Source organism: Streptomyces sp. NPDC091282 (genome assembly GCF_044757385.1).
GTDB lineage: Bacteria > Actinomycetota > Actinomycetes > Streptomycetales > Streptomycetaceae > Streptomyces > Streptomyces gramineus.
On record NZ_JBIVUX010000002.1, the window covers coordinates 833269 to 890939 of the forward strand.

Consider the following 57671-nt stretch of genomic DNA (forward strand, 5'->3'; position numbering starts at 1 on the left):
CGGGTCGACTATCCACACCGGTGCGTCGCCCTGGAGCGCCCCGTAGGTCTCCGGGTCCGCGTGCACCGCTTCCTCGCCGACCACGACGGAACCCGGCAGCAGCGCGCCGAGCGCTCCGGTGAGGTACTTCTCGGCGAGCCGGTCGGCGTCCGTCACCAGGTCGTGCGGCCCGCTCTTCTGGTCGACCTCGTGGTCGGCGAGCCGCCGCCACCGGGGCAGGATCTCGGTCCTGGCGGCCTTGCGGACGGCGTCCTCGACGTCGCCGGCGTGCTGGAGGAGAAACTCGTCGATGGTCTCCGTTGCTTCGATCATGTCCCCCATGAGAGCACGTGTCACTGACAATCCCACCCACTCGGGTGTACGGAATCCGGAATCCGGACGAACAGCCGGTGCCGGCGATCAGTGCGCCGCCGGCCGGCCCCGCCCGGGTCAGCGCCCGACCGCGTAGCCCTGCATGCCGCGCGGGTTCGCCGCCGCCGACAGCACACCGGTCTCCGGGTCGCGGGCCACCGCGCACAGCCGGCCCTCCGACCAGCCCGGCCCGACCGTCACGTCGTGGCCGCGCCGCCGCAGCTCCTCCACCACGCCGGGGTCCGTCCGCGACTCGACGGTGAGGCTGCCGGGGCGGCGCCCGCGCGGGTGGAAGGAGCTGGGGAAACTGTCGTTGTGCCAGTTCGGGGCGTCGATCGCGCCCTGGAGGTCCAGGCCGCCGCGCACCTGTCCGCGCAGCGCGACGGCGAGGAAGAAGTGCAGCTGCCACTGGTCCTGCTGGTCGCCGCCCGGCGTGCCGAAGGCCAGCACCGGGACCCCGTCGCGCAGGGCCAGGGACGGGGTGAGCGTGGTGCGGGGGCGGCGGCCGGGGGTGAGGGAGTTCGGCAGGCCCTCCTCCAGCCAGGTCATCTGGAGCCGGGTGCCGAGCGGGAAGCCCAGTTCGGGGACGACCGGGTTGGACTGGAGCCAGCCGCCGCTGGGCGTCGCGGCCACCATGTTGCCCCAGCGGTCGACGACGTCCAGGTGGCAGGTGTCGCCCCGGGTGGTGCCGTCGGCGGCGACCTGCGCGACCGTCGGCTCGCCGCCGCCCAGCGGGTCGAAGGCGGTGCTCCGCGCGGCCTCCACGCGCGCGTACGCGGGCAGCCTGGGCACGCGGCCGCCGGGGCTGCCGGGCCGCAGCTCGTCGGAGGCCTTGGTGCCGACCAGCCGGCGCCGCCGCGCGTTGTAGGCGCCCGAGAGCAGTTCGGCCAGCGGCACCTCGGCCGCGTCCCCGTACCAGGCCTCCCGGTCGGCCATGGCGAGCTTGCAGCCCTCGACCAGCAGGTGCAGGTAGTCCGCGGAGCCGTACGCGGGCAGCTCGGGCGGCAGCAGGGCCAGCTGCTGGAGGAAGGCCGGGCCCTGGCTCCAGGGGCCGGCCTTGCACACGGTCCAGCCGTTCCAGTCGTAGGACACCGGGGGCTCGTAGCCGGCGGACCAGCCGGCCAGGTCGGCGGCGGTGAGGGTGCCGGTGTGCCGCTCGCCGCTGGTGTCCATGGTGGGACGGGCCGCCTGCCGGACCAGGGCCTCGGCGATGAAGCCGGTGCGCCACACCTCACGGGCCGCGTCGATGCGGGCCTCGCGGTCCCCGGCGCCCGCGGTCTCGGCGAGCAGCCGCCGCCAGGTCGCGGCGAGAGCCGGGTTGCGCAGCAGTTCGCCGGGCCGGGGCGGACGGCCGCCGGGCAGGTAGAGCTCCGCCGAGGACGTCCACTCGGTCTCGAACAGCCTGCGGACGCTCGCCACGGTCGCGCCGACGTTCTCCACCGGCGGGTGTCCGTGCTCGGCGTAGCCGACGGCGTACGCCAGGATCTCGTCCAGCGGCTTGGTGCCGTGGTCGCGCAGCAGGAGCAGCCAGGCGTCGAAGGCGCCGGGGACGGCGGCGGCCAGCGGTCCGGTGCCGGGCACCAGGTCCAGGCCGAGCCCCCGGTAGTGGGCCACGGTGGCGCCCGCCGGGGCCACGCCCTGCCCGCACAGCACCCGCACCTCGCCGCCGGCCGGGGCGAGCAGGATCGGTACCTCCCCGGCCGGCCCGTTCAGGTGCGGCTCGACCACGTGCAGCACGAACGCGCCCGCGACGGCCGCGTCGTAGGCGTTGCCGCCGTTCTCCAGGACCGCCATCGCCGACTGGGAGGCCAGCCAGTGCGTGGAGGAGACCATGCCGAAGGTCCCCTGGAGCGTGGGCCGGGTGGTGAAGGACATCTCTCACCTCGGGGGGTGGGTGCGTGGGCCGGACCGGGCGGCAGCAGACTACCCAGCGGGGTCGCGGGTGGGACCCGTCACGTCCAGGTCGGCCCGCATGGCGGCCCGCGTGTCCGAAAGGTCCCGCCAGCCCTGTCCGATCACCGTGCGGACGCTGTCCGGGTCGTCGCCGTCACGGCCCCGGTCGCGGGTGGCGCGGGCCAGGCTGCCGTAGACCGAGCCCAGGCCCCGGTCGACCTTCCGCACCTCGGCCAGCACCGTGTCCGGCACGATCATCTGGGCCTCGGCGTAGCTGCGGCGGTAGTCGACCCGGGCGCTCTCCACCGCCTCCAGGGACTCCCGGGGGTCGCCTCCGTCGCGCAGGACGTGCGCGTGGTCGTTGAGGGTCGCCAGGTAGTGGCGGGCCGACGCGTTGAAGCCCGTGTAGGCCGCCTGACGGGCCTCACGCCCCGACTGCCTCCGCTCGTCGGCGCGTTCGGCCCTCCGGGAGCGCTCGACGCGGTCCCACTCCTCGCGCCGCAGGGCGTCCGCCCGGCGCTGGGTCAGCCAGGCGGAGCCGAGTGTGCCGCCCACGCCGACCAATGCCGCCAGCAGCCCCGTCACCGCCGAGTCCATCGCGCCTCTCCCCCGTGCCGCCCGTCGCGTTCAGTGCCCCTGGCAGGCGAAGGCCGCCCACATCTCCAGGGCCGAAGGATCCCCGTCGTGGAGTATGTCCGCGATCGTGCGGGGCATGTCGCCGGGGACGGTGCGATCCGGGTCCAGCAGCCACAACTGCGCCTGACGCAGGGCCTGTACGGGAGTGGCGCCGGTACGCAGACGGTCGTGGAAGACGTACGTCATCAGGCCCGTCAGCCCGTCCGGGACCTCCCACCGCGAGCCGACGACCCCGGTCGCGCCGGCGGCGAGGAACGCCGTGGAGAGTGTGAGCGCCTCGTCGAAGTCGCCCGTGGTGTGGTCGCTGACGCAGGCGTCGAGCACCACCAGGCCGCCGGGCGTCCCGGGCGGCCGGCCGCGGGCCTGCCGCAGGATCTCGCGGACGGGCAGCCGTCCCGGACCGCCGTCCGGCTGCGGTGCGAGCAGCAGGCACGCGTCCAGCGGGGAGGTGCCCGAAGGACGGGCGTGGCAGGCGAGATGGAGGACCGAGGCGCCCGTGCCGGCCGCGGCCGGCAGTGCGGCCAGGACCTCGGCGGGCGTGCCGGGGCCGGCCGCCCGGCGTACCTTGCCGAGGAGTTGGCCCGACGGATAGAACACGGCGTGGATCTGCCGGGCCTCGGTGGTGGCGCCCGGCAGCGTGCCGTCGGGGTTGCCGACGATCACCGGGCGGGCGTCGAGGGGCAGGCGCGGGCGGCCCAGCACCTCGTGGAGCTGGCGGGCCGAGGCCGCGTACGACAGGGTCAGGCGCTCCAGCGCGCGCACCGGCCGGCCGCCGTCGCGCAGGCCGCTGCTGAGCAGTGCCGCGTGCCAGGGGATGCCGCCGAGGTCGCCGAACGGGACCAGGACCAGGTGCGGTTCGGATCCCGCCGCGGCGACGAGGGGCGAGCGCAGGAGCGGGGACATCACCACCGGGCCCGCCCAGTCGCAGAGTTCGGTGAGCGCGGCGCGCCAGCGGGCGTGCGCGGCCCGGTGGACGTCCCCATCGGTGGAGGTGTCCAGAGCCTCCTGGCGGCTGCGATGGGCCGCCCGGTAGGCGCCGAGGACGTCCAGGCCGTCGCGCCGGAGCAGGCCGAACTCGACGGTGTCCACGCGGGATTCGCGGGTCACCAGCACCGCCGTGCCGGCGTTGTGGCCGCCCGGCGGAAGCAGGTAGACCAAGGCGTGCGCGCCGGCCGTGCGCAGCGCGGCGGCGATCTCGTCGACGGTGGGCGGGGTCATCAGGGCCGTGCCCGCCCGGGAGCGGGCCAGCGCGGTGAGGGTGCGCCGGCGCAGGTCGTCGGGGAGCGGGAGTTCGGCGCCCTCGCCGAGGGAGCCGAGCAGTGAGCCGGGGCCGTCGAGCAGCGCCGCCAGGTCGATCGGGGCCGGTGCCCCGCGGCCGCCGCCGCCCTCCCACTCCTCGGCGAGGTCCGCCCGGCCCGCCTCCCGCAGCAGCGCGGGCACGTCGGCGGTGGTCGTGGAGGCGTGCAGCACCTGCCCGCGTCCCAGCTCCAGGGCCTCGACGGCGGCGGCCAGATCGCCGTCCGCCAGACACCAGCGGGCGATGTGCAGCGCCCGGTCGGCGGCGCTGCGGGCCACCTGGAGGGCGGGTTCCGCGGCGGCCTGGAGCAGCACGACGGTGGCCGCCTCGCGCAGCCCGGCGATGCCCGTGCGCCGCCCGTCCGCCGCGTCCCCGGGGGCCGAGCGCAGGCGCAGGGAGTCGGCGAGGACGTTGGTGAGCTGGGCGCCGACCGGGGACGGCGGCCGGTCGGCGAGCAGGTCGCGGGCGGTCCGGGCCACGTCCACGGCCCGGTCGGCGTCGGCGGGGACCCGCCCGTGCAGGAACCGGCCGTGGTGCAGCATCGCGGTCAACGCGGCGGCCCTGAGCCCCTCCTGGCTGTCCGGCGGGACGGCGTCCAGGACGTCCCGGAGCATCCTCCCGGCCGAGTCGACGCCTCGCCCGTTGTAGGGAGAGAACGACGTCATCAGCAGCGCGCCCGCCGTGCGCAGCAGCAGCCGGGGCCGTTCGGGATGGTCCTCGGGCAGGGCGTCCACGGTCTCCGACAGGAGGACCAGGCCCTCCATGCGGTCCCGCACACTGCCGCCGTGGAAGGACCACACCATCAGCATGAGGCCGAAGTCCGCGTCGACCGTGAGGCGTTCGGGGTCGTCCTCGGCGAAGGAGTTCCGCAGCCGGCGCATCGACTCCACGGCCGCCGCCGTTCCCGGTCCGGAGCGGGAGGCGACGGCGAACATGAACTGGAGCTGCGCCAGGCCGTGTTCGAGGCGCGGCCGGTCCCGTTCGATCAGGTACAGGTCGACCGGGGCGCCGGTGTCGCCGCCGTCCAGGACGGCGGCGACCTCCTGCATGTAGCGGACCGCGGTCTCCAGGTCCTGGAGGTCGCCGCCCGTCTGGTAGCGCTGGTAGAGGCTGACGGCCAGGTTCTGGAGGTAGACGACCCGGTTCACGTCGTCGAGCGCGGTCTGCCGGAACGCCATGGTGAGGTGGCGGATGGCCCCGTCCAGGTCGTCGGCGGAGTTGGACAGCGCGTGCCGCTGGCTGAGCGCGGCGGCGTAGGCGCCGTGCGCCTGCGAACCGAAGCCCGGGGAGTGCGAGGGCACCCGCATCGACTCGTTGAGCAGCGCGATGGTCCGGTCGACGCCTTCGAGGTCGGCGCGGCCGCGGTCGTCCCGGACGATCGCCGCGTGCGCGAGCTGGTTGAGCAGGTCGCTGCGCATCGGGTCGTCGGCCGGGTACAGCTCGACGGCCCGCTCCAGATGGCGCAGGGCCTCGTCGTTGTCGTACCGCTCGGGATGGCGTTCGCGCAGGGAGTTCAGGAGGCAGCCGAGGACGGCGTGGGTGGGCGGGCGTCTGGCGTCGTCCTCGGCGAGGGCGCCGAGCGCCTCCCGGAGCAGCCCGACCGCCTCCTCGTTCTCCGCGGTCGGCGCCGTGCCGGGTCCGGCCGACTCGTCCCGTTCCGCGAGCGCCGCGCCGAGCATCGAGGTCGCCTGGGCGTGGTACGTGCTTGCGGGGTCGAGCAGCCGGTACAGGTCGCGCAGCCGCGCGAGATAGGCGGCACGGTCCGCGGGCGCGACCCGGCCGTCGCCGCGCTCGCGGTAGACGTCGACGAGGTGGGCGGCGGCGAAGATCCGTGAGCCGTGCTCCTCCGGCAGCGTCGCCGCCAGCAGCTCCAGGTGCGGGTGGGCGCGCTCCGGGGTGTCGGAGTGGTCCAGGAAGAGCCTGGCCAGCCGGACCCGGGCCTCGGCCTCGAGTTCGTCGGCCTCGTCCGCGAAGGAGCCCGCGCCGTCCGCCGCGGGCTCCCACCCGGACGGCCGCAGGGCCGCCAGCAGCGCCTCCAGCGCGCCGGCCGCGTCCCGCAGGTCGCCGGGGACCCGGTCGCGGTCGTAGCGGTCGGCGAGCGCGCAGCCGTGGCTGACGAGGAGACCGGGGTGGACGTCGTCGCCGAGCAGCGGCAGCCCGTCGCCGAAGGCGGCGAGCGCCTCGTCGAGATCGTCACCGCCGACGCCGCCCGCGTCCTCGTCGGGGCCGGGGGCCGGGTGAGCGGTGTCCTCGGCGGGGTCCTCGGGGGTGCGTGTGTCCTCGTACCGTGCGTGCAGCAGCAGACCCAGGCGGACGCAGGCGGTGGCGTACTCCTCCGTGTCCCCGGGCAGGGTCGCGCGGGCGAGCGCGAGGAGGGGCGCGGCCCGGTCGCGCAGGTCCTGCGGGTCCCGGACGCCGTACGCGTCGGCGTGGCCCGACACCGCCTGCCAGTAGCCCACCGACAGGGTGAGGCCCAGCAGGTACCGCGCGCGGGCCAGGGCCGCCGGGTCGGCCAGGGCGCCCTGGTCCTCCAGGAGGTCGCGGGCGCCGAGCAGGACGTCCCGGCAGCGCCGCCAGGAGTCGCCCGCCTCCTGCGGCCGGTCCTGCTCGTCGTGCCGGGCGAGCAGGTCCTCCGCCTCGTCGAGGAGGTCGGGCGCCCCTGCGGTGGGGGCCGTCATCGCGCGGCGCGCCGGGTCCGGCGCACCGCGAATCCCGCGGCGTACACGCTCAGCGGCAGCGCGAGCAGCAGCGCGGCCCAGAAGGCCCCGTGCCCCCAGGTCTTCGCGAACGCGCCGAACAGGTCCGGTGCCACGGGCACGCTCAGCGCGCGGGCGGGCTCCACGGGCGGTGGCCACAGGCCGAGCACGAGCACCGCGCCCGCCGCCCAGCCCAGCACCCGGCGGGCGACCGCCGGTGAGGCGAGCGCGGCCAGCACGCAGACGGCCGCGCAGGCCAGGACGTACTGCGACTGGTAGGAGGCGCCCTGCTGTCCGGTCCCCCACGAGGCGGGTGTCCGGTGCTCTCCGTCGAGCGCGACCCGGACCTCCACCGCCGCCCACAGCGAGGTGACCAGCATGAGGAGCGCGGACGCGGCGAACAGCGCGCGGTCGCGGGTGCCGCGGGGGCCGGTGCGCCAGCGCGTCGGGTTCTCGTACGGCCGCCTCGGCAGCCCGGCCGCTGCCCGGCGCTGCTCGGCCCGTTCCCGCCGCAGCCGGGACTGCTCCTGCTCGGCGGTGCGGGCCAGGCCGAGCTGCCTGCGGGCCAGGACCATCAGCACCACGCAGACCAGCGGGACGAGCAGCAGGGCGGTGACACCGTTCCAGCTCTTCCAGCCGCCCAGGAAGTAACGCATCCGCTCGGCCGCCCAGCCGGGAGCGTGCAGCGGATCCAGCGGGGGCAGGTCCGGGCGCGCGTAACCGGCGTACGCCGCCACGGCCGCGCCCGCGGCCAGCAGCCATCCGGAGATCCGGCCGGTGGCCGCGGCGAACGCCACCGCGCCCGCCAGGGCCACCGCGCACAGCCCGGTCTGGGCCGCCGAGGCGAGGTCGGCGGCGTGGGCGAGCGGGGCGACGAGCCGGTCGGCGGGGTCGAGGGCGTCGCCGCCGAGCCCGCTGTCGTGCACGGAGCGGAGCATCGCGCCGGACCAGATCAGCAGCCAGAACGCCAGGAACAGAGCGGCGCCCGCGGCCAGCCGGCGGGCCAGCGGGCGCCAGGCCGTGGACCACCATTCGGTGAGGGTGACCGTGTGGTCCTGCCCGATCTCGTCGGCGCGCAGCGCCCTGGGCAGCAGGACGGCCGCCGCGACCAGGTCCGCCCGCCCGGACACCGTGCGGATGTCGCCGGCGGCCGCCCGGCGGTGCAGCTCCGCCCAGCGCCGCAGGAACCCGGCGTCCGCGGCCCGGGCGCGCACCACGGCGCCCAGCCGGTGGCGTACGGCGCCCAGCCGGGCCAGCGCGGCGAGCAGGCCCACCGGGGCCTTCGCGAGGAACGTGGCGAGGAGGCCGGGCAGCCCCGCGAGCGGCAGCAGGGCCCGCCCGCGCTGTTCCGGGTGCACGATGAGCGCGGCGGTCAGGCCGTAGGCGGCGTTCGTCTCACGCCGGTCGAGGCTGCCGCCGGCGCCGCCGTCGTTGCCGGTGCGCCGGCCCAGCGTGCGGGCCCGGGCGCGCACGTCCTCGATCGTGGCGGGGAGTTGCTCGGCCAGCGTGAGCAGCACCTCGCAGCGACCGTCGGAGCAGTCGTCGTGCGCGCAGTTAAAGCCGGCCGCCACGGTCGGCACGTCGGCCTTCAGGAGCTCGTCGATGAAGGCGACCGCGCCCTGTCCCTGGGCGATCCGGGCGATGCCGTCCGCGTCCACGCGCCGGCCCCGGTACTGCGGTGTCGCGGCCGGCGCGAACACGGCGACGAAGGCCAGCGCGGCGACCGCGGCGCGCACCGGCCGGTCGGGTCCGCGGTTCAGCGCGAGCAGTTGCCCGTGGTCGTACGAGGTGTCCCTGAGGTCGTCGCGCAGCCAGGTCGCCAGCCGCTGCCCGCCGTCCGCGGCGAGCCAGTCGGCCGCCTCCTGGGAGTGCCGGGCCATGGCCGCGGCGAGGCTCTCGGCCTCGTGGTGGGCGGTGCCGCGGAAGGTGATGGGGCTGTGGGCGTGCCGGGCGGCGGCGGGGGCGTCCGGTGCGGCGGGGCGGACGACCTCCGGGGTGTCGCCCTTGAGCCAGCGGCGCACCTCGGCCGCGGTCCAGCGGTCGTCCGGGTCCTTGGTGAGCAGGCCCTGGAGCAGCAGGTTCTGCCGCGCGTCGGTGACGGCGGACAGGTCGACCTCATGGTTGACGATCAGGGCGCGGGTCCACGCCTCGTCGGTGATGCGGGCGTCGTCGCCGAGGACGTACAGCGGGCGCCCGGTGAAGACCTGGTAGAGGACGAGCCCGACGGTCCACCACGGGGTGGCCCTGAGGTTCTGGTTCACGATCTGCTCGGGCGCCATGTAGAGCGCGGTGATCTGGAAGTCGCGGTAGCTCTGGCTGGCGGTGAACCTCGCCACTCCCCCGAAGTCCGCGACGACGAGCTGGAACCGGTCGTCGTTGTCCTTCCTGGTGCCGCCGTGGCTCTGCCTCACGAGGATGTTGGCGGGCTTGAGATCCAAGGGGTTGCGGTCGATCCGCGTCTGCCAGAAGTCGAGCAGGTCGGCGAGTTCGCGCACGGTCCGTTCGGTCCGCGCCCGTTCCTCGCGTGGCTTCCCGTCCCGCAGGCGGCGGGCGAGGTGGTCCTCCAGGGTGGTCGGCAGGTACTCCATCGCGACCCACCCGCACACCGTGCCGCCGATCGCGATGTCGCCGAACTCGTGCAGGGCGGGGACGTGCCGGCGGAAGTCGGGGGCCGCCAGGTGTTCGAGGGTGTCCAGGTCCATGGCCTGGCCCGGGTGGGCGATCTTCACCGCCGCGTCGGCGCCGTCGGCGAGCCGGCGCACGTGCCAGACCGTGCCCTCGCTGCCGGCGCCCGCGATGCCGTGCGGCTCGTAGCGGTCGCGCAGCGCCTCGGGGAACTCGGCGTGGGCGGTGGCGGGATCGCGCCGGGTGGGCGGGTCCGTGGGACGGGCGGGACGTGTCCGGGCCTGCGAGGAGGGCCCCGCGGCCGCGGCCCGCGGCGGGTCGGCGCCGGGCGGTGCGGGGTCCGGGCGCTGGACGCGGGTGGGCGGGCTCGGTGAACCGGCCGGCGCGGCTGCGGAGTCCGCGGGGTCGTGGCGGGCCCGGTCCTGCCGCTGCACCCGCGTCGGCGGGCTCGGCGCAGCCGGATCCTGCCGCTGGACGCGCGTCGGCGGGCTCGGCGGGGCCTGCTCGGGCCGCTTCTGTCTGCGGGTCGGCGGGCTCACGGGGGTGCGCGGCGGGCCGGTGGGGCCCGCGGGTTCCTCGGTCGGGTTGTCGGCCATGCGGAGTCCTCGACGGTTCCTGGTGCCCGCCCCGGAGGCGGGCGTCGTACGGATGGCGGCGGTGCGGGGGGTGCGTTGGCGACGGCCGGATCACGTCATCGCGGCGCGCCAAACTCGTCCAGTTCCACGAGGGGCACGTCCACGTCCTCGGCCAGCCGCAGGCGGTGGCCGCCCGGCCAGAGCTGGACGGGCCCGGTGACGGGCTGCTCGTCGACGTACGTGCCGTTGACCGAGCCCAGGTCGGTGACGTAGAGCCGGCCCGCGCGCCAGGTCAGCTCGGCGTGCAGGCGGGAGAGCTGGTCGAGGGCGGCCAGATCGGTCACATGGGCGCAGTCGGCGGCGTCCCGCCCCAGCCGGGTGGGCTCCTGGCCCTCCGTGCGTACGAGGACGAGGGCGCCGGCGAGCACGAGGGCGAGGCAGGGGGCGGCGGGCGGCGGTGACTGCAGCCGGGTGGGGGGTGCGGTGGTCCCCTCGCGAGGCTCGCGGGGCTCGCGGGGGTGCGGCCGGTCCGCCGGCCGGGCGGTGCGACCGCCGGGGCGGGCGGCGGGCGCCTCGGGCCGGACGTCCGCGTCACCGTTCGCGCCCGTGCCGGGAGGCGGGCCGGAGCCGTCCGGCGCGTCCTCTCGCGGCGCGTCGTCCGGTTCCGCGGTCACGTAGACCCGTTCGGGAACGAGCCGTTCCCACCGGTGGACCGTGCAGAAGCCGCGCCGGTCCGAGGACGGGCACTCGTCCGGGGTCACCGGGCAGCGGTAGCGGGTGGTCACGGTCGCCATGTGTTCTCCCGGAAGGTCACCCCTCGTGCGGACAGGTCGCGCTCCAGGGCGCTGAGTTCACCGGGCCGCGGCACGCCGATGATGTGCACGGCCCGGCCGGTGACCCGGATCTGGAGTTCCGGCCGGTCGGCCGTACGGTGCAGATGGGGGCCGTACCGGCGGGTGCCGAGCGACGTGCGCGCGGTCAGGCGCTGGTTGGCGGAGCCGCGCCACACCAGTGCGGTCGGTTCGCCGGCCCGGTACCGTCCGGTGATGACGGCGTCCGCACGGTCGAGCACCGCCGTGGCCTCGGGCGAGGCGGCGATCTCGGCGTCCTCCCAGCCGGTGTAGACGAGCAGGTCGGCGTCGGCCCGGCCCGCGGCGACGCGTACCCGGTCGGCCACGTCGAGCAACGCGGCCAGGGCGGCCGGCTGTTCCAGCGGTTCGCCGCCGCTGACGGTCAGTCCGTCGTAGCCCTCGGCCAGGCCCTGCCGCCACAGCGCCGCCAGCCGTGCCACACCGACGTCGTGGCCGCCGCGCGGGTCCCAGGTGTGCCGGGACATGCAGCCGGCACAGGCGAGCGGGCAGCCCTGCACCCACACGCCGAGGCGCCGGCCGGGCCCGAGCGCGGTCACGGGTCCGAGCACCTGGGACACGCGCAGCACGGGGCCCGGCGGGTCCGGCACGAGCCGCGCCGCCGGGCGGCCGCCGTCGTTCACCGCCATCGCCGCACCGTCAGCGTGTAGGCCTCGTCCTGTCCGTCCACCGCTTCGATCTCGATGTGCTCGCCCGGCCGGGCGGGCTGGTGGAACAGTTCCCTGGAGAGCGGGTTGACCAGGGCGGACTCCACGGCGGTCACCACTCCGCGGCCGCCGTGATCGAGGCGGCGGGTGGCTTCGACACGCAGGACCTCCCAGGGCTCGTCGCGGATCGTCAGCTCGGCGCCGTGCACCTCCTTGACCCGGCCGGCCACCGACCCGAGGGCCTTGTTGAGGATCGGCGCCACCGAGTCGGGCTGGATGAAGTCCATGGCCACGAAGCTGTCGCCGAACCGGTTGCGCAGTTCGGGCCGGCCGATGTGGTCGTTGAAGAAGGTGTCGAAGGCCGCGCGCAACGCCTCGCGCACGTCCTCGGGCCGGTCGTGCCGGCTGAGCCGGGGCTGCCGCGCCGCCGCCTCGGCCTCCGGGTCGGCCTCGCCCTGTTCGCTGCCGGCCCCGCGCCGGTTCCTGGGCCGCATCACCTCGGCCGACACCCCGAGGTTCGAGGTGAAGATCAGCACGCACTCGGTGAAGTGGACGGTGGCGCCCTGTCCGTCGGTCAGCCGCCCGTCCTCCAGGATCTGCAGGAACAGGTCGAACAGCCGCGGGTGGGCCTTGTCGATCTCGTCGAAGAGCAGCACGCTCATCGGCGACGCCCGTACCGCGTTGGTCAGTTCACCGCCCGCGCTGTGCCCGACGAATCCGGGCGGGGCCCCGATCAGCCGGTCCCTGGCATGCTCCTCGGCGAACTCGCTCATGTCGAAGCGGATCGGGCGGGCGTCCTCGCCGAGGATCATCTTCGCGACGCCCTTGGCGAGTTCGGTCTTGCCGACCCCGGTCGGCCCGGACAGGAAGAGCGTGCCGCGGGGCCTGCTGGGCGAGCTGGAGGACTGGGCGCCGGTCAGTCCGGCGGCCGAGCGCATGAAGATCTCGATGGTCCGCCGCACGGCGTGCGGCTGGCCGATGACCGCCGCGTTGAGATAGTCCTCGCCGTTGATGATGTTCTCCCGGACGGCCTGGGTGGCCCAGGGGTTGTCCAGGACGCCGACCCGGTACAGCCGGGCGGCCTCGTCGAGGCGGCTGAGCGGCAGTCCCCGGTCGGCGGCCATCCGGCCCACCGCCAGGATCTCCCCGACCCCCATGCCGTACGAGGAACGGGCCAGTGCCTCGGTCGCCTGCCGCTGTTCGTCCTCCGTCGCGGGCAGGGCCTCACCGGTGTCGCCGTCCTCGTCCGGCGGGCGGTTCGCCAGGCGTTCGACCACGAACCGGCCGGCCGCGTGCCGCTGGTCGTGCGGCGGTTCGGGCACCGTGATGACGCGTAACGCCCGGCTGCCGATGGCGAATTCGAGCGGCAGGTCCTCCTGCTTCTCGACCACCCAGAAGACCGTGTTGTACGGCGTCACGTCCCCGGTGCCGCGCACCGGGCGGGCGGTGTGGCCCAGTTCCTCGGCGGCGGCGAGCAGGCGGGCCGCCTCACCGGCCACCGGGCCGCGGGGCGAGCCGAGCCGGGCGGTGTAGGGGATGATCAGGCCGATCGCGGGGCCCGTGTGCTGGACGGTGCCGATCATGATCTCCCGGAAGCGGGCGATGCCGGCCTCGATGTCGCCGTCGTCGGCGTCGTCCCGGTCCGCGTCGGCACCGTCGCGTGCGGCACCGTCGCGTGTCGCACCGTCGCGTGCGGCGCGTTCACGGTCGGCGCGGGCGTCCTCCTCGGCCATGCGGCGCAGGGCGGGCGGCAGGGCGAACGGGTCGCCGGTCAGCCGCCAGGCGACCACCCGGTCGTCGACCATGCTCTGCCGGGCCAGGGCGCCGTAGCCGCGGCTGCGGCAGACCGACTCGATGACCTCCTCCAGGGTGAACGGCGTGGGAGGACGGCCCGGTTCGGGCGCGGCGACCCGGCCCTCGTCGTCCTCGGCCAGCAGGAAGACGTCCCGTACGTTGCCGGTGAGGAGGATCTGCGGGTACACGGTGAGCGCCATGTCCAGCTCGCGGATCCAGGCCGGGGCGAGGACGGCCGGCGCCCGGTCCTTGCGGAAGGCCTCCGTGGTGTCAGCGCTCACGCTGCCGCTCCTGTCCGTACGTGGTGGACCGCGCGGGCCTGGTGCGCCGCGTCCGGCGCCGCTCCGGCCGCTCACCCTGCTCCGGCTGTTCCGCGGCCTCGCCCCCGTCCTCGTCCTCGCCGGTACGGTCGTGGGCGAGGCCGGTGTCGGGCCAGGATCCGTCGGGCACCACGGCCGTGGGCCGTACTCCCGGCGGCAGCGCCGACGTCCGCGCCAGGCCGACGCCGTGGGCGCGCACCGCCTCCTCGATGCCGGGCAACTGCTCGTCGCAGAACCAGCGCTGGACCTCGCGGTCGGTCTCCGGGTCCGCCTCCTCCTCGGCGACCAGCACGGTGCTGAGGCCGGGCCGGTCGGCGGCGAGCGCCAGCCGCAGCCCGTAGCCGTCGGCCTCGCCGAAGGGCACGACGACGCTGCCGTTCTCCGCCAGCAGGTCGGCGAAGTCCTCGCCCACCGCGTAGTCGCGCTCGCGCAGCACCCGCATCAGGGTGTCCGCGACCATCGACCGGTGCCGGGCGGTGTCCGCGCGGGCCACGGCCAGGTCGACCTCGCCCTCCAGACGGGACGGGTCGGGCGCCTCGCGCACGGCTTCCGCCAGCCGCTCCCGCTCGGCGGGTCCGGCGTCGTCGAGACGGTCGAGCAGGCGGGCCCGCAGCGCCTCGTCGCGGAGCGCGTCGCGCTGCCGCTGGGTCGATCGGTGCACGAGCACGCCGAGGTCGTGCAGGAGCAGCCGGGCCTCCTCGGCGGTGCGGGCCCGGCGCAGGGCGTCCAGGCGGCGGGCGAAGACGGGCAGGTCGGCGGGCTCGCAGGACGGGCCGTCGCGGGTGAGGAGCGCCTCCGCCTCGACCAGCGCGGCGGCCCTGACCTGCTCGGTGCGGTCGGTCCTGCGGGCGGCGGGAGCCGTCCCGGGCCGGGCGTCGCGGGCGGGGGCCGCCGCCGGGCCGCCGTCGTCCCGCGCGTGCTTCCCGGTGTCCGGGAGCGACCACACGCCGGCGGCCGCGCGGGCGAGTTCGGCCTCCGCGCGTGCGTTGACGGCCTGGGCCGACGCCAGCGCGGCGGCGAGTTCGGACGAGTCGGCGGAGCCGGGCACGCTGACGACGTGCACGTCGACCTTGGCCGTCCCGTAGGCGCGGCGCAGGGACTTGGCCTGACCGCGAAGGTTGCGCGAGCGGCTGATCTCCTGCGCCAGTCGGGCGCGCAGGTCCCGCCGCCGTTCCGCCTCGACGTCGACGTAGGTCCACTCGTATGCCGCGGAGTTGCTCACTGACCCTCCCCCAGGGCCGCCATGTCACAGGGTGCAATGATGCATCACCGACCGTCCCCGTGGCTCCTGTTCGGCGATCTCGGCGCCGTCTTCTCCGTGCGCTGTTACGGTGCCTGGCGGAGAGGGGGGTGGTGGGCTTGTCGTTCCTGACGGACGCGGTGGAGGCGATCCGGGCCAACTGGGACGAGCTGTACGGGCTGCTGGACGTTCCCGCGCGCCGTGAGGTGCGCGAGATCCTGGCGGAGGCGGAGGCGGATCCCGAGACGGCGGCGGCCGAACTGCACGCCCTCGTCAAGCCGTTCGTGCCTCCAGGTCATCCGCTGCGCGCCCTGCTGACCCCGTCCGGCGTGCGCTTCGGTCCGGCGATCGAGCCGCCGGCGACGGAGCGGCCGGCGCTCCTGGCGGCACTGCTCCCGCTGCGGACGGACGACGCGCCCCGGGCGCCCGGACCCGAGGCGCCGCCCGCCGGCGCACCGGCGCCCGCGGCCGCCTCCGTGTACCGTCCCGACCAGGACGACGCCTGGCTCCTCGCCGAACCCTCGGTCGACCTCCCCGCCCAGGTCCTCGTGACGGACGGGTTCCGTCACCTGATCAGGCTCACCGACGGCCAGGACACCGCGCGCGTCCCGGCGTTCCAGCTGGACCCGGTGACCGGCGCTCCGTACCCGGTGGTCGTGGAGATCAACAGGATGCTGTCGGCCGACGAGGACCCGTGGGGCGCCGCGGACTGGTGGCTGGGCTCGAACGTGTGGCTGAACGCAGCGCCCGCCAGGCTGCTGGGCACCGGGGCGGACGACGCCCTGCTGTCCGCGGCCCGGGCCGAGACCCCGGAGTGGTGAGCACGTGCCCGACCAGATGATCCCCGGCCCGGCCGTCCGCGCCACCCCGCACCGCCATGTGCTGCCCGCCGGTACCGAGCTGTGGCGGGTGCACAGCGAACGCCGTGACGCCACCGAGTTCAAGCCCGTTCCTGCCGACCTGCACTGGGGCGGCGGCCGGTTCTGCCACATCAGGGACGAGCTGAGCCCCGAGCGGCTCCCCTACCTGTACGCGGGCCTGTCCCCGCTGACCGCGCTGTGCGAGACCCTGGCCCGTGACCTGCGTGTGCGCCCGGACGGGCGGCGGCGCATCACGCAGCCGAGGGTCCGGGGCATGCGGCTGTCGAAGGTGGTCGCGGCGGTCGACCTGCCGCTGGTCGACCTGACGGACAACGCCCGCCTCGCGGCGGTCCGCCAGGACATCTGGCTGGTGCAGGCGGAGGCACCGGCCTATCCGCGCACCCGGCGCTGGGGCTCGTGGATCCGCGGCCAGGCCGACTGGGCGGTGGGCCTGCGCTGGCCCTCGCGCCAGGACTCGGGCCTGCTCTCCGGCGAGGCGTGCGCCCTGTACGAACCGGAGAGCGGCCCCGCCCTGCTCAAGCCGTCGTCGCAGCCCGCGGTGGAGCTGGACAGCCCGGCCGGACGCGACTACGTGAACGGCCTGCTCGCCCCGCTGCGCATACGCGTCGAGCATCCCAGGAAGCGGGCGTGACCCCACCCGGTCGTGGCGCCACGCCCGCCCCGGTCTCTAGTCGTCCGAGTCGGGCTTGCCCTTCGCCGCCGCGTACGCCTGGGCCGGTGTCATCGGTACCCCGTTGAGGCTGACCGTCTTGTAGGGGCTGACCTTGGCGCAGGTCTTGGAGTCGTCGGCGGTGGAGGCGTTGGCGTTGGAGACGGCGGCCTTGGTGTCGCCGGACTTGGCCGGGTAGCTGGTGCCGGTGGTCCAGTCGCCGCCGATGACCAGGGTCACGCCGGTACCGGAGCCCTGCTTGACGTGCGAGGAGGGCACGTCCAGCGCCTTGGCGACGGTCTGCGCCTCGGCCTTGTCGCCGCTGCCGTAGTTCACCGTGGTCGTGGACGCGGAGCTCGGCGCGTTGGCCGTGGTGGTGCCGCTGCTGAAGCCCTGCGAGATCAGCGAGCTCGCGATCGCGGAGGCGCGGCCGGTGATGTCGGTGCCGTTCTCGACGGTCACGGCGATCTGGGCGGCGGGGACGGTCGCGGTGGGCTTCGGCTTCTCGGTGGCACCGGCGGCCGAGGACTTCTTGCCCGAGCTGGTGGTCAGCGACTGGTCGTTGGCCATGGTCGCGAACAGGTCCTTGGCACCGGCGCCCACCACCACGCGGTTGCTGTTGTTCGGGTCCGGGGCGGTCTGCATGGTCGTGAAGGTCATCCGCTTGGTGGGGACCTTGTTCACGTCGGCCGCGAGCGAGATCAGCTTCTTGACGCTGCCGAGGCCGTCGTCGACGGTGAGCGCCTTGGTGGCGGCGTCGGCGAGCTTGTAGACCGCGGTGGGGTCGGTGAGGGTGCCCGCGCTCTTGAAGTTGCGCATCATCGCGCTGAGGAAGATGTGCTGGGAGACGGTACGGCCGAGGTCGCTGCCGTCGCCGAAGCCGTGCCGGGAGCGGACGAACTCCAGCGCGGCCTCGCCCTTGAGGGTGTGGGCGCCCTTGGACAGCTTGAGGTGCGAGTAGGTGTCGTACACGTCGGAACTGACGCAGACGCCGACGCCGCCGACCGCGTCGGACATCTTGACCACGCCCGAGAAGTCGAGCTTGACGAAGTGGTCGATGGTGATGCCGGTGAGCTGGTGGACGGTGTCCACCTGGCAGGCGGGACCGTACTCCAGGGCGCTGTTGACCTGGCCGTAGTAGCCGGACGTGGACTGGCCGCTCTTCGTGTCCTTGCAGGCCGGCACGTTGACCATGGTGTCGCGGGGGATGCTCATCACCGTGGCGTTGGAGCGGTCCGCGGATATGTGGACGACCATCTCGACGTCCGCGTTGCCGTTGCCGGTCTGCACCCCGGTGGTGCGGCAGCCGCCGCCGAGCTTGCAGTCCGCGGAGCTGGTCCGGCCGTCCGATCCGATCACCAGGATGTTGATCGGGGTCCGGCCGAACGCGTCGGCCTTCTCGGTGCCGCCCTTGCCGTCGAGGGAGACGCTGTTGATGTTGCCGTTCAGGTGCTCGTAGAACCACCAGCCGGCGCCCGCCGTGACCAGGACGAGGGCGGCGGTGATCAGCCCGAGGGCCTTCAGCACCCGTCGGCCGCGGCTCGTCGGCCTGGCCCGCCGGGTCCCTCTGCCGCCGCGGGATCTGGCCGCCTGCCGGGCCGCGGCCCGGCCGCCGGTCGGGCGCGTCCCGTCGGGCAGCGCTCCGCGCTGGCCGGGCACCCGGTCGGTGCGGCTCCGCGTGGCCTGCCCCCCCGGGCCGTCCCACGGGTCGGTCATGTTCCACTCCCATGAACGGGTTGGGCCCGCGACAGTAGGGTCGTCCCGTACGCGGCGGTGTACGGGCAGGCGCGAGGTGGGCCCACTTGGGTTGCGTGATTGCGCAATCTAACAAACCCACGGCCCGAGCAGCACAGCTCCCGCTCGATTTCACAGGTGAGTGATCTCATGGAAACGCCCGGGAACCTTTGCGGAACCGCGGCAGCGCAGGCGCCGTCCGTGCCGCCCGGCCGTTCTCAGACCCCGGCCTCGCGCAGGGGCCGCAGCGGAACCGGGACGTGGTACGAGCGGGCGGTCAGCTGTCCGACGGCCACGCGTACGACGGTCACGATGTCCGGGTCGTCCACGTAGTAGATCTGCCGGCGGCCTTCCCTGCGGGACCGCACCAGGCCGGCGAGCTTGAGCTTGGCGAGGTGCTGGCTGACCGCGGGCAGGGCGCCGCCGACCCGGTCGGCGAGGCGCGTGACGTCGCTCTCGCCCTGGGACAGGGCCCACACGAGGTGCAGCCTGGCGGGCGAGGCGAGCAGCCCGAACACCGCGGCCGCCTCGGTCAGCACCCCGTCGGAGGGGTCCGTGACACCGCCGATGTCCTCCGCCACAGCCCGCTCCCTCCCTCACCGTCGTCGCACAGAAGTGCACTCAGTGTAGGCGTGCGGTCACCGGCGCCCGCACGCCCTCCCCGGAATGTCCGCCACGTGTTCTCCGCATTGTCATGAGCGGGTGACAGATCATCGACGGCTCGGCGTCGGACTCCCCGGACGGCCTCCGCCGTTCCTAAGCTTGCGCAACAAGGCAATCGAACCGGGCACCGCCCGTACCGGGAGGACAACGAACGTGGGCATCATCAGCTGGATCGTCCTGGGCCTCCTCGCCGGAGCCATCGCCAAGGTCCTGCTGCCCGGCCGTGACCCGGGCGGCCTGATCGGCACCACCCTCATCGGCATCGCGGGCGCCTTCGTCGGCGGCTGGCTGTCGGCCCGCTTCCTCGACCGGCCGGTGGAGAAGCAGTTCTTCGACCTCTACACCTGGGGTGCCGCGATCGCGGGCTCCCTGGTCCTCCTCATCGCCTACCGGCTGCTGTTCGGCAACTCGCGCGACCGGGCCGGGCGGTGACTCCGGTCACCTTCGCGGGCCGGAGCCAGTCACGACATTACGGAAGTACGCGGACCGCGGGCGCACGACATTCCGGATGTAGGGGGACGGGCCCGCGGCCCGTGTCAACCGGGCGCGGGCGCCCGCCGCGCAGGCAAGGCGCCGATTCCACTTCCACCCCGCGGGCAGCCATGTGACACTGGCGTCCCGTCCGCAGTGTGGACACCTCGGCACACCGTCCCCCACGAGAAGTGCGACTTGCGTTCTCTACCACTGCCTCTGGCCCTCACCGCGCGCCTGACGCCGGTCGCCGTGCTCGCCTGTGCGGGCTGGGCGATGGCGTCGGGTCCGGACACGACGCCCACCGCCTCCGGCGACACCTCGTCCCGGCAGACCGCCGGCGAGTCCACGAGCGACGCCCCGTCGTCCGCCGCGACGTCGACGGCGGCCGCCAAGACGTACGACGGCGCGCCCGCGCCCTGCGCCAGCATCCCCGTCGCCACCGTCAAGTCGCTGGTGCCGGGCGCGAAGACGGCCGGCAAGGAGATCCCCTCCACCGACACCAAGCTGCGCCGCACCTGCTCCTGGAACGCCCTCAAGGGGTACGACTACCGCTGGCTCGACGTCTCCTTCGAGATCATGGACACGGACGCGGCGGCGGCGAAGGAGTACAAGGAACGCGTCGCGGAGAAGAGCGGCGGCGGAGCCGTGCCGGGGCTCGGCGACGGCGGCTACTCGGTGGTCAACCTCACCACCGAGGACAAGCAGCAGACCCGTGAGGGCGTGGTGATGGCCCAGGTCTCCAACGCGCTGGTGGTCGTCACCTACAACGGCAGCGACTTCGAGAACAAGAAGGCGCCGGACACGGACGAGATCAACAAGGGTGCCATCAAGGCGGCGAAGAGCGCGGTGGCCGCGCTCAAGGGCGGCCAGTAGCGTCGTGCCACCGGCCGCCCTCCGCGTTCACGCCGCTTCGGCGGCGCGTCCGGTCAGCTTCGTCAGACCGACGTAGAGCACCAGGGACGTGCCCAGGCCGACGGCCCAGCCGTAGTCGGCGAGCGAGGACAGCGCCGGGATCGGGCGGCCGTCGATCAGCGGTTCGAAGCTGGCGCCGCCGACGGCGAGCACACCGCCGACGAGGAAGGCGAGGACGGCCCGCCAGTTCCAGCCTCCGTCGTACCAGTAGCGGCCGCCCGTGCGGTACAGGTCGGCCAGGTCGAGACGGGTGCGGCGCAGCAGCCAGTAGTCGGCGATGAGGATGCCGGCGACCGTGCCGAGCAGACCGCCGACCAGGCCGAGCCAGGTGAAGATGTAGCCCTGCGGGTCGGAGTACAGCTTCCACGGGAAGATCAGGACCGCGAGCACCGAGGTGATCAGCGCGCCGGTACGGAAACTGATCTTCCGGGGCGCGATGTTGGAGAAGTCGAACGCCGGCGACACCAGGTTGGCCGCGATGTTCACGGACAGGGTCGCGACCAGGACGGTGACCAGGGCGTAGAGCAGCCCGACCACGTTGTCCGTCTTGGCGGCCAGCTGGACCGGGTCCCAGACCGGCTCGCCGTACACGGCCTGGGAACCGGAGGTCACCAGGACCGACAGGAACGCGAACAGCGTCATCGTCGTCGGCAGGCCGAGCGCCTGGCCCCGGGTCTGCGCCTTCTGGCTCCTGCCGTACCGGGTGAAGTCGGGGATGTTCAGGCTCAGGGTGGACCAGAAGCCGATCATGCCCATCAGCGAGGGCCAGAAGATCTTCCAGAAGTCGCCGCCCCAGCCGAGCTTGGAGGGCTGGTCGAAGAGCGGGCCGAGACCGCCGGCCTTGTCGCTCATCCAGATCAGCATGACCACCGCGCCGACGATCACGAAGGGCGCGGCCCAGTTCTCGAAGCGGCGGATGGTCTCCATGCCCCGGTAGATGATGGCGACCTGGAGCACCCAGAAGAGCGCGAACGACAGCCACATGGTCCAGGCGTAGCCGCCGATGTGCGAGGCGTTCGCCCAGCTGTCGCCGATGAGCTTGCCGGCCAGGAAGTAGATGGCCTCGCCGCCGATCCAGGTCTGGATGCCGAACCAGCCGCAGGCCACCAACGCCCGTACGACGGCGGGCAGGTTGGCGCCGCGGACGCCGAAGGAGGCGCGGGCGAAGACCGGGAAGGGGATGCCGTACTTCGGTCCGGCGTGCCCGGTGAGGAGCATCGGCACGAGGACGATCAGGTTGGCCAGGGCGATGGTGAACACGGCCTGTTTCCAGTCCATGCCGACCGCGATCAGCCCGGAGGCCAGGGTCCAGGACGCCGTGTTGTGGGCCATGCCGACCCAGAGCGCGGAGAAGTTGTAGGTGGTCCAGGTGCGCTTCTCGACAGGGACGGGCAGCAGGTCCGCGTTGGCGTAGGGACCGGCCGGCGGCGGGGAGCCCGGAGCGAGCTCGACGCGTCCGTCGGAGGAGGTGACGGAGCCGGACGGCGGTATGGCCGTGGGAGCGGTGTCGGTCATGGGCAGGCCAATCGCAGGGAGACGGGACGGAAGACAGGCCGTGCGGGCGGGGCGAGGGGGGTACGCGTGTGGGGTGCGCCCTGACCCCCTTCCCGGGACGGCGGGAAGGGGGAGACCAACTGCCAGGAAAGAGCTAGCCGTTGACGGCCGGGATCACCTTGCTCCCGTAGGCGTCGATGGTGGCTTCCTGCGCGTCGTGCATGTCGTAGACGGCGAACTGGTCGACGCCCAGCTCGCGCAGTGCGTTCAGCTTCTCGATGTGCTTCTCGGGCGGTCCGACGATGCAGAACCGGTCGACGATCTCGTCGGGGACGAACTCGGTGTCGGGGTTGCCGCTGCGGCCGTGGTGCGCGTAGTCGTACGCCTGCCGGGACTTGATGTAGTCGGTGAGTTCGTCGGGTACGGCGGCGGAGTGCTCGCCGTACTTGGCCACGAGGTCGGCGACGTGGTTGCCGACCATGCCGCCGAACCAGCGGCACTGCTCGCGGGCGTGCGCCAGCGCCTCGGGCGAGTCGTCTGCGGTGACGTACGCCGGGGCGGCGACGCAGATCCTGACCTCGGACGGGTCGCGTCCGGCGGCCGCCGCCGCGTCCTTCACCGCCTTGACCATGTATTCGGTGAGGTAGAGGTCGGCGAGCTGGAGGATGAAGCCGTCCGCCTCCTCGCCGGTCATCTTCAGCGCCTTCGGGCCGTACGCGGCCATCCAGACCGGGAGTTCGGCGCCGGGCCTGATCCACGGGAAGCGGATCACCGTGCCGCCCAGATCGGCCTCCTCGCCGCGGCCCAGGGCCCGGATGACCTTCATGGCCTCGCTGATCCGGGCGAGGGTGTTGGGCTTGCGTCCGGCCACCCGCATCGCGGAGTCGCCGCGGCCGATGCCGCAGACCGTGCGGTTGCCGAACATGTCGTTGAGGGTGGCGAAGGTGGAGGCGGTGACCTCCCAGGTGCGGGTGCCCGGGTTGGTGACCATCGGGCCGACCGTCAGCTTCGAGGTGTTGGCGAGGATCTGGCTGTAGATCACGAACGGCTCCTGCCAGAGCACGGCGGAGTCGAAGGTCCAGCCGTACGAGAACCCGTTGCGTTCCGCCCGCTTCATCAGGCTGATGACACGGGAGGCCGGCGGGTCGGTCTGCAGGACGAGTCCGAAGTCCATGGGCGCCACTCCTAGTTGAGGTACTGACAGGTGGAGCGCGGGGTGTAGACACCGTGCCCGGCGTGTCCGGTGTACTCCCGCTCGGTGATGACGGGTTCGCCGCGCGAGAGGACCGTCTCGACCCGGCCGGTGAGCCGCCTGCCCTCGTACGCCGAGTAGTCGACGTTCATGTGGTGGGTCTCGGCGGAGACGACCTGCTCGGCGTGCGGGTCGTAGATGACGACGTCGGCGTCGGCACCCGGGGTGATGGTGCCCTTCTTCGGGTACATCCCGAACATCCGCGCCGGGTTGGCGCAGGCGATCTCGATCCAGCGGCGGCGCGAGATGTGCCCGTCGACGACCGCCTGGTGGAGCAGGTCCATGCGGTTCTCGACGCCGGGCAGGCCGTTGGGGATCTTCGAGAAGTCGCCTCGTCCCAGCTCCTTCTGGCCGACGAAGCAGAACGGGCAGTGGTCGGTGGAGACCACCTGGAGGTCGTCGGTCCGCAGGCCCTGCCAGAGCTTGGCCTGGTGCTCCCTGGGCCGCAGCGGCGTGCTGCACACGTACTTCGAGCCCTCGAAGTCCGGCTCGGCGAGGTTGTCGGTCGACAGGAACAGGTACTGCGGGCAGGTCTCGCCGAAGACCGGCAGCCCCTCGTCGCGCGCCCGCGCCAGTTCGGCCACCGCCTCCATCGCCGAGACGTGGACGACGTACAGCGGCGCGCCGGCCACCTGCGCGAGCCTGATCGCCCGGTGCGTGGCCTCGGCCTCCAGGAGCGCCTTGCGGACCTCGCCGTGGAAGCGGGGGTCGGTCTCGCCGCGGGCCAGCGCCTGTTCCACCAGGACGTCGATCGCGATGCCGTTCTCGGCGTGCATCATGATCAGGCCGCCGTTCTCGGCGGAGCGCTGCATGGCGCGCAGGATCTGGCCGTCGTCGGAGTAGAAGACCCCGGGGTAGGCCATGAACTGCTTGAAGGAGGTCACGCCCTCCTCGACCAGCAGGTCCATCTCCTTGAGCGTGTCCTGGTTCACGTCGGAGACGATCATGTGGAAGCCGTAGTCGATCGCGCAGTTGCCCTCGGCCTTGGCGTGCCAGGCGTCGAGCCCCTCGCGCAGGCCGTGCCCGACGCTCTGCACGGCGAAGTCGACGATCGTCGTGGTACCGCCCCAGGCGGCGGCCCGGGTGCCGGTCTCGAAGGTGTCGGAGGCGAACGTGCCGCCGAACGGCAGCTCCATGTGGGTGTGGGCGTCGACGCCGCCCGGGATGACGTACTTTCCGGTGGCGTCGATGGTCCGCTCCGCGGTGAACGCCTCGGCGGCGGGGGTTCCGGAGGCGGCGAGGACGGCGATACGGCCGTCCTCGATCAGGACGTCGGCGTGGATCTCGTCGGACGCGGTGATGACGAGACCGCCGTGGATGAGGGTGCGGCCGGTCATGGGTTCACGCTCCGTTCGGTTGTCGGGAAGGTGCCGGTCGTCGGTGGCTGGTCGCGCGGTTCCTCCCCCGGCCTTCGGGGGCGCGGGACTTGCCGTCTGCTCGTCAGGGAGCCGTGATCGGGCCGTACGCGTCGGGGCGGCGGTCCCGGAAGAACTGCCAGCGGTCGCGGACCTCCCGCAGCTTGGCCAGGTCCAGGTCGCGGACGACGAGTTCGGTCTCCTTGTCGGAGGCCACCTCGCCGGCGAACTGGCCCTCCGGGTCGACGAAGTACGAGGTCCCGTAGAAGTCGTTGTCGCCCAGGTCCTCCACGCCGACCCGGTTGATCGCGCCGACGAAGTACTCGTTGGCGACGGCCGCCGCCGGCTGCTCCAGCTGCCAGAGGTAGCGGGAGAGTCCGCGCGAGGTGGCCGACGGGTTGAAGACGATCTCCGCACCGCCGAGGCCCAGCGCCCGCCAGCCCTCCGGGAAGTGCCGGTCGTAGCAGATGTAGACGCCGATCCGCCCGACCGCGGTCTCGAAGACCGGCCAGCCGGCGTTCCCCGGACGGAAGTAGAACTTCTCCCAGAAGCCGGGGACTTGGGGGATGTGGTGCTTGCGGTACTTGCCGAGGTAGGAGCCGTCCGCGTCGATCACGGCGGCGGTGTTGTAGAGGACGCCGGGCTGCTCCTCCTCGTACACCGGCAGGATCAGGACGATGCCCAGCTCCCGCGCGAGGGCCTGGAAGCGCTGGACGACCGGGCCGTCCGGCACCTGCTCGGCGTACTCGTAGAAGGCCTTGTCCTGGACCTGGCAGAAGTAGGGTCCGTAGAACAGCTCCTGGAAGCACAGGACCTGGGCGCCCTGGGCCGCCGCGTCGCGGGCGGCCTGCTCGTGGACCTGGATCATCGACTCCTTGTCGCCGGTCCAGGCGGTCTGGAACAGGGCGGCACGGATCACTCGGCTCATCGGGACCTCCGGTCGCTCGGGCGTCTGTCGCTCGATGTGCGAGGAGCCTAGAAAGCCCGCAAGCGCGCTTTGAGTGCCAGCGTGTCACGTCTGCGGGCGTTCCGCGTGTCACCGTGTCACGCGGTCCTCGGCTCATGTTTCACCGCCGTTCTCCCAGGTCGTCACATGTTTCACTGCTGTTGCGCGTCGTGCGCGAGGAGCGCGATGTGCACGGAGGCCGCCTGTTCGAAGTCGTCGAGGTCGACGCCGAGCCGGGCCTGTATGGCTTCCAGGCGGCGGTACAGCGCGGGCCGCGAGACGTGGTGCAGCTGCGCGGTGCGGGACTTGTTGCGCCCGGTGGCGAGGTAGGTCCGCAGGACGCCGAGCAGGTCCTGGTCGACGCCCTCGCCGCAGAGCAGCCCGTCCAGCTCGCGCTCGGCGAAGGACTGGACGTGCGGGTCGTCGCGGAGCAGCCGGATCAGGCCCCGCAGATGGACGTCCCGGAGCCGGACGACGGGCGGCAGGTCGAGGGCGGCCGAGGAGTCGGCGACGGCGTCGGCCACGTGCCGGGCCTCGCGCAGTCCGGCGGGCACGTCGTCCCAGGAGGTCCGGGGGCCGGCCGCGGCGACCACCGCGTGCGGCCCGGCCGACTCGCCGTGCAGCCGGACCGCGAAGTACGTGGCGAGGGCGTCGGCGTCCTGGTCGCGGGCGAGGCTGAGCAGGACGGCGGTGACGCGTTCGGTGAGTTCGGCGACGAGTCCGGGCAGCCCCAGCAGCCGCAGGACCCGCTCCAGCCGGGCGGCCTCGGCGTCCCGTACGACGACGGGCACGAAGGTCCGCCGGTTGACCGGGAGTCCGGCCGCCCGTGCCCTGGGCAGCAGCTGCCGGGCGGGGACGACTCCGGAGACCAGGTCGGTCAGCAGGCTCTGCGCGGACTGCTCCTCCCAGCTGCGGGCGGAGCCGCCGCCGAGCATGCGGTGCAGGACGACGGCCTCGGCCCCGCGGTCGGCGAGCAGCCGTCCGGTGACGGTGTCGCCGCGGTACCCGCAGAGCACGATCCGGCCCCAGCGCTCGCCGCGGCCGCCGAGTTCGGCCCGGATCCAGCCGTCGCCCTCGCCGCCGCCGGCCTGCCGGGCGATGCGCTCCCAGTCCCGCAGGACGTCGTCCACGGCCGACCGCTCCCCCGCGGTGGCCAGCACCCGGTGGGCGAGGTTGGTGACGACGACCGGGCAGGCGCTGTGCACGGCGACCTCGTCGAGGAGGCGTTGCAGGGGCGCGCCGGCGGTGATGAGACCGGTGAGGGCGGTACGGACCGACTCGGAGAGGCTGACGGCGGCGAACTTCCGCCGCACCAGCCGGGACTGGACCTCCTCGGTCAGTTCGGCGAAGGGGAAGGGGCGGTGCAGGACCACCAGGGGCAGGCCGCAGCGGTCCGCCGCGCGGCGCATCGCGTCGGGCGGGGACGGGAAGGCCCGGCCGAGGCCGAGGACGACCGCGGCGGCCTCGGCCCGGTGCAGGGCCTGGATGTACTCGGCCTGTTTGTGCGCGTCGTCGGCCAGCAGGACGCCGGTGGTGAGGACCATCTCGCCGCCGGTGAGCATGACTCCGACGTCGGGGGCCTCGGCGACGTGCACCCAGCGGACCGGGCGGTCGAGGTGGGCGGACCCGGCCACGACCTCGGGGTCTCCGGCCAGGACCCGTTCCAGGGCGAGGATCTGACGGACCGACAGTATGGGGTCGGTTGTCCTGACGGGCTCCCACGTGGCGGTCATCCTGCTGGTCCCTCGGTCGGGTTTCGGTGCGTCCGGGCCCGCGGGCCCGGTGGGGGCCGGTCGCGCAGTTCCCCGCGCCCCCGAAGGGGCCCGGCGGGAACTGCGCGACCAGCCACGGCGGCGCCGTGGCCGGCACCCGGCGGGTCGCCTAGTAGGCACTCCTCAGTGCCTGTTCGAGGATCGCGGCGCCTTCCTCCGCCTCCGCGACCGTCAGGGACAGCGGCGGGGCGATGCGCAGCGCGCTGGTGTTGTGGCCGCCGCCCTTGCCGATCAGGAGGCCGTTCTCCCTGGCCGATTCCAGGACGGCCGACGCCGACTTGGGATCGGCCTCGTCCGTGCCGGGCTTGACCAGTTCGACGCCGATCATCAGACCGCGGCCCCGCACCTCCCGTACGCCGGGCAGCTGGGCGGCGATGCAGCGGAGGCGTTCGATGAGGAGTCCGCCGACCCGGCGGGCGTTGCCCTGGAGGTCGTGGTCCAGCAGGTACGACAGGTTGGCGAGCCCCGCCGCCATGGTGATCTGGGTGCCGCCGAACGTCGAGATGCTGTTGGAGTCCAGGCAGTTCATGATCTCGGAGCGGGCGATCACCCCGCCGATGGACATGCCGTTGCCGATGCCCTTGGCGAAGGTGACGATGTCCGGCGGACCGCTCTGGCCGTGCGCCTGCCAGCCCCAGAAGTGCTCGCCGGTGCGGCCCCAGCCGGTCTGCACCTCGTCGGCGATCCAGAGGATGCCCTGTTCCTGGAGGACCTTGCGGAAGGCCGCGTACAGCCCGTCGGGCGGCGAGGTGAAACCGCCGACGCCCTGGATGGGTTCGGCGATCAGCGCGGCCGGCGGCCGGGTGTGGCCGAGGAGGTCGCGCAGGTCCTCGACGCAGGCCGCGACGAAGTCACGGTCGTTCAGTTCGGCGTACGGGCCGCGGGTGCGGACGCCGCCGTGCACGTACAGCGTCTGCAGCGGTGAGAGGGCGGTCGGCGACCAGCCCTTGTTGCCGGTGATGCCGACGGCGCTGAAGGAGCGGCCGTGGTAGCTGTTGCGCATCGCCAGGATCGTGTTGGTCCGGCGGTAGGTCGTCGCGAGCAGCAGGGCGGTGTCGTTGGCCTCGGTGCCGGAGGTGGTGAAGAAGACCCGGGCGTCCGGGATCCCGCTCAGGTGCGCGACCCGCTCGGCCAGTTCGACCATCGGCCGGTTGAGGTAGAGCGTGGAGGTGTGGATGATCCGCCCGGCCTGCTCGCTCACCGCCTTGGTGACCTCGGGCAGGGCGTGCGCGGTCATCGTGGTGAGGATGCCGCCGAAGAAGTCGAGGTAGCGGTTGCCGTCGGCGTCCCAGACGTGCCGGCCCTCGCCGTGCGTGATCTCCAGCGGCTCGTCGTAGTAGAGGGCCAGCCAGTCGGGCAGGACCTGGCGGTGGCGGGCGAAGAGGTCGTTCACGGCTGTACCAGCCCTTCGTAGGCGTCGGGACGGCGGTCACGGTAGAAGGCCCACTGCTGCCGTACCTCGTCGATCAGACCGAAGTCGAGGTCCCGGACGACGAGTTCCTCGTCCTTGTCGCTCGCGGCCTCCCCCACGAACTGCCCGCGCGGGTCGACGAAGTAGCTCGTCCCGTAGAAGTCGTTGTCCCCGTACTCCTCCCGGCCCACCCGGTTGATGGCGGCGACGAAGTACTCGTTGGCGACGGCGGCGGCGGGCTGCTCCAGCTGCCAGAGGTAGGCCGACAGGCCGCGCGAGGTGGCCGACGGGTTGTAGACCAGCTGGGCGCCGTTCAGGCCGAGTTGCCGCCAGCCCTCCGGGAAGTGCCGGTCGTAGCAGATGTACACACCGACCTTGCCGACGGCGGTGTCGAAGACCGGCCAGCCCGCGTTGCCCGGTTTGAAGTAGTACTTCTCCCAGAAGCCCTTGACCTGCGGGATGTGGTGCTTGCGGTACTTGCCGAGGACGCTGCCGTCGGCGTCGATCACGACGGCGGTGTTGTAGTAGAAGCCGGACTGCTCGACCTCGAAGACCGGGACGACGACCACCATGCCGGTCTCGCGGGCCAGTTCCCGCATCCGCTGGACCGTGGGGCCGTCCGGGACCGGCTCCGCCCAGCGGTAGTGCTCGGGCTCCTGGACCTGGCAGAAGTAGGGGGCGTTGAAGACTTCCTGGAATCCGATGATCTTCGCGCCCCTGCGGGCCGCCTCGCGGGCGAACTCCTCGTGTTTCGCCACCATGGACTCGGTGTCGCCGGTCCAGGTGGCCTGGACCAGAGCGGCACGTACGACGTTGGCCATGAGCTGCTCCTTCTACGCCCGTAGAGGGTCGAAAGTAAGCGTCCTCGGAGTCCTTGCCAAGACCATCGTCGTCAAGCCGCCGAGTCGATCTCGTTTCTTACCTGGCTGGCGGATGGGGGGCCGTTGCGCGGGCGCTCGGCGGCCGGTCGCGCCGTCGCCCGCGCCCCTCACGAGGCGAGGCCCGCCACCCTCAGCGCGTGGAGCAGGTCCCAGCGGCGCTGGTCGGAGATCCGCTCGGCCGAGCGGAGCAGCAGGGGCACCAGGCGCCGGGGATCCGGTTCGGCGCTGTGGGCCGCCTCCTGCGGCGGGCGGACCTCGACGTAGCTGTCCAGCAGGGCATCGGCCTCGCGGTGGCGGCCCGCCGTGTCCAGGGCGAGGACGGCCTCGCCGATCTCGGAGGCGGGACGGACGACGCCCTGGCGGAGGACCTGCCGGCCGTCGGCGATACGGCCCGCGGCGGTCAGCGCGTCGGCGGCGGCCACCAGCCGGGCGGCCGGCAGCGAGGCCGTCTCCCACAGCAGCGTGGTCCAGTCGGCGTCGAGCCCGGCGCGGTGCAGGGCGTCCGCGAGCAGCGGGAAGCGGGGCGCGGGCCAGTGGGCGGCCTCGGCCAGGAGCGCGTGCGCCTCTCCGGTGCGGCCCTCGGCCCGCAGCCGTTCGAGCCGCGCCACGGCGTCCGCCACGGCCTGCCCCGCCGCCTCGTCGGCCTCCTCCGGTGCCGGTTCCGGCCCCGCGGGCGCCTCGGCGGCTCCGGCGAACCGGGCGCCGCGCGGCGTGCGCCGGCCCGCGGCGGCCACCGGGACGGCCTCCGTCGGCGCCCCGGGCGGCGGACCGGGCGCGGCCTCGTCCTCTACCAGCCCCGCGAACCGCGCACTGCCCCGCCGCCGCTTGCGCCGCTTGGCGACGACCTGGCCCCGGCCTTCGGACGGCTCGCCGCCGGGCGCGACCCCGTCCGGGACGGCGGGCGACGGGAGGGGGCGGGCGGATGCCGGGGTGGCCTGGGTGGGAGGCACCGGAGCTGCGTCGGGGGCGGGGCGCGAGTCGGAGTGGGCGGCGGGGCCCGAGTCGGAGTGGGCGGCGGGTGCCGGGGAGGCCTGGGCGGGGGACGCCGGGTCGGCGTAGGCGGTGGATTCCAGGTCGGCGTGGACCGGCTCCGAGGCGGCGTAGGCGGGGCTCGGGACGGCGTGAGCAGGTCCCTGGGAGGCCTGGGCGGGCGCCGAGAAATCGTAAGCGGGTCCGGGGGCGGCCCTGGCGGGGCCCGGGTCGGCGTAGGCGGCGGATCCCGCGACGGTGTTCGTGGCGGGCGCCGGGTCCACGTAGGAGGCGCGGCCCGAATCTGCGTAGGCGGCGGATCCCGCGACGGTGTTCGAGGCGGGCGCCGGGTCCACGTAGGCGGCGGGGCCCGAGTCGGCGTAGGCGGCAGGTCGCGAGTCGGTGTGGGGCGCCGGTGCCGGGGCCGTGTGGATGGTCGACGTGGGGTCGGCGGCACGGGGTGGTGGGTGCGCCGCGGCCCGCCGTTCCCAGCGCGCGATCCGGTCCCGGAGTTCGGCGCAGCGGGCCGCGGCCCGTTCGTGGTCGTCGCGGGCCCAGGCGAGGTCGACGCCGAGGGAGTCGGCCTGAGCGCGGGAGCGTGCGGCGCCGTGGGCACGGCCGAGCTGGGCCAGGCGTTCGGCCGCGTAGCGCTGTTCACGGAGCATGGCGTCCAGGCGGTCGCCCAGGTCCTCCCGCGCGCCCGGCCGGGCGTCGTGCGCGGCGAGCGCGCCGGCGTGCAGCCTCCGGGTCCGCTCGGCGGCGCGGGCGGCGGTCTCGGGGCCGTAGGCGGACGCGAAGTCCTGGAGGAGCGCCGCCACGACGTCCCAGGGCGGCACCTCCAGGCCGTCGAGGCAGGCCCGCATGCCGTCGGGGTCGCGCTGCCAGAACACCGCGCACCAGCCGCCGTCCCGGTCCAGCCGGGCCAGCAGGCCGTCGAGGTGGTTCGCGAACTCCCGCACCCGGCCCGGGAGCTGGTCCACAGTCATCGCTCACTCCCGCCCGACCGGAACACTCCGGCTTCGTAGGCAACACCAGGTGTGTTACGGCGCTGCTACGGGGAGTTTTCGGCGGGCGCGCGGCGCCCTCACCGCGGGATTCCGGCCGACCGGTGTCACACCGGGACGAGGAGGCAGCGCACCACCAGTTCGTCCATCGACAATCCGAGCGCGCGGGCCAGCGCGGCGACGGTGAAGAAGGCCGGGGTCGGGGCCCGGCCGGTCTCGATCTTGCGGAGCGTCTCGGCCGAGATGCCGGCCTCGGCCGCCACCTCGGTCATGCTGCGGTCGCCGCGCGCCGCGCGCAGCAGCTGCCCGAGCCGCTCGCCGCGTTCGCGCTCTTCCGGAGTGAGTGGGGTGCGCACCATGCCGTCATTCTAGGGCGTGATTCTTAGCCGGTCGAGAAAGCCGGTATAGTAATTGGCATGGTGGAACTCAAGACAGACGTATCGATCGAGGCGATGTACGAGGCCGGCCAGGTCCTCGGGCAGGCCCTGACGGCCGTACGGGAGGCCGCCGCCGTCGGCGTCTCCCTGCTGGAGCTGGACGAGGTGGCACGCGGGGTGCTGAAGGAGGCCGGGGCCACCTCGCCGTTCCTCGGCTACCGGCCCTCCTTCGCGACGACCCCGTTCCCGGCCGTCATCTGCGCCTCGGTCAACGACGCGATCGTGCACGGCATCCCGACCTCCTACCGGCTGCGCGACGGCGACCTGGTCTCCATCGACTGCGGTGCCGAACTCGACGGCTGGGTCGGCGACTCGGCCATCAGCTTCACCGTCGGCCGGGCGCGCCCGGCGGACGTGCGGCTCGTGGAGACGGCCGAGCGGGCGCTGGCGGCCGGCATCGCGGCGGCGGTCGTCGGCAACCGCATCGGCGACATCGCGCACGCGGTCGGCAGGGTCTGCCGCGAGGCCGGCTACGGCATCCCGCAGGGCTTCGGCGGCCACGGCGTGGGCCGTCACATGCACGAGGACCCGGAGGTGCCCAACGAGGGCCGTCCCGGCCGCGGTCTCCCGCTCCGGCACGGCATGGCCCTCGCGATCGAGCCGATGCTGATCGGCAGCGGCCAGGACGGCTACCACGAGGCGCCCGACGGCTGGACGCTGCGCACGAACGACGGCTCCCGCGCCGCGCACGTCGAGCACACGGTGGCGGTCACCGACGCGGGTCCGCGGATCCTCACGGAGCGCGGTCCGCGGCGCTGACCCGGCTCCCGCCTGCGGTTTCGCGGGTGCCGAAGGGGACGGTCCGGGTCCCGCGGGGCGCCCGGGAAGTGCTGGACATGCCCCCCTCGGGCAGGCGTGCGAAGGTGGTGGGACCGGGCTGCGGGGGGCACCCGCGTGGACCGGCACGTCGACCAGCGAGCGCGTCCCGCCAGGCGCCGGGACGCCGGAACGGAACGAACGCTCATGAGCAGCGGTTACCCCGGACCGAGCGACTTCGGACAGGACCCCTTCGGTGAGTTCCTCGCCCGCTTCTTCGGCGGCGGCGGGGAACGCCAGGGCCCCCGTCAGATAGACATCGGCAGGCTGCTCAGCCAGCCCGCCCGGGAACTGGTCAAGGGCGCCGCCCAGTACGCCGCCGAACACGGCAGCCGGGATCTCGACACCGAGCATCTGCTGCGCGCGGCGCTGACGGCGGAGCCGACCCGCTCCCTGCTCAGCAGGTCCGGCGCGGATCCCGACTCGCTGGCCACCGAGATCGACGGCCGCGCCGGCCCCGTCCAGCACCCGCCGGGCGAGGCTCCCCCGCCGACCTCGCTGTCCCTGACCCCGGCCGTCAAGCGCGCCCTGCTGGACGCGCACGACCTGGCGCGGGCCGGCGGCGCCGGCTACATCGGCCCCGAACACGTGCTGGGCGCGCTCGCCGCCAACCCGGACTCGGCCGCCGGGCACATCCTGAACGCGGCCCGGTTCGCCGCCGGCCTGCCCGCGGACGTCCCGGACACCGACCGCGTCCTGACCGGCCCGGACAGCCGCCGCCGTACCGGCACGCCCACGCTGGACAAGTACGGCCGCGACCTGACCGAACTCGCCGCAGAGGGCCGCATCGACCCGGTCATCGGCCGTGAGGACGAGATCGAGCAGACCATCGAGGTGCTCTCCCGGCGCGGGAAGAACAACCCGGTGCTGATCGGTGACGCCGGGGTCGGCAAGACCGCGATCGTCGAGGGGCTGGCCCAGCGGATCGCCGATGCGGACGTGCCGGACATCCTCGCCGGGCGCCGGGTGATCGCCCTCGACATGTCCGCCGTGGTGGCGGGCACCCGTTTCCGCGGCGACTTCGAGGAACGCCTCACCACGATCGTGAACGAGATCCGCGCCCACTCCGACCAGCTGATCGTCTTCATCGACGAGCTGCACACCGTGGTGGGCGCCGGGGGCGGAGGCGAGGGCGGCTCGATGGACGCGGGCAACATCCTCAAGCCGGCGCTGGCCCGCGGGGAGCTGCACATCGTCGGCGCGACCACGCTGGAGGAGTTCCGCAAGATCGAGAAGGACGCGGCGCTGGCCCGCCGGTTCCAGCCGATCCTGGTGCCCGAGCCGACCGTCCCGGACACCATCGAGATCCTGCGCGGCCTGCGCGACCGCTACGAGGCCCACCACCAGGTCCGCTACACCGACGAGGCGCTGGTCGCCGCCGTGGAGCTGTCCGACCGCTACCTCACCGACCGCCGGCTCCCCGACAAGGCGATCGACCTGATCGACCAGGCCGGTGCCCGCGTCCGTCTCGGCTCCCGCGCCAAGGGCAGCGACGTACGGGCCATGGAACGCGAGATCGAGCAGCTGACCCGGGACAAGGACCAGGCGGTCGCCGACGAGAGCTACGAGCACGCCACCCAGCTCCGCGACCGCGTGGGCGAGTTGAAGCGGCGGATCACCGAACTCTCCGGCGAGGACGAGGCCGACGAGGGGATGAACCTGGAGGTGACGGCCGAGGCGATCGCCGAGGTGGTCTCCCGCCAGACCGGCATCCCGGTCAGCAGCCTCACCCAGGAGGAGAAGGAACGGCTGCTCGGCCTTGAGTCCCACCTGCACCAGCGGGTCATCGGCCAGAACGAGGCGGTCGCGGCCGTCTCCGAGGCGGTGCTGCGCTCCCGCGCCGGGCTCGCCAGCCCGGACCGTCCGATCGGCAGCTTCCTCTTCCTCGGCCCGACCGGCGTCGGCAAGACCGAACTGGCGCGCGCGCTCGCCGAGGTGCTGTTCGGCAGCGAGGACCGGATGGTGCGCCTGGACATGAGCGAGTACCAGGAACGCCACACCGTCTCCCGCCTGGTCGGCGCCCCGCCCGGGTACGTCGGCCACGAGGAGGCGGGCCAGCTCACCGAGGTGGTCCGCCGCCACCCCTACTCGCTGCTGCTCCTCGACGAGGTGGAGAAGGCCCACCCGGACGTCTTCAACATCCTGCTCCAGGTCCTGGACGACGGGCGTCTGACCGACTCGCAGGGCCGCACGGTGGACTTCACCAACACGGTCATCGTGATGACGAGCAACCTGGGCTCGGACGTGATCACCCGGCGCGGTGCCGGCATCGGCTTCGGGCCCGGCGGCGAGGAGGCGACGGAGGAGGCGCGCCGTGAGCAGGTGCTGCGCCCGCTCCGCGAGCACTTCCGCCCGGAGTTCCTGAACCGCATCGACGAGATCGTGGTCTTCCGCCAGCTCAGCAGCGACCAGCTGCACCAGATCACCGAGCTGCTGCTGGAGCACACCCGCCGCATGCTGCACGCGCAGGGCATCACCGCGCACTTCACGGACGCGGCGGTCGACTGGCTGGCGGAGCACGGCTACCGGCCGGAGTACGGGGCGCGGCCGCTGCGGCGGACCATCCAGCGGGAGGTCGACAACCAGCTGTCGCGGCTGCTCCTGGACGGCACGGTCACGGAGGGCGGTTCGGTGACCGTGGACGTGGCGGGCGGAAGCCTGGTGTTCCGGAAGCCGGACCCCTCGAACGCGCCCGTCTGAGGCCTCGGCCGAGGGTGCGGGAGGCCGGCGACCGGCTCGCGCGCACCCTCGGCCGTGCGGCTAGCGGGCGGGACGCACGACCTGTGCGGACCCGCCGCCGCGGCGTACCGTCTCGGCAGCCGCCAGCCACTTCCCGCCGGGCAGCCGCTGCACGCCCGTGGCCGCCCCGATCTCGGGATTCAGCGAGAACGCGTGGCCGATCGCCTCCAGCTTGCCGCGCAGCACCGGGTCGTTGTACAGCGCGGGCTCCAACTCGGTGGTGGCGGCGTTGCGCTGCGAGGCCCGGGGCGCGGCGATCGCGTCCACCAGCGGCAGATGACGGTCGAGGAACTCCGTCAGCACCTGGAGCACGGTGGTGATGATGGTCGCCCCGCCGGGTGAACCGAGCGCCACCACGGGCCGGTCGGCCTTGTCGAGCACGATCGTCGGCGAGATCGAGGACCGCGGCCGCTTCCCAGGCCCCGGCAGGTTCGGGTCGTGGACCGCCGGGTTCGCCGGGGCGAAGGAGAAGTCGGTCAGCTCGTTGTTGAGCAGGAATCCCCGTCCGGGGACCGTGATCGCGCTGCCGCCGGTCTGTTCGATGGTCAGCGTGTAGGAGACGACGTTGCCCCACTTGTCGGCGACCGTGAGGTGGGTGGTGTTCTCGCCCTCGTAGGTGGTCGGCGCCGCGGTGCCGGTCGATCCCGGGTGGTTCGGGTCGCCGGGCGCGACCGGGCTGGTCAGCACGGAGTCGTCGTGGATCAGCGCGGCCCGCTCGTCGGCGTACCGCTGCGACAGCAGCCCCTTGGTCGGCACGTCCTCGAACGCGGGGTCGCCGACCCACCGTCCGCGGTCCGCGAACGAGATCCGGCTCGCCTCGATGAAGTGGTGCAGGTACTGGACCTCGTCCGCCTTCGAGAGGTTCGTGTTCTCCAGGATGTTGAGGGCTTCCCCGACTGTCGTCCCGCCGGACGAGGAGGGCGCGATCGAGTACACCTTCAGCCCGCGGTACGACGTCTCGGTGGGCGCCTGCGTCTTGGCCCGGTAGGCGGCCAGGTCCTTCGCCGACAGTCGGCCCGGACGGGCCTTCCAGCCCGAACCGGGGTCCACCGGCGGCTTGTCGACCGTCGCCACGATGTCCTTGCCGAGGTCTCCGTGGTAGATCGCGCCGACCCCCTTGCGTGCCAGCTCCCGGTAGGTCGCGGCCAGGTCGGGGTTCTTGAAGACGGAGCCGACCGCGGGCAGCTTCCCGCCCGGCAGGAACAGCTTCGCGGTGTCGGGGAAGTACCGGAACCGGGTCTCGTTGGACGCGGTCTGCGACCGGAAGGTGTCGTCGACGACGAATCCGTCGCGCGCGATCCGTTCGGCGGGCGCGAGCACCGTCCCGAGCCGTTCGGACCCCCACCGGTCGAGCGCGGTCTGCCAGGTGGCCGGGGTTCCCGGGGTGCCGACGCTGAGTCCGCTGCTGACGGCGTCCGCGAAGGCGAGCGGCTTGCCGTTCTCCGTGAAGAGGCCGGGGCCGGCGGTCAGCGGCGCGGTCTCGCGGCCGTCGATCGTGTGCACCGTGCGGGACTTGGCGTCGTAGTAGACGAAGTAGCCGCCACCGCCGACGCCGGAGGAGTAGGGCTCGGTGACCCCGAGCGCGGCGGCGGTCGCCACGGCCGCGTCGACCGCGTTGCCGCCCTTGCGGAGCACCTCGATGCCGGCGGCGGTGGCGTCCGCGTCGACGCTGGAGACCGCTCCGCCGTACCCGACGGCCACCGGCGATTTCGCGGGGGGTGTGCCGCCCGCGGCGGGAGGCGCGGCCGCCCCCACCGACACCACGACGGCCGAGACCGCCAGGACGGTCAGTTTCCGCGTGACAGGGCGACGCATCCGCACCTCCAGTTCCGGAACGTCCGCGCAGCGTATCGGCGGGGCCCCGGCCCCGACAGCCGTATTCAGGGCACTGTCATACGACCGCCACACTTCGAACACGGGTACGTTCCGGCCATCCGCGACCGCTAGCATGCGCGCCCATGAATGACGACCTGCGCAACATTATCCTCGGCGTCGTGGCCGCCGGCATCAGCGCTGCGCTCGGCTGGCTGGCCCGCACCGCCCTGTCGCGGCGGGCCCTGCGCCGCAAGCAGGCCTTTCTCGGGCTGCCGGAGAACTCCGAGTCGCTGCTGGTCGTCAACCGAGATCCGGCCACCTCCGAACCGGCCGTGCACCGCTTCGACGTGTACGCCCTCCTGGAGCTGGCCTCGCTGATCAGGGACTGCCGCGCCAACCTCCAGATGGTGACGCAGGACAACGTCCAGCAGGGCTTCGGCGAGCGCACGGAGTTCTGCGTGGGCGGCCCCGGGTCGAACCGGCGCATGGTGGCGCACATGTCGGCGATGCTGCCCGGCGTGCGCGTCAACGTCGACCCGGAGCCGGGCCCGGACCGCGGTGCCTTCCAGATCGGCGCCGAGCGCTACCGCCTCGAACCGGGCGTCACCGAGTACGTGCTGCTCGCACGGCTCACCGCGGGCCAGCGCCCGGACGCCCGGCCGGTGTTCCTCTTCTGCGGACAGCGCGCGATCACCAACCAGGCCGCCACCCGCTACCTCGCCCGCAACCACCAGCGGCTCGCCCGCAGACACGGCAACGGCACGTTCGTACTGCTCCTCAAGGTCGTCAACTCGCAGGCGTACGGGCCCGACGTGGTCGAACTCGTCGAGGACGTCACCCGTGCCGCGCAGGCTCCGCTGCCGCCCGCCGCGACCGCGCCCTCCCCCGCCTCGCACCGCGCCCCCTGATCGCCCGCACGATTCAACAATCGTTACTGGCACGTAACTTACCGACGGGTTACTTGCGGTAAGAGGTCACGGCTACCGTCGGGTCACTTTGCACTGACACGAGTGAGGAGTGACCCATGGGACACGGTCGCACCACCGCCGCGGGCGCCGTCACGGCCGCCCTGATCGCCGGCACCCTCATCGGCCTGGCCCCCACCGCCCAGGCCGCCGCACCCGTCCGCTTCGTCGACATCACCGGCGACGGCGGCACGGTGCTCAAGGCGAACGTCGTCGCACCCGCGAACGCCGACGCCGCACGGCGCTACCCGCTCGTCGTGCTGCCCACGAGCTGGTCGCTGCCCCAGGTCGAGTACCTGGCCCAAGCCCAGAAGCTCGCCGACTCCGGCTACATCGTGCTCAGTTACAACGTGCGCGGGTTCTGGCAGTCCGGCGGGCAGATAGAAGTGGCCGGTCCGCCGGACGTGGCGGACGCGTCCAGGGTCATCGACTGGGCCCTCGCCAACACCGCGGCCGATCCCGCGCACATCGGCATCGCGGGAGTCTCCTACGGAGCCGGGATCAGCCTGCTGGCCGCCGCGCACGACAAGCGCATCAAGGCGGTCGGCGCGCTCAGCGGCTGGGCCGACCTGATCGACTCGATCTACTCCGGCCGGACCCAGCACGTCGAGGCGACCGCCCTGCTGGACGGCTCGGCGACCCTGACCGGGCGCGAGAGCCCCGAAGTCCGGCAGATCTTCCAGGACTTCTACGCCTCGGACCTGGAGCGGGAACAGGACATGATCGCCTGGGGGCGGAAACGTTCCGCCGCGACCTACCTCGACCAGCTCAACGCGAACGGCCCGGCCGTCTTCATGGCCAACGCCTGGAGCGACTCCATCTTCCCGGCCAACCAGTACGCCGACTTCTACGGGAAGCTGACCGGCCCCAAGCGCCTGGAGCTGCGTCCCGGCGACCACGCCACCGCCGAGCTGACCGGCCTGCTCGGACTGCCCAACGACGTGTGGACCGACACCAAGCGCTGGTTCGACCACTACCTCAAGGGCGCGGACAACGGCGTCGACCGCGAACAGCCGGTGCAGCTCGCGTCACGCACCGACGGCGGCTACGAGGGCTACCCGGACTGGAAGTCGGTGGGCGCCACCCGCTCCAAGATGGCCCTGGCCGGGTCGACCACGATCCACGCGAACGTCGACTCGGGCGCGGACGGCGGGGTGGTGCTCCTGTCCGGCCTGCTCGACCAGATCGCCCGGCTGCCCCCGGTCGCCTCGATCCCGCTGCTGCCCCGCCGCTGGGCCGCCGTCTGGCAGTCCGAGCGGTACGGCAGCACCCGGCGGGTGCGCGGCACGGCACGGCTGCACACCACCCTCACCCCGACCAAGGAGAGCGGCACCCTCGTCGCCTACCTGTACGACGTGGGCCCGCTGGGCCTCGGCAAGCTGGTCACCCACGCGCCGTACACCTGGTACGACCGCACCCCCGGCCAGGCGTTCGACGTTGACCTGGACCTGTTCTCCACGGCCTACGACGTGCCGGCCGGGCACCGGCTCGCGCTGGTGGTCGACACGGTGGACCCGCTCTACATCGAGCACAACCCGTCCGGCGCGCAGCTGACCTTCTCCTCGCCGGTGGACGACCCGTCGTACGTGTCCGTCCCGCTGCGCGAGCAGTGATCTCCGGCTGCCGCCGGCCGGGCCTGGCCCTGGCTGCCGCCCCCTACGGCAGCAGCGTCCCCGGTTCGGCCGGGGCCGCCACGGCGGCCTCGGTCCTGGGACTGCGCTGCTCCCTTCTGGCCACCCAGCCGGCGAACCACGAGAGCAACATGCACATCCCGATGTAGATCGGCGAGATCACCATCACCACGGGGATGAAGGGCAAATCGTAGTCGAGGTTGGACGCGATCAGTTTCCCGGCATGGAGGAACTCCTCGTAGGTGATGAGGTAACCCAGCGAGGTGTCCTTGAGGGCCACCACGAGCTGGCTGATGATGGCGGGCAGCATGGCCCGCACGGCCTGCGGCACCAGGACGTACGACATGACCTGGGTCTTGCGCATGCCGAGCGCGAACGCGGCCTCCCGCTGGCCGCGTTCGACGCCGTTCACCCCGGAGCGGAACACCTCGGCGAGCACCGAGCCGTTGTAGAGGGTGAGTCCGGCCACCAGGGCGGGCAGCGGCTGGACCTTGAGCGCCACGAAGATGAAGAAGATCATGACGAGGACGGGCATGGCCCGGAAGAACTCCACGACGGCGGTGGCCGACCAGCGCAGCGCGCGGTGCTCGGAGAGCCGGCCGGTGGCCAGCAGGCCGCCGAGCGCCAGGGAGAGGACGGCGGCCGCCGCGAACGCCGCGAGCGTGTTGCCGAGGCCGCGCAGCAGGAGTTCCTGGATTCCCTTGTAGGCGAAGGGCATCCACTTGGTCCGGGTGAACTGGGCGGTGTCGAGAAGGAGATACAGGATCCAGACGGCCAGGGCGAGGACGACGAGGGCCGACAGGAGGCCGTACAGCGTGTGCCGTCGCCGGGTGACGGGTCCCGGGACGTCGTAGAGCGCGGTCGCCTCGCTCATCGGGCGGTCCCCCACTTCCGCTCCAGCACGCCGAACAGCGCGCTGATGGCCAGGGTGATGACGAGGTAGCCTGCGGCGATCCACACGAACGTCCAGACGATGTCGTAGCCGAGTTCGCTCAGCGTCTTGTAGGTGCCGAGGAGTTCGGTGACGCTGAACGCTCCCGCGATCGCGGAGTTCTTGGCGAGCGCGATGAGGGTGGAGCCGACCGGCGGGATGACCGAGCGGAACGCCTGCGGCAGGATCACCAGACCGAGGGTCTGTCCGAAGGTCATGCCGAGGCTGCGGGCGGCCTCGCCCTGTCCCTTCGGCACGGTGTTGATGCCGGCGCGCAGCGCCTCGCAGATGAACGCCGAGGTGTAGGAGCCGAGCGCGAGGACCGCGAACACCTGGAAGGGCAGCACGAGTCCGAACCGGGGCAGGCCGAGCAGCACCGCGAAGAACAGCAGGGTGAGCGGGGTGTTGCGGAGCACGGTGACCCAGGCCGTGCCGAGGAAGCGCAGCGAGCCGACGGGCGCGACCCGGAAGGACGCCGTCAGGAAGCCCAGGACGAGGGCCAGCGCCGAGGCGTAGACGGTCAGTCGGAGGGTGCCGAGGAAACCCTCGGCGTACGTGCGGAAGTTGTCCGTCAGTACGTTCATGCCGGCCTCGCTCAGCTCGCGGGATAGCGGTCGATCGGGGGCGGTTGGGGGGCGGGCACGCCGGACAGGCCGAGCGTCGCGTCGTACGCCTTCTTCCAGTCGCCGTTCTTCTCACGGGCCTCCAGGGCGTCGTCCATCGCGAAGCGCAGCGCGGTGTCCTCGCGCGGCACTCCGATGCCGTACGGCTCCCGGGAGAAGGGCTTGCCGACGACCCTGAGTTCGCCGGGGGCCTTCGCCGCGTAGCCGATGAGGATCGCGTCGTCGGTGGTGACGGCGGCGACCTGATAGGTGAGCAGGTTGTCCACGCACACCGAGTAGGTGTCGTAGGCGACCAGGACCGCCTTCGGGTAGTCGGCCCTGATCCGCTGGTACGGCGTCGAGCCGGCGGCCGAGCAGACGCGCCGGCCCGCGAGGTCCTGCGGGCCGTGGATGTCGTTCTCGTCGTGGCGCACCAGCAGGGACTGGCCCGCCAGGTAGTAGGGCCCGGCGAAGCCGACCAGGTTGCGGCGGTTGGCGTTGATGGTGTAAGTGCCGACGTAGTAGTCGATCTGGCCGTTCTGCAGGGCGGTCTCGCGGTTGGCGGAGGCGATGGTGCGGAAGCGGACGGTCGCCGGCGGGAGCCCGAGGGAGGCGGACATCATCCTGGCGATCTCGATGTCGAAGCCCGAGTAGGCGCCGGTGGCCGGGTCCCGCTCGCCGAGGTAGGGCTGGTCCTCCTTGGCGCCCACCACGAAGTAGCCGCGCCGGACGGCCCTGGTCCAGGTCGGGGACGCGGGCAGCCGTACGTTCCGCGCCACCTGGTAGTGCGGGAGCGTGCCGGCCGCCGGGCCCTTCCGGGGCGGGCTGCCCTCCTTGCCGCAGCCCGCGGCCGCGGCGGCGAGCAGCACGGCGCACAGGACGCCCAGCAGGGCCGGGACGGCGGGCGGACGGGTGCTGTGGACCATGGTCGCGCTCCCCCGCTCAGTGCTTGAGGACCGAGGCGAGGAAGTCCCTGGCGCGCCCGCTGCGCGGGGCGGTGAAGAACTCCTCCGGGGCGCGGTCCTCGACGATCCGGCCGTCGGCCATGAACGCCACGCGGTGCGCGGCGGAGCGGGCGAAGCCCATCTCGTGGGTGACGACGACCATGGTCATGCCGTCCCGGGCGAGCTGCCGCATCACGTCGAGGACCTCGTTGATCATCTCGGGGTCGAGGGCCGAGGTGGGCTCGTCGAAGAGCAGGGCCCTGGGTTCCATGGCGAGGGCGCGGGCGATGGCCACCCGCTGCTGCTGGCCGCCGGAGAGCTGGGCGGGGAACTTCCCGGCGTGCGCCGACAGGCCCACGCGGTCCAGGAGCTCCAGCGAGCGCCGGTCGGCCTGCTCCCGGCCGCGCCGGCGGACCTTGACCTGGGCGAGGGAGACGTTCTGCAGGACCGTCTTGTGGGCGAACAGGTTGAAGGACTGGAAGACCATGCCGACCTCGGCGCGGAGCCGCGCGAGGGCCCTGCCCTCCTCGGGGAGCGGCCGCCCGTCGAGCATGATCCTTCCGGACTGGATGGTCTCCAGGCGGTTGATCGTGCGGCACAACGTCGACTTGCCCGATCCCGAGGGGCCGATGACGGCGACCACCTCGCCCCTGCCGACGGCGAGGTCGACGTCCCGCAGGACGTGGTGCTCGCCGTAGTACTTGTTGACGTCACGCAGCTCGATCAAAGGATCGGCGGCCATACGCAGCCCTACCCACTCTCAGCCGTGTCGTGGTCGCCGCAAACTATCCAGCCGGGCGAGGACGTGGGGCACGACACGCACTTTTCGGGCATTAGCCGTATTTACACCGTCTTTATGGCGACCTCCGCCGCCGGTCAGGCCTCGGCGACCTCCGCGTAGAGCTGGGACAGCTCGGGGACTCCGCTCGCGGCCCAGTCGTGACCGGACTCCACGACCTCGAACTCCCGCCCGGACGTCAGCCGCACGACCGGCTCCCCGTCCTCGCGGATCTCCCACCGGGCGCCGGCCACGGTCCGGATCAGGACGGTGCCCAGATACAGACCGGCGTCGGTGCCGAGCCAGGTCAGGGTCTCCTCGTCGTCCCGCCAGCGCGGGATCAACTGGTCGAGGGCCTCCAGCGAGGCCGGGGTGTCGTCGAGCACGACACCGTCCTCGGCCGCCTGGGCGCGCAGCAGCTCGCACTCGGCGAGCAGGTCGGGGTCGGCGGTCGGGGGGACACCGCCGGCCTTGGTGTGCCTGTTACCCAGAAAAGGGATGTTCATGGAGCCAGGTTGGCACCTACACGTCCAGGTCCACCACCACCGGAGCGTGATCGGAGGCACCCTTTCCCTTGCGCTCCTCACGGTCCACGTAGGCGTCCGACACGGACTTGGCGAAGGGTTCGTTGCCGTACACCAGGTCGATGCGCATGCCGCGGTTCTTCGGGAAGGCGAGCTGGCGGTAGTCCCAGTAGGTGTACGGGCGGTCGTACTTCAGCGGGCGCGGGACCACGTCGGACAGGCCGGTCTCGCGCAGGGCGGTCAGGGCGGCGCGCTCGGCCGCGGTGACGTGGGTCAGGCCCTCGAAGGCGGCCGGGTCGAAGACGTCCTCGTCCGTCGGCGCCACGTTGTAGTCGCCGAGGACCGCGAACGGGCGGCTGCCGCCCGCGTCGCCGGCCACGGCGGCCTTGAGCGCCTCGAACCACCGGAGCTTGTAGGCGTAGTGCGGGTGGTCCACCTCGCGGCCGTTGGGCACGTACACCGACCAGACGCGGACCGGGCCGCAGGTCGCCGAGATCGCGCGGGGCTCCACGCTCCCGTCGTAGCCCGGGTCGCCGGGCAGGCCCTTGACGACGTCCTCCAGGCCGACCCTGGACAGCACCGCCACGCCGTTCCACCGGCCGGTGGCGTGCACCGCCGCCTCGTAGCCCAGCTCGCGCAGCTGCTCCGCCGGGAACTGCGCCTCGGCGACCTTGGCCTCCTGGAGGCAGAGCACGTCGGTGCCGCTGCTCTCCAGCCAGGCGAGGAGCCTCGGCAGGCGGGCGGTGATCGAGTTCACGTTCCAGGTCGCGATGCGCATGCCTGACAACCTACCGGGCCCCTGTGACAACGGGCCTCAGACGTCCGCCGAGGTGCCCGGGGCCAGCCGCTGGTGGTCCGTGCCGCCCAGGGCGCCGATCTGGCGGTCGTAGATCGGCCGGGCCAGATCGGTGAGCAGGGCGTCGTGGACGTCGTAGGCGCGCCGCGGCTTCACCTCGCGGACGTAGTCGATGACCTCGGAGATCTTGTTCCAGGGCGCCATCACCGGGAGCATCAGCGTCTCGACCGGAAGGCCGGGGACGGTGAGGGCGTCGCCGGGATGGAAGACCGTGCCGCCGTCGACGAGGAAGCCGACGTTGGTGATGCGCGGGATGTCGGGATGGATCACCGCGTGCAGCTCGCCGTGCACCTGGACGTCGAACCCGGCGGCCGTGAAGGTGTCACCGTGGCCGACGGTGTGCACCCGGCCCGGGAAGGCCGCCGCGAGCTGGTCGGCGACCGACCTCAGGGTCCAGATCTCGGTGGCCGGGTCGGCGTCCATCGCCGCCCGCAGCCGGCCTTCGTCGAAGTGGTCGGCGTGCTCGTGGGTGATCAGGATGGCGTCCGCGCCGACGGCGGCGTCCTGCTCGCTGAACCCGCCGGGGTCGAGGACGAGCGTGCGCCCGTCCTTCTCCAGGCGCACGCACGCGTGGGACATCTTCGTGAGCTTCATGGTCACCATCCTGCCCCCGCGCCGTCCGTCAGTCCTCGGGAGTGGTCTCCTCACGGATGATCCGCTGGGCGACCCGGAAGGCGCTGTTCGCCGCCGGCACTCCGCAGTACACCGCCGCCTGGAGCAGGACCTCCTTGATCTCGGCCGGGGTGAGGCCGTTGCGCAGGGCCGCCCGGACATGGAAGCCCAGCTCCTCCAGGTGGCCGCCGGCGACCAGCGCGGTGAGCGTGACACAGCTGCGCGAGCGGCGGTCCAGTCCGGGCCGGTCCCAGATCTCGCCCCACGCGTAGCGGGTGACGAACTCCTGGAAGTCGCCGGAGAACTCGTCGGCCTGGGCCAGCGCCCGGTCCACGTGCGCGTCGCCGAGCACCTCCCGGCGGACCTTCAGTCCCGCGTCGTAGGGGTCGGCCCGCCCGGACGGCTGGGGCACCGCCACGGCCGGGGCGATCTCGGCGCGGGGCGTGACCTGCGGCGCGACCTGGGGCACGGCCTGCGGCACGAGCGGCAGGACCGGCTTCGGCGGGGCGGCCGGGATGGCGATCTGGCCGGTGGTCGAGTCGTAGGCGGGCTGCCAGGCGGTGGAGAAGTGCCGCACCAGCAGGTCGGTGACGGCGACGGGCTGCTCGACCGGGACCAGGTGGGAGGCGCCGGGCACCACGGCCAGGCGGGCGTCCGGGATCCCGGCGACCAGGGTGCGGGCCTCGGCGGGTCCGGTGACCTGGTCGTCGGAGCCGACCAGGACGAGCGTGGGCACGCCGATCCGGCCGAGTTCGTGCCGTACGTCGAATCCCGCCAGGGCCTCGCAGGCGGCGATGTAGCAGCCGGGATCGGTGGTGCGCACCATCTGCACGGCCCACTCGGTGATCGCGGGCTGGGCGGCGGCGAACCCGCCGGTGAACCAGCGCTCCGGCGACGTCCGGGCGATCGGGTCCAGGCCGTTCGTCCGCACGATCACACCGCGCTGGCGGAACTCGTCGGCCGTCCCGAACCGGGGCGAGGCGGCGACCAGCGCGAGCGAGGCGATCCGCTCCGGGTGCCGCAGGGCCAGTTCGATGCCGACGGCGCCGCCGAGCGCACAGCCCGCGTAGCCGAAGCGCTGCACGCCGAACGAGTCGAGCGTGGCCAGCAGCCGGGCGGTCAGCTCGGTGACGGAACCGGCCGGGTGGGCCGGGGAACCGCCGTGTCCTGGCAGGTCGTAACGGAAGACCCGCCACTGCTGGGTCAGCTCCGGGACCTGCCGGTCCCACATGTGCCAGGTGGTCCCCAGCGAGGGGCCCAGGATCAGGACAGGAGCGTCTTCTGGGCCGTCAAAGCGGTATTGCAGGGTGTTCGGTGGTGTCTCGCTCACCCGCCCGACTCTCTCATCTCTTCCGAGATCGCACATGGCCGGTTCCGGCCCGGGGCCTGTTCCCCCTCCCGCCGTGGCCGGTGCGGTGCCTTCGGAGTCCTCGGAAAACGGCCGGACGTTCTCCGCTTGTACACATGTGCGCGCCGACGCCGCGGCCGCTCGGTGTGCCGCGTGCGGTGCGGCGTCCCACCCGGGCCGCGGAGCCGCGGAGCGGATGCGGCGGGTCGCCGCGAGCCCGGGTGAGCAGGGGGTCGGCGGGTGCGTGCGGCGGATCGGCGGTGCGGGACGGGGTCGTGCCGGGGGCGTCGTGCGGCGTGCGCGGGGGTCCGGTTCCGGCCGGTGGTCGTTCCGGGTCCGGTCCGGTGGACGCGGCGGCTGTGAACGCGGCTCCACGGTTGTGAGGATGCGGTGGTCGCCGCACCCCCGCGGGCCGGGTCCGCGCCCCGCCCCTGCCGCGCCGGGCCGCCCCCGGCCGGCGGTCACTCCCGGCGGTCGCCCGGGTGGACCGCCCGGCCCCGGCCGGTCACGAGGCGGCCGGGCCCACGCTCGACCCGGTGCCGTTCCAGCCCAGCGGGTCGTCGGCGCGGTCGTGGTGCCGCACCGTGCCGGACGACGGGTGATGCGCCACCGCGCCGACGGGTGAACCGCCGGCGAAGACCGTCAGGACGACCGGCAGCGCCAGGGCGGCGGCCAGGAGGGACCGACGCAGCGGAACGCCTGATATGCAGTGCTTCAGCATGTGTATCCGTTCTGGAGTGTTCTGGGCCGCGTGCCACGGTGCACGCTGCGGTTCGTCATGCTGGCAGACCGTGATCAACGAGTGATCAATGTGCAGGTCGGGCGGTGAATCGGGGGGTGCCGTGACCGGCGGCGCCACGGGCGCCTCCGGGCCGGGAGCGGCTCCCGGCGGACCGTGGGGGACGTCATGGAGCGACGCTCCGGTCCGCCGTCAGACCGCCCATGATCTCCGCGTCGTCGGCGAGGATCGCCTGGTGCAGCGCGTGCAGCTGGCGTCCGGGGAAGATTCCCAGGTCGTCGGCGAGCAGTTGGTAGGCCTCGCGATAGGCGGCGAGCGCGGCATGCCGCTGGCCGGACCGCCACAGGGCCAGCATGAGGTCCGCGCGCAGCCGTTCCTGGTGCGGATGGTCGGCGACCGTGGCGAGGAGTTCGGGGATGATCTCGAAGTGCTGGCCGTCCGCGAGCTGCGCCTGGAAGTACTTCATCAGCAGTCCGAGCCGGAACTGTTCCAGCCGGGCGGCCTCCGCCTGCATGACCAGCGTGTGGGTGAGACCGCTCAGGGGCTTGCCCCGCCACAGCCGGATCGCCTCCCGCAGCAGCCTGCCCGCCTCCTTGGGCGCGCCGTCGTGGAGGCTCTCCTGGCCGCGCTGCCACAGGTGCTGGCACCGCTCCAGGTCGACCTGGTCCGGCTCGGCCGTGAGCTGGTAGCCGTCGCTGGTCGTGATCAGACGGACGCCGGGCGCGTACGCGAACTGACGGCGCAGCCGGCTCACGTACAGCTGGATGTTCTTCTTGGCGCTCGACGGCGGCGCCTCGCCCCAGACGGCCTCGGTGATGTCGTCGACCGAGACGTGCCGGTTGACGTGGAGGCACAGATAGGCGAAGAGGATCTGCGGCTTCGCCCCTCCCGGGGACACGGTGACACCGGACACCAGGATCTCCAGCGGCCCTAAGAGATTGAGCTGGGTGGGACCGGTCTCGGGCCCCGCGTCCTGGGCGGCGTCCGGGCGGGACGTGCCGCCGCCCTGCCACGCTCTGCGCATGAGCTCCACAGCTACCCCCTTACGAGAAACAAGGACGGTCCGGGGAATGGGCGACGCGTCCTGGTGACGGGCCGCGTGTCAGACGAGGGGCAGGGCATAGACTCATCCGGATTCCTATTTTATGAACTCATCGGCGACCCGGGGCGGCCACGAATTTATTTGCAGTATTCCCGTCGAATAGGCCAGCGCGATCAGCGCCACCCGATTCGGCATGCCGAACTGCCGGAGCATGCGCGAGATGTGGTAGTCGACGGTCTTGGGGCTGATGAACAGACGCGATGCCAGGAATTCCGAGGTCAGTCCCGCCGCGGTTCCTTCGAGGATCTTCGCCGCCATCTCGCCGATGACCAGACGCTCGCTGACGGTCTTCGGCCCGGCGGGGTCCGTGGGGCGGAAGAGCTGGATGGCCACGGCCCTGTTCGGCGAACTCCCCCACAGCGCCGTCGCCGTGAGCACGGCACTGAGCGGTGTGGCGGACCGCCGCCGCAGCGCTATGCGGTGACTGAACTGGTCCCGGTCCCCGACGAGCAGCTGGTTCAGGTCGCGGTCGAGGGTCTCGCGGAGGTCCGATTCGATGAGGGAGCGGAACGGCTTTCCGTACAGTTCCTCGCCCGATCCGCCGAACTGCCGGAAGAATTCAGGACTTCCGTACTGCATCTGGTGCTTGCGGTCGAGAAAGACCAAGACCTCTCTGTCCGTTGTCAGCGCAGAATGACCCATTCGTGCTCCTGTGGCTTTCGACTGCACCCTGCCGGCCGGCTCGACGGCGACACGCAGGGCAGACCTGTCGTAGGCGCCGCTGGGCATGGAGCGCTGGACGCGCCCGACCTGTTCGGTTAGGGCCATGGTGGCGCACGGCGATCAGCGCACGATCAGTGCGGAATCCATGAGCGCGGACCGGTGCCCGGTGTCAGCGGGGCCGCGGACACCCGTCGGCGGCCGGTGCGGTCCGCGCCGTCGGGACGCGCCGGATCACCGCGGGTCGGCGTATCCGGCGGCCAGGTCACCGACCGAGACCGGTGCGCCGGGGTCGGGCAGGGCGGCGAGCCTGGTCCGTCGGGCGTGGTCCACCAGGTCCTGGGGGGTCAGTCCGGCCACTGCCTTGCCGACGTGGTCGAGCATGGCGGTCGCGGCGGCGAGGACGGCCTCGTCGTCGAGCGGGCGCGCTTCGACGTTCATCGCGCCGGCCGTGAGCTTCTGGAGGCTGCGGAACAGATCGCCCTTGTGGACCTCACGGATCGTCAGCGACAGGTGCACGGACAGGCCGCCGCTGCCGACGGCCTCGTGGGCGAAGGCACGCGGGATGTACAGGACGTCCCCGGCGTGCACGGTGGCGCGCAGCACCTCCGCCGGCCGCTCCCCCGTCACGCTCCCCTCGCGCCATTCGCCGTCCGCCGGTCCCTCGTAGATACGCCAGTCCTTGCTGCCGGCCAGCTGGAGGACGAGCACGTCGGCGTCGTCGCGGTGCAGCGGGGCCCCCTGGGCGCCGGGCGGGGTCACGAAGCAGAACGCCTCCACCGGCCGGTGCAGTTCGGCCGACAGGCGTGCCAGGAGCTCGCGGGTGGGGCGGTGCCACTGGTCGACCCGGTGCATGAGCAGCGTCGCGCCCCGCTCGATCAGCTCCCGTATCTTCCGCTGGTCGGCGAAGCCCGGGTGGGAGACGCCCCGGACCGAGCGCGCCGACAGGTAGCTGCCGGCGGGCAGCGGGCCGTCGGCGCCGGTCATCTCCACGTAGGGCTCGTGCAGGAAGCCGCTGGCGAGGGCGTCGTCCACGTCGGCCGGCGTGAAGGGGCTGGCGAGGGAGCCGGCGGGCGTGAAGACGCCGGGGCGGCGGCGCCAGTGGTCGGCGGCGAAGGCGGCCGGGTCGCCGACCCACCGGGACAGCGTCGTGGCGTGCGCAAGGGTCATGTCGTGCGTTCCTCTCTGTGCCCGGACGACGTGCGCCGGAGCGTGTGGGGCCAAAGAACGGGCAGGTCGCCCCGCTCGAAGCGCTGTCTCGTCTCGGAGATCCGCACCTTGCCGCTGGTCGTCACGGGCAGGCCGCCCGCGGGCAGCAGGACGACCTCGGCGACGTACAGATCGAGGACCTGGGCGAGCCGGCGCCGCGCCTCGGCGGCCAGGTGCGCCGGGGAGGGTGCGCCGGGGCCGCCGGTCACCTCCGACACCAGGCACAGGAGGTCGCCGGCGGTCTCGTCGCCGACGGTTCCGTCGCCGGCGGTGAAGGCGGCGCACCGCCCCGCTCTGAGGCCGGGTACGGCGGCGCAGGCGGCGGCGACGTCCGCCGGGTGGAAGTTGCGGCCGCGGTGCACGAGTACGTCGTCCGTCCGGCCGAGGACGAACAGGTGGCCGCCGTCGAGGAATCCGAGGTCCCCGGTGCGGTGCCAGCGGGAGCGGCGGAGGGGCCGGCGCCAGTAGCCGCGGAAGAGCTGCGGGCCGCGGATGTGGATCTCTCCGACGCGGTGCTCGTCGTGGCGGCCGTCGCCGATGCGCACCCGGGTTCCCGGCAGCGGGACGCCCGAGGAGAGCAGGGTGGTGGAGGGGGTTCCGGGCGCGGCGCGGACCGCGCGGCCCGCCCGCAGGGCCTCGGTGCCGGCGGCGAGGCGGAGCGGCGGGAGTTCGGGGGTGGTGGCGGTGACCGTGAGGGTCGCCTCCGCCATGCCGTAGGAGGGGCACAGGGACTCGGCCCGGAACCCCGCCGCCGCGAACCGGGCGGTGAACCGGTCGGCGGTGGCGGCGCGCACCACCTCTCCCGCGCTGCGGGCGACCCGCCAGGCGCGCAGGTCCAGGGCGGCCGCCTCGTCGTCGGTGGTCCTGCGCGCGCACAGGTCGTACGCGAAGTCGGGGGCGCTGGACAGCGTGCCGCGGCAGGCGGTGAGGGCGAGGAGCCATTCGGCCGGCCGGCGGGCGAAGCGCTCGGTCGGCAGGAGCACGGACTCGTATCCGCTGAACAGCGGCCTGAGGACTCCGGTGATCAGGCCCATGTCGTGGCTGAGCGGCACCCAGGTCACGGCGACGTCGGCGGGGCTCTCCCGGTAGCGGGCGGCCGCCTGGCGGCAACTCGCCCGCAGGGCGCGGTGATCGATGACGACGCCCTTCGGGGAGCCGGTCGATCCGGAGGTGTACTGGAGGAAGGCGGGCGTGCGCGGGCTCACCCGTACGTCGGGCGCGCCGCCGCGCTCGGGCACGGCGGCGGCGAGAGCGGGCAGTTCCTCCCAGGTGCGGATCCGGACCCGCGGGGCGTGGTCCTCCAGCGTGGTGCGCACCGTGTCCCGCCACGCCTCGGTGGTGATCACGAGAGCCGGGCGGCAGTCCCGGACGACGGCCCGCAGTCTCTGCCCGAACGCCTCCGCGCGCATCGTGCGCGGGCCCGGGGCGGGGACCGCGACGAGTCCGGTGCCGATCACGGCGAGCAGGACGGCGGCGAACGTCTCGTCGTTCGGCAGCACCAGCACCACCCGGTGTCCTGGCCCGGCGTCCGGTCCGCGCAGCGCGCGGGCGACGTCGTCCACCTGCCGGGCCAGTTCGCCGAAGGTCGTACGGCGCCGGATCTCCCCGTCGTCCCAGGTGGTCAGGGCGATGGCGGCCGGCCGGTGCCGGGCGTGGTGCCGGAGCCATCCGGCGGCTGTGAGACGGTCGTGGGCCGGTTCTCGGCTACCGGGGGCCATGGGGAGCGCTCCGGGCCAGGACGCCGAGGTCGGCGCGCCTCAGCTTGCCGCTGGGCGTACGGGGCAGCGAGCCGGAGACCGCGAGCACGACGCGCGGGCGGGGCAGGTCCAGTTCGTCCGCGGTGGCCTCGATGGCGGGCACCGGGTCCGGGAAGCCGGCGCCGTGACCGTGTTCGACGAAGCACACCGGCCGGTCGTCGGCGCCGTCGAGGGCGGCGGCGTCGGTGACTCCGGGCAGCAGCCGGATGTCGTGCTCCAGCCGCGCCATCCGGATCTCCCGCGGGCTCTCGGCCCGGCCGAGGACGAACAGGTATCCGTCGTCGTCGAGATGGCCCACGTCCCCGGTCCTGAGCACGCCGGTGTCGGACGGGTCCCGGTCGGCGGCCCGCAGCCGGATGCCGATGTCCCCGGTCTCGCCCGCGGGCACCGGCCGGCCGTCCCGCGTGATCTCGACACGGATCCCGGGCAGGGGCCGTCCGACGGATCCGGGTCTGGCCAGCCACTCCGGGGTGGTGATCTCGGTGATGACTCCGTGGGACGTGCCGTAGTACTCGTGCAGGACCGGCCCGAACAGGCCGACGGCGGCGCGCTTGACGCGGGGCGGGCAGGCGGCACCGCCGTGGAAGACGACCCGGAAGGGGTGGCGCGGTGCCGCGCCCGCCTCCACGAGGTCGGTCAGGCGGTCGGGGCTGAGCATGGCGCTGTCCGCACGGTGCCGGTCCGCCAGGTCCGTGAAGGCGTCGCAGGACCAGGTCCGCTGGACGACGACGGTGCTGCCCGCCTGCAGCGCGTACAGGGCGGGGCCGAGCGTGCCGAGGTGGTAGGTCGGGTTGGCCATCAGGTGCGGGCCGCGGCCGACACCGGCGCCGTAGCGTTCGACGACCGCGACCCCGCGGTACGGCCGGCGCGGACGGGTCCGCGCCACGGCCTGCGGCAGGCCGGTGGTGCCGGAGGTGGCGAACACGAGGCGGCCCGCGGCCGGCGGCGCGGTGGGCGCGGCGGGTCCGTCCGTCCGGTCCGTCAGCTGCGTGTCGGTCACGACCGGGCAGGGCAGACCGGGGCCGCCGGTCCGGGGCCGCGCGCTGATGTGCACGGCGGTGGAGACCGAGGCGAGCAGGGCCGGTCCCATGGGGATCGCGAGCAGGTCGCGGTCGATGGGGAAGAGACCGAAGCCGTGCCGCAGCGCCGCCAGGGCCAGGGCGAAGAAGGCCGGTCCGGTGGGGATGTCGGTCGACACGACGGCGCCGTCCGGGATCCCGTGCGCGCGCAGCCCGCGGGCCAGGGCGTCCGCGCGTGCGGTGAGTTCGCCGTACGTGCTCCGCTCGCCGTCGGCGGTCACGGCCACGCGGTCCGGGTGGGTCCGCGCGGTGGCCCAGGGGTCCCAGAGATAGGGCTTCATGATTCCTCAGTGCTTGGCTGTCGGCGAGGCGGGAGAGGGCTGCGCAAGCGCGGCGGCGAGCGCGGCGAGGTCGGGGAGGCCGACGACCAGTTCGACATCGACCTCGACGCCCAGGCTCTCCTCCAGACGCAGGCTCAGTTCGACGGCGGTGATGGAGTCGCCGCCGAGGGCGAAGAAGTCGTCCTCGGGCACGACCGGTCTGCCGAACACCTCGCTCACGGCGGTCAGTACCTCGTCGATCGGGGTGTCGGACATGGCGCCTTCTCTGCTGGGGGGGGCGTGGGTCGCAATCGGGTTCGGCGGGGAGGCGTACGGCGGGAGGCGTACGGCCGCACGGCTCCCGTCGGGTCATCCGGCGGGCACGGTGGCCGCCAGGCCGGCGAGCATGTCGTCGAGGACCGCCCGTGCCAGCCGGCGGTCGGCCCGGTGCCCGTCGTAGAGGAGGTCGACGCACAGGCGGTCGCGGAACTCGGTGCACCGGAGGTGGAGGGCGAAGGTGTCGTGGAAGGTGATCCGGTGCAGCGGGTAGGCGTCGGCCGTGATCCGCAGGCCGTCGACGTCGTCCGCGGCGTCGCAGTTCCCGTCGAACCGGCGGAGGTTGACGTAGATGCCGCGGCTGACGGGTGCGCCGCCGCTCTCCTCCGCCTCCCGGTTCAGCGCGGTGAGGTCGGCCGCGCCGAGTCTCTGGTGCCGCAGCCCGTTGAGCAGTTGGTCGCGCACCTGGGCGCGTACGGAGAAGGCGTCGGCGCCGATGTCGCGCAGGGTCAGCGGGCAGGAGCCGGCGAACATGCCCACCACGTCCGTGTCCCGGGACGCGCGCGAGTCCATCGAGGTCCACAGGCCCACGTCGGTCCTGCCGGTGCGGGCGGCGAGCGCGGTCACGAACAGTCCGACCGCCGACTGCAGGACGGTGAAGCGGAATTCGGCGCACAGGCCGCGCAGTTCCGTGACCGCGGCGGCCGGCAGTTCCGCGCTCACCGTGCCCGCCCGCGCGGGGCCGGCGGGGGCGGGGCCGGCCGGGGGCCAGGGGACGCGGGTCATGAAGGCCAGGCGTTCCCGCCAGTTCGCGAGCGCCTGCGCGCGCAGCCGCTCGCTCGTCCGCTCCCGCTGCCGGACCGCCGCCTCGGCGAAGGAGGGCGCGGTGTCCGGCGGGGTGCCGCCGTTGCGCAGGGTCCGGTAGTCGCGCCAGACCTCGTGCCCGAAGAGGTGATGGGCCCGGCCGTCGAAGACGAGGTTCTGGAAGGTGGCCAGCAGCGCGTGGTGGCGGTCGTCGTAGCGCAGCAGCCTGATGACGTAGGGCCGTTGGGTGCCGTACGACCACGGGGTGACGCAGTCGCGGGAGAGCAGGACCGAGGCGTAGTGGGAGAACTGCGCGGGCGAGGCGGCCTTCACCTTGACCCGCCGGACGACGTCCTCACCGGCCTCGATGCCCCGGGTCCACTGCAGCGGCCGCGGGCCGGGCTCCGGATCCATCTGGAGGTGCAGGGCGTCGTGCCGGACCACGAAGGCGCGTACGGCGGCGGCGAGGGCGTCCGTGTCGAGGTCGCCCAGGATCTCGAACGCGAGCTGCGTGTTCTTGTGGGACCAGCCGCCGGAGAGGGTCTTGGCGTGGAACCACTCCTGCTCGTAGGTCAGCGGGAACGGGGTACCGGCCCGCGGGTCCGTCAGGCCAGGCACAGGTACTCCGTTCCGCTCTCCTTGAGGACGGCGGGGGAACCCGACTCGACGACGCGTCCGTCGCGCATGACGACGACCTGGTCCGCCTCGTCCATCACGGTCAGACGGTGGGCTATGACGACGACGGTGATCCCCGCGTCCAGCAGCCCCCGCATGATGGATTCCTCCAGGGCCGGGTCGAGGGCGCTGGTCGCCTCGTCCAGGATGACCAGTTCGGGCTTCTTCGCCAGCGCCCTGGCCAGCACGATCCGCTGGCGCTGTCCTCCCGAAAGGCCGTGGCCGCCGGGGGCGACGAGGGTGTTGTAGCCCATGGGCATGGCCTCGATCTCCTCGTGGATGTGCGCCAGCCCGACCGCGGAGATCAGATCCTCCCTGCTGATGTCGTCGCCGCCGAAGAGGATGTTGTCCCGGATGGTGCCGCCGAAGAGGTGCGCGTTCTGGTTGACGTAGCCGATGCGCCGCCGGTAGGTGGGCCGGTCGAGTTCGGCCAGGTCGGTGCCGTCGACGGTCAGGGTGCCGCCGGTGGGTGTGTACAGCCCGGCCAGCAGCATGCCGAGGGTGGACTTCCCGGAGCCCGAACGGCCGATGACGGCCATGAACTGCCCTGGTTCGAGTTCGAGACTGACGTCGTCGAGGGTGGGCCGCGGAGCCCCCGGATAGCGGAAGCCGACCCCTTCGGCCTTGATCCGGCCGGGCCTGGCCACACCCGTCTCGGCGAAGGCGCCGCGCGGTTCGGGGGCCGCCCGCAGGACGTCGTCGAGTTTGGCGAGGGTGGGACGGACCGCGGCCAGCTGGGAGCCGGCGTCGAAGAGTCCCTCCAGCGGGATGAACAGGGCGATCGTCAGGGTCATGAAGCCCATGGCCTCGCCGAGCGAGTAACGGTGGCTCAGGACCAGCCAGATCCCGGCGACCAGCACGATCAGCGGCGCGGCGAACTGCAGGGTGCGGCTGAGGGACGAGAACAGGGCGAGGTTGCGGCGGGCGTGCAGCCGCTTGTTGACCTCGTGGACCAGGGTGTGCGACCAGCGTTCCACCGCCCGGCCGTCCATGCCGGCGGCCTTGAGGGTGGTGATGCTCTCCAGCATCTCCACCAGTTCCTCCTGCGCCTTGGTCTGGCGTTCGAGGACCTCCTGGCTCAGTCCGGTCTGCCGGCGCCAGGTCAGCGCGAGGATGCCGGTCTGCACGACGACCAGCGCGGTGACGAGAAGCGACAGGAGCGGGTTCGCGACGGCGATGGCGATCAGGTAGACGACGATGAGCAGGCTGTCGAAGACGGCCGAGACCGCGGTGAGGCTCAGGACCTGGACGAGCACGTTGCTGGTACGGACCCGCAGCGCGAGGTCACCGGAGTTGCGCACGGTGAAGAAGTCGTAGGGCAGGTCCGCCATATGTCCGACGACGCCCAGGGTGAGCCGTTTCTCGATGACGGCCTGACGTCGGGTGACCAGAAACGACCGCGCCACGGACAGGGCGAAAAAGAAGACGACCAGGGCGGCCAGGATGGCGCACGCCGTCCACGCTCCGCCGGTGGACCGGTTGCCGAGGACGCGTTCGACGAGGAATCCGGCGGTCAGCGGCAGGGCGAGTTCGAAGGCCATGAGTCCGGCGGAGGAGGCGAGGATCAGCGCCAGTTCCCGGCCGCGCGGCAGAAACTGCCGCAGGCGGTGCCAGGGGCCGCGGAGTTCCTTGCCGCGCCGGCGCCGGGCGGAGCCGGTTTCGAGCGGCTGCTCGAACTCAAGGGCCACGCCCGTGAAGGACTCGGCGACCGTCGCCATGGTGAGCCTGCGGCGTCCGTGGACGGGGTCGATGACATCCACATGGTCTTTGCCGGCTCCTTCCAGGACGACGAAGTGGTTGAAGTTCCAGAACAGGATGGAACCGCGGGAGAGCCGGGCCAGGGCTTCCGCGCCGGCGCGCACGCCACGTCCCTTGACGCCGTATTCGCGGGCGATCTCCAGGAGGGTGCGGGCCGAGGCGCCATTGCGTCCGGAACCCGCCCGCGCGCGGATCTCGTCGAGGGACACGTCAAGGCCGTGGTGGCGCAGCACGGTCACGAGAGCGGCGGGACCGCAGTCGCTGACCTGGGTCTGGAAGCAGACCTGCAGCCGCGCTCCGCGCGTGCGCCGCCCGAACCGCTCGCGGACCGCGGCGATCCGCTCGGCCGCTCCCCTGGGCCGGGTCACGGCGGGAGCGTGGCCGAAGACCGGTCCGAGGCCGTCGCTCCTGCGATGGTGTTCGAGCGCCTCGGCGTTGAAACGCGAATCGCCAGGCATGAGTCCCTTCCCGTTGTGAGTCACTGGCCTGTCCGCCCGCGACGGGACGGTCCGGACGTGAGCCGTCGGTCCGTCCGCCGAAGAAGCGCGAGGCCCCTTCGGCGGACGGACCGCGGACCTCAGATCGTCAGATGACGCAGGTGAGGGCAACCCCGAACTGGCCGCCGACGATGTCGTCCAGCTCCTCTTCCGACAGGTCGGAAATGTCGATGTCGTCGAAGTTTTCCATGACTTCTCTCTTTCGAATGAGGCTTCTTCGCATCCGTGGATCGGATTCTGTAACCAGAGAACGGTGTCGAGCCACACCAAGAAATCACCGAAAAGCGGTGCCCGGACGAAATCCACTACAGGCACCGAACCACCTGACGAAAGGAAGCACAGGGGATGTAATGCATTCACTTCACGTCCGGATGACCGAACGACTGAACCATAGAGAGCAATATTCGATCGGTCAACCCTCGATTCGCCGTCCGCGCTATGCTCCGTCCCGCCGTGCAGGAATTCCAGCCCGCCGGTACCGCGAACCAATAGCGCGGGCAAGAGGGAATGGTTCCGC

At 73.1% G+C, this 57671-nt stretch carries 46 protein-coding genes (1 of these 46 running past the window's edge); 8 read left to right on the forward strand and 38 right to left on the reverse strand.

Annotated elements, in window-relative coordinates; all coding sequences use genetic code 11:
• From ACIQOE_RS10845 to ACIQOE_RS10885, 9 genes are all read right to left on the reverse strand, one after another.
• Positions 1-312, reverse strand: the 5' end (the start) of a protein-coding gene (locus ACIQOE_RS10845; protein WP_351315298.1) for an inositol monophosphatase family protein. Its footprint begins 537 nt before the window's first position; the window shows 312 of its 849 coding nt (coding positions 1-312); it begins with the start codon at positions 310-312; its stop codon lies off the left edge, out of view.
• 117 nt (positions 313-429) lie between these two features.
• A complete protein-coding gene (locus tag ACIQOE_RS10850; protein WP_401410957.1) occupies positions 430-2226 on the reverse strand; it encodes a gamma-glutamyltransferase family protein in 1797 nt (598 codons plus the stop codon).
• Positions 2227-2274: 48 nt separating this feature from the next.
• A complete protein-coding gene (locus ACIQOE_RS10855; protein ID WP_399011329.1) occupies positions 2275-2841 on the reverse strand; it encodes a hypothetical protein in 567 nt (188 codons plus the stop codon).
• Between the two features lie 30 nt (positions 2842-2871).
• On the reverse strand, positions 2872-6855 hold the full coding sequence (locus ACIQOE_RS10860) for a CHAT domain-containing protein (protein WP_401410959.1): 3984 nt from the start codon (positions 6853-6855) through the stop codon (positions 2872-2874).
• Positions 6852-10094, reverse strand: coding sequence for a hypothetical protein (locus tag ACIQOE_RS10865; RefSeq protein ID WP_401410962.1), 3243 nt, complete (start codon positions 10092-10094; stop codon positions 6852-6854). Before ACIQOE_RS10865 ends, ACIQOE_RS10860 begins: the two co-directional genes overlap by 4 nt.
• Positions 10095-10189: 95 nt before the next feature.
• A complete protein-coding gene (locus ACIQOE_RS10870) occupies positions 10190-10867 on the reverse strand; it encodes an FHA domain-containing protein (RefSeq protein ID WP_401410964.1) in 678 nt (225 codons plus the stop codon).
• Positions 10855-11571 (reverse strand): 4Fe-4S single cluster domain-containing protein, encoded by a 717-nt coding sequence (locus ACIQOE_RS10875; RefSeq protein WP_401410967.1) that lies wholly within the window; start codon positions 11569-11571, stop codon positions 10855-10857. Before ACIQOE_RS10875 ends, ACIQOE_RS10870 begins: the two co-directional genes overlap by 13 nt.
• Positions 11562-13664 carry an AAA family ATPase gene (locus ACIQOE_RS10880; protein WP_401410970.1) on the reverse strand — a complete coding sequence of 701 codons (2103 nt, stop codon included), beginning with the start codon at positions 13662-13664 and terminating at the stop codon, positions 11562-11564. Before ACIQOE_RS10880 ends, ACIQOE_RS10875 begins: the two co-directional genes overlap by 10 nt.
• Positions 13654-14925: a hypothetical protein gene (locus ACIQOE_RS10885; RefSeq protein ID WP_401410972.1), complete on the reverse strand. Its 1272-nt coding sequence runs from the start codon at positions 14923-14925 to the stop codon at positions 13654-13656. The genes ACIQOE_RS10880 and ACIQOE_RS10885 overlap by 11 nt, the downstream gene beginning before the upstream one ends.
• A gap of 137 nt (positions 14926-15062) precedes the next feature.
• On the opposite strand from ACIQOE_RS10885, the gene ACIQOE_RS10890 reads away from it, so the two are divergent.
• Both ACIQOE_RS10890 and ACIQOE_RS10895 read left to right on the forward strand, forming a co-directional pair.
• Positions 15063-15764, forward strand: coding sequence for a DUF3168 domain-containing protein (locus tag ACIQOE_RS10890; protein ID WP_401410974.1), 702 nt, complete (start codon positions 15063-15065; stop codon positions 15762-15764).
• A gap of 4 nt (positions 15765-15768) precedes the next feature.
• Positions 15769-16455, forward strand: a complete 687-nt coding sequence (locus ACIQOE_RS10895) for an RES family NAD+ phosphorylase (RefSeq protein ID WP_351315325.1) — start codon at positions 15769-15771, stop codon at positions 16453-16455.
• Between the two features lie 36 nt (positions 16456-16491).
• Here ACIQOE_RS10895 and ACIQOE_RS10900 read toward each other — a convergent pair whose 3' ends face one another.
• Positions 16492-18189, reverse strand: a complete 1698-nt coding sequence (locus tag ACIQOE_RS10900) for an LCP family protein (protein ID WP_401410976.1) — start codon at positions 18187-18189, stop codon at positions 16492-16494.
• A gap of 236 nt (positions 18190-18425) precedes the next feature.
• Complete coding sequence (locus ACIQOE_RS10905; protein WP_351315332.1) at positions 18426-18788, reverse strand: metalloregulator ArsR/SmtB family transcription factor; 363 nt, start codon at positions 18786-18788, stop codon at positions 18426-18428.
• Positions 18789-19023: 235 nt separating this feature from the next.
• Here ACIQOE_RS10905 and ACIQOE_RS10910 point away from each other — a divergent pair, with 235 nt between their 5' ends.
• On the forward strand, positions 19024-19302 hold the full coding sequence (locus ACIQOE_RS10910; RefSeq protein WP_365557874.1) for a GlsB/YeaQ/YmgE family stress response membrane protein: 279 nt from the start codon (positions 19024-19026) through the stop codon (positions 19300-19302).
• 237 nt (positions 19303-19539) lie between these two features.
• A complete protein-coding gene (locus ACIQOE_RS10915) occupies positions 19540-20217 on the forward strand; it encodes a hypothetical protein (protein WP_351315338.1) in 678 nt (225 codons plus the stop codon).
• 27 nt (positions 20218-20244) lie between these two features.
• Here ACIQOE_RS10915 and ACIQOE_RS10920 read toward each other — a convergent pair whose 3' ends face one another.
• The 9 genes from ACIQOE_RS10920 to ACIQOE_RS10960 form a co-directional block, all read right to left on the reverse strand.
• On the reverse strand, positions 20245-21771 hold the full coding sequence (locus ACIQOE_RS10920; protein ID WP_401410979.1) for an NCS1 family nucleobase:cation symporter-1: 1527 nt from the start codon (positions 21769-21771) through the stop codon (positions 20245-20247).
• Between the two features lie 133 nt (positions 21772-21904).
• On the reverse strand, positions 21905-22924 hold the full coding sequence (locus tag ACIQOE_RS10925) for a TIGR03842 family LLM class F420-dependent oxidoreductase (protein WP_351315344.1): 1020 nt from the start codon (positions 22922-22924) through the stop codon (positions 21905-21907).
• 11 nt (positions 22925-22935) lie between these two features.
• Complete coding sequence (gene hydA / locus ACIQOE_RS10930; protein WP_401410981.1) at positions 22936-24339, reverse strand: dihydropyrimidinase; 1404 nt, start codon at positions 24337-24339, stop codon at positions 22936-22938.
• Positions 24340-24442: 103 nt separating this feature from the next.
• Entirely contained in the window at positions 24443-25285 is an 843-nt protein-coding gene (locus ACIQOE_RS10935) for a nitrilase-related carbon-nitrogen hydrolase (RefSeq protein WP_351939673.1), read from the reverse strand.
• Positions 25286-25455: 170 nt separating this feature from the next.
• Positions 25456-27036, reverse strand: a complete 1581-nt coding sequence (locus ACIQOE_RS10940) for a PucR family transcriptional regulator (RefSeq protein WP_401410983.1) — start codon at positions 27034-27036, stop codon at positions 25456-25458.
• A 148-nt stretch (positions 27037-27184) separates the two neighbouring features.
• Positions 27185-28468 carry an aspartate aminotransferase family protein gene (locus tag ACIQOE_RS10945; protein WP_365561555.1) on the reverse strand — a complete coding sequence of 428 codons (1284 nt, stop codon included), beginning with the start codon at positions 28466-28468 and terminating at the stop codon, positions 27185-27187.
• The gene (locus ACIQOE_RS10950; protein ID WP_351315358.1) at positions 28465-29307 is read right to left on the reverse strand and encodes a nitrilase-related carbon-nitrogen hydrolase; all 843 of its coding nucleotides are present in this window, start codon (positions 29305-29307) and stop codon (positions 28465-28467) included. The genes ACIQOE_RS10945 and ACIQOE_RS10950 overlap by 4 nt, the downstream gene beginning before the upstream one ends.
• A 167-nt stretch (positions 29308-29474) precedes the next feature.
• Positions 29475-31322 (reverse strand): hypothetical protein, encoded by a 1848-nt coding sequence (locus ACIQOE_RS10955; RefSeq protein ID WP_401410986.1) that lies wholly within the window; start codon positions 31320-31322, stop codon positions 29475-29477.
• A gap of 125 nt (positions 31323-31447) precedes the next feature.
• Complete coding sequence (locus ACIQOE_RS10960) at positions 31448-31699, reverse strand: helix-turn-helix transcriptional regulator (RefSeq protein ID WP_351315363.1); 252 nt, start codon at positions 31697-31699, stop codon at positions 31448-31450.
• A gap of 57 nt (positions 31700-31756) precedes the next feature.
• On the opposite strand from ACIQOE_RS10960, the gene map reads away from it, so the two are divergent.
• Together map and ACIQOE_RS10970 are read left to right on the forward strand one after the other, a co-directional pair.
• A complete protein-coding gene (gene map / locus ACIQOE_RS10965; protein WP_401410988.1) occupies positions 31757-32536 on the forward strand; it encodes a type I methionyl aminopeptidase in 780 nt (259 codons plus the stop codon).
• 204 nt (positions 32537-32740) lie between these two features.
• Entirely contained in the window at positions 32741-35293 is a 2553-nt protein-coding gene (locus ACIQOE_RS10970) for an ATP-dependent Clp protease ATP-binding subunit (RefSeq protein ID WP_365561547.1), read from the forward strand.
• A gap of 60 nt (positions 35294-35353) precedes the next feature.
• Here the strand turns inward: ACIQOE_RS10970 and ggt are convergent, their stop codons facing one another.
• Entirely contained in the window at positions 35354-37147 is a 1794-nt protein-coding gene (gene ggt / locus ACIQOE_RS10975) for a gamma-glutamyltransferase (protein ID WP_365561545.1), read from the reverse strand.
• Between the two features lie 143 nt (positions 37148-37290).
• Here ggt and ACIQOE_RS10980 point away from each other — a divergent pair, with 143 nt between their 5' ends.
• On the forward strand, positions 37291-38055 hold the full coding sequence (locus ACIQOE_RS10980) for a hypothetical protein (RefSeq protein ID WP_401410991.1): 765 nt from the start codon (positions 37291-37293) through the stop codon (positions 38053-38055).
• Between the two features lie 116 nt (positions 38056-38171).
• Positions 38172-39725: a CocE/NonD family hydrolase gene (locus ACIQOE_RS10985; RefSeq protein WP_401410993.1), complete on the forward strand. Its 1554-nt coding sequence runs from the start codon at positions 38172-38174 to the stop codon at positions 39723-39725.
• 43 nt (positions 39726-39768) lie between these two features.
• On the opposite strand, the gene ACIQOE_RS10990 is transcribed toward ACIQOE_RS10985, so the two are convergent.
• From ACIQOE_RS10990 to ACIQOE_RS11070, 17 genes are all read right to left on the reverse strand, one after another.
• Complete coding sequence (locus tag ACIQOE_RS10990; RefSeq protein WP_399011308.1) at positions 39769-40617, reverse strand: amino acid ABC transporter permease; 849 nt, start codon at positions 40615-40617, stop codon at positions 39769-39771.
• On the reverse strand, positions 40614-41258 hold the full coding sequence (locus ACIQOE_RS10995; protein WP_365561532.1) for an amino acid ABC transporter permease: 645 nt from the start codon (positions 41256-41258) through the stop codon (positions 40614-40616). Before ACIQOE_RS10995 ends, ACIQOE_RS10990 begins: the two co-directional genes overlap by 4 nt.
• 11 nt (positions 41259-41269) lie before the next feature.
• Positions 41270-42202, reverse strand: a complete 933-nt coding sequence (locus tag ACIQOE_RS11000; RefSeq protein WP_365561529.1) for a glutamate ABC transporter substrate-binding protein — start codon at positions 42200-42202, stop codon at positions 41270-41272.
• Positions 42203-42218: 16 nt separating this feature from the next.
• Positions 42219-42962, reverse strand: a complete 744-nt coding sequence (locus ACIQOE_RS11005) for an amino acid ABC transporter ATP-binding protein (protein ID WP_362648752.1) — start codon at positions 42960-42962, stop codon at positions 42219-42221.
• Positions 42963-43096: 134 nt separating this feature from the next.
• Positions 43097-43504, reverse strand: coding sequence for a DUF6278 family protein (locus ACIQOE_RS11010; protein ID WP_351315392.1), 408 nt, complete (start codon positions 43502-43504; stop codon positions 43097-43099).
• A gap of 16 nt (positions 43505-43520) precedes the next feature.
• A complete protein-coding gene (locus ACIQOE_RS11015) occupies positions 43521-44300 on the reverse strand; it encodes an exodeoxyribonuclease III (protein ID WP_351315396.1) in 780 nt (259 codons plus the stop codon).
• 36 nt (positions 44301-44336) lie between these two features.
• Positions 44337-44972, reverse strand: coding sequence for an MBL fold metallo-hydrolase (locus ACIQOE_RS11020; RefSeq protein ID WP_351315399.1), 636 nt, complete (start codon positions 44970-44972; stop codon positions 44337-44339).
• Between the two features lie 28 nt (positions 44973-45000).
• Complete coding sequence (gene pcaC, locus ACIQOE_RS11025; protein WP_351315402.1) at positions 45001-46320, reverse strand: 4-carboxymuconolactone decarboxylase; 1320 nt, start codon at positions 46318-46320, stop codon at positions 45001-45003.
• Positions 46321-46843: 523 nt separating this feature from the next.
• Complete coding sequence (locus ACIQOE_RS11030; protein WP_365561522.1) at positions 46844-47059, reverse strand: hypothetical protein; 216 nt, start codon at positions 47057-47059, stop codon at positions 46844-46846.
• Between the two features lie 184 nt (positions 47060-47243).
• Complete coding sequence (locus tag ACIQOE_RS11035; RefSeq protein ID WP_351315408.1) at positions 47244-48101, reverse strand: AfsR/SARP family transcriptional regulator; 858 nt, start codon at positions 48099-48101, stop codon at positions 47244-47246.
• A 114-nt stretch (positions 48102-48215) separates the two neighbouring features.
• Positions 48216-48821: a LuxR C-terminal-related transcriptional regulator gene (locus tag ACIQOE_RS11040; RefSeq protein WP_365561516.1), complete on the reverse strand. Its 606-nt coding sequence runs from the start codon at positions 48819-48821 to the stop codon at positions 48216-48218.
• Between the two features lie 252 nt (positions 48822-49073).
• Positions 49074-50009, reverse strand: a complete 936-nt coding sequence (locus ACIQOE_RS11045) for a JmjC domain-containing protein (RefSeq protein ID WP_401410998.1) — start codon at positions 50007-50009, stop codon at positions 49074-49076.
• Positions 50006-51766 (reverse strand): AMP-binding protein, encoded by a 1761-nt coding sequence (locus ACIQOE_RS11050; RefSeq protein WP_401411000.1) that lies wholly within the window; start codon positions 51764-51766, stop codon positions 50006-50008. The genes ACIQOE_RS11045 and ACIQOE_RS11050 overlap by 4 nt, the downstream gene beginning before the upstream one ends.
• Positions 51753-53165 (reverse strand): class I adenylate-forming enzyme family protein, encoded by a 1413-nt coding sequence (locus tag ACIQOE_RS11055; protein WP_401411002.1) that lies wholly within the window; start codon positions 53163-53165, stop codon positions 51753-51755. The genes ACIQOE_RS11050 and ACIQOE_RS11055 overlap by 14 nt, the downstream gene beginning before the upstream one ends.
• A 6-nt stretch (positions 53166-53171) precedes the next feature.
• Entirely contained in the window at positions 53172-53420 is a 249-nt protein-coding gene (locus ACIQOE_RS11060; RefSeq protein WP_351315423.1) for an acyl carrier protein, read from the reverse strand.
• A 93-nt stretch (positions 53421-53513) separates the two neighbouring features.
• Positions 53514-54842, reverse strand: coding sequence for a condensation domain-containing protein (locus ACIQOE_RS11065; RefSeq protein WP_401411005.1), 1329 nt, complete (start codon positions 54840-54842; stop codon positions 53514-53516).
• The gene (locus ACIQOE_RS11070) at positions 54830-57115 is read right to left on the reverse strand and encodes a peptidase domain-containing ABC transporter (protein WP_401411007.1); all 2286 of its coding nucleotides are present in this window, start codon (positions 57113-57115) and stop codon (positions 54830-54832) included. Before ACIQOE_RS11070 ends, ACIQOE_RS11065 begins: the two co-directional genes overlap by 13 nt.
• Between the last annotated feature and the right edge of the window lie 556 nt (positions 57116-57671).

What these genes read in the sequence shown, in the direction of transcription:
- ACIQOE_RS10850 (WP_401410957.1), bottom strand. Translation starts at nt 2,226, where the DNA reads ATGTCCTTCACCACCCGGCCCACGCTCCAGGGGACCTTCGGCATGGTC.
- ACIQOE_RS10855 (WP_399011329.1), bottom strand. Translation starts at nt 2,841, where the DNA reads ATGGACTCGGCGGTGACGGGGCTGCTGGCGGCATTGGTCGGCGTGGGC.
- ACIQOE_RS10860 (WP_401410959.1), bottom strand. Translation starts at nt 6,855, where the DNA reads ATGACGGCCCCCACCGCAGGGGCGCCCGACCTCCTCGACGAGGCGGAG.
- ACIQOE_RS10865 (WP_401410962.1), bottom strand. Translation starts at nt 10,094, where the DNA reads ATGGCCGACAACCCGACCGAGGAACCCGCGGGCCCCACCGGCCCGCCG.
- ACIQOE_RS10870 (WP_401410964.1), bottom strand. Translation starts at nt 10,867, where the DNA reads ATGGCGACCGTGACCACCCGCTACCGCTGCCCGGTGACCCCGGACGAG.
- ACIQOE_RS10875 (WP_401410967.1), bottom strand. Translation starts at nt 11,571, where the DNA reads ATGGCGGTGAACGACGGCGGCCGCCCGGCGGCGCGGCTCGTGCCGGAC.
- ACIQOE_RS10900 (WP_401410976.1), bottom strand. Translation starts at nt 18,189, where the DNA reads ATGACCGACCCGTGGGACGGCCCGGGGGGGCAGGCCACGCGGAGCCGC.
- ACIQOE_RS10920 (WP_401410979.1), bottom strand. Translation starts at nt 21,771, where the DNA reads ATGACCGACACCGCTCCCACGGCCATACCGCCGTCCGGCTCCGTCACC.
- ACIQOE_RS10925 (WP_351315344.1), bottom strand. Translation starts at nt 22,924, where the DNA reads ATGGACTTCGGACTCGTCCTGCAGACCGACCCGCCGGCCTCCCGTGTC.
- hydA (WP_401410981.1), bottom strand. Translation starts at nt 24,339, where the DNA reads ATGACCGGCCGCACCCTCATCCACGGCGGTCTCGTCATCACCGCGTCC.
- ACIQOE_RS10935 (WP_351939673.1), bottom strand. Translation starts at nt 25,285, where the DNA reads ATGAGCCGAGTGATCCGTGCCGCCCTGTTCCAGACCGCCTGGACCGGC.
- ACIQOE_RS10940 (WP_401410983.1), bottom strand. Translation starts at nt 27,036, where the DNA reads ATGACCGCCACGTGGGAGCCCGTCAGGACAACCGACCCCATACTGTCG.
- ACIQOE_RS10950 (WP_351315358.1), bottom strand. Translation starts at nt 29,307, where the DNA reads ATGGCCAACGTCGTACGTGCCGCTCTGGTCCAGGCCACCTGGACCGGC.
- ACIQOE_RS10955 (WP_401410986.1), bottom strand. Translation starts at nt 31,322, where the DNA reads ATGACTGTGGACCAGCTCCCGGGCCGGGTGCGGGAGTTCGCGAACCAC.
- ACIQOE_RS10960 (WP_351315363.1), bottom strand. Translation starts at nt 31,699, where the DNA reads ATGGTGCGCACCCCACTCACTCCGGAAGAGCGCGAACGCGGCGAGCGG.
- map (WP_401410988.1), top strand. Translation starts at nt 31,757, where the DNA reads ATGGTGGAACTCAAGACAGACGTATCGATCGAGGCGATGTACGAGGCC.
- ACIQOE_RS10970 (WP_365561547.1), top strand. Translation starts at nt 32,741, where the DNA reads ATGAGCAGCGGTTACCCCGGACCGAGCGACTTCGGACAGGACCCCTTC.
- ggt (WP_365561545.1), bottom strand. Translation starts at nt 37,147, where the DNA reads ATGCGTCGCCCTGTCACGCGGAAACTGACCGTCCTGGCGGTCTCGGCC.
- ACIQOE_RS10980 (WP_401410991.1), top strand. Translation starts at nt 37,291, where the DNA reads ATGAATGACGACCTGCGCAACATTATCCTCGGCGTCGTGGCCGCCGGC.
- ACIQOE_RS10985 (WP_401410993.1), top strand. Translation starts at nt 38,172, where the DNA reads ATGGGACACGGTCGCACCACCGCCGCGGGCGCCGTCACGGCCGCCCTG.
- ACIQOE_RS10990 (WP_399011308.1), bottom strand. Translation starts at nt 40,617, where the DNA reads ATGAGCGAGGCGACCGCGCTCTACGACGTCCCGGGACCCGTCACCCGG.
- ACIQOE_RS10995 (WP_365561532.1), bottom strand. Translation starts at nt 41,258, where the DNA reads ATGAACGTACTGACGGACAACTTCCGCACGTACGCCGAGGGTTTCCTC.
- ACIQOE_RS11000 (WP_365561529.1), bottom strand. Translation starts at nt 42,202, where the DNA reads ATGGTCCACAGCACCCGTCCGCCCGCCGTCCCGGCCCTGCTGGGCGTC.
- ACIQOE_RS11005 (WP_362648752.1), bottom strand. Translation starts at nt 42,962, where the DNA reads ATGGCCGCCGATCCTTTGATCGAGCTGCGTGACGTCAACAAGTACTAC.
- ACIQOE_RS11010 (WP_351315392.1), bottom strand. Translation starts at nt 43,504, where the DNA reads ATGAACATCCCTTTTCTGGGTAACAGGCACACCAAGGCCGGCGGTGTC.
- ACIQOE_RS11015 (WP_351315396.1), bottom strand. Translation starts at nt 44,300, where the DNA reads ATGCGCATCGCGACCTGGAACGTGAACTCGATCACCGCCCGCCTGCCG.
- ACIQOE_RS11020 (WP_351315399.1), bottom strand. Translation starts at nt 44,972, where the DNA reads ATGAAGCTCACGAAGATGTCCCACGCGTGCGTGCGCCTGGAGAAGGAC.
- ACIQOE_RS11030 (WP_365561522.1), bottom strand. Translation starts at nt 47,059, where the DNA reads ATGCTGAAGCACTGCATATCAGGCGTTCCGCTGCGTCGGTCCCTCCTG.
- ACIQOE_RS11035 (WP_351315408.1), bottom strand. Translation starts at nt 48,101, where the DNA reads ATGCGCAGAGCGTGGCAGGGCGGCGGCACGTCCCGCCCGGACGCCGCC.
- ACIQOE_RS11040 (WP_365561516.1), bottom strand. Translation starts at nt 48,821, where the DNA reads ATGGGTCATTCTGCGCTGACAACGGACAGAGAGGTCTTGGTCTTTCTC.
- ACIQOE_RS11045 (WP_401410998.1), bottom strand. Translation starts at nt 50,009, where the DNA reads ATGACCCTTGCGCACGCCACGACGCTGTCCCGGTGGGTCGGCGACCCG.
- ACIQOE_RS11050 (WP_401411000.1), bottom strand. Translation starts at nt 51,766, where the DNA reads ATGGCCCCCGGTAGCCGAGAACCGGCCCACGACCGTCTCACAGCCGCC.
- ACIQOE_RS11055 (WP_401411002.1), bottom strand. Translation starts at nt 53,165, where the DNA reads ATGAAGCCCTATCTCTGGGACCCCTGGGCCACCGCGCGGACCCACCCG.
- ACIQOE_RS11060 (WP_351315423.1), bottom strand. Translation starts at nt 53,420, where the DNA reads ATGTCCGACACCCCGATCGACGAGGTACTGACCGCCGTGAGCGAGGTG.
- ACIQOE_RS11070 (WP_401411007.1), bottom strand. Translation starts at nt 57,115, where the DNA reads ATGCCTGGCGATTCGCGTTTCAACGCCGAGGCGCTCGAACACCATCGC.